Raw genomic sequence first — 57,671 nt, 5'->3', positions numbered from 1 at the left:
ACAGCTGAGAAACTAGCTGCTCCACTTATCGTTGTGGCGACTGAAGCTGGTAAATCTGCTCGTTCTGTACGTAAGTACTTCCCAACGGCAAACATCATCGCTGTAACAACTAACACTAAGACTGCAGCTCAGCTAGTTCTTACTAAAGGTGTTACACCAGTTGTTGTTGATTCAATCGACAGCACTGACGCATTCTACGTAGCTGGTAAAGAGATTGCTCTTGAAACTGGTCTAGGTAAGAAAGGCGACATCGTAGTGATGGTTTCTGGCGCATTGGTTGCTTCAGGTACAACTAACACTGCATCTGTACACGTACTATAATTCTTACGTCAGATACAGAAAATCTATAAAAAGAGGGCTTTAGCCCTCTTTTTTTTATAATTATCTTGCCCAAGTTTTCTACACACGGTACCATTTTCACAATTTACAATACGTCATACTGCGAATTGTGTTTTAGGTTATTTTGTTGTGAGTAATGAGGTGCATCGTGTCTAGCCCAACTTTGACGGATAAAGTCGCAAAACTGCTCTGTCAGGATATTCTTTCCGGTACGCTGAAGCCTAACCAAAAGTTGGTGGTCGCTGAACTGAAAGAAAAGTATAACGTGGGGGCTTCCCCAATCCGAGAGGCTCTGATTCAGTTGTCATGGATTAAGTACGTTAAGCTTGAACCACAGAAAGGCTGCTGGGTCGCGCCTATATCTAAAGTTGAACTTTACGACTTGTATGAAAGCCTAAAAGTAGTGTCTTCGGTTTTGCTTGAGAAGTCGATTAAACAAGGTTCTGAAAGTTGGGAACTTGAGATCCTAACCGAATTTCATAAACTTTCTCGATTTAAGTTTCAGGGAGACAGCTTTAACTGGCAAGAGTGGGAAGAAAGACAGGAAGCATTTTACACTTCGCTGCTCAGTGGATGCTTTTCGAAGAACATGCTTGAGTTTTTCAACGACATCATCCGACAAGTCAAACGCTATCGTCGCGTCTCACTAAGCCGCTCTCCAAAAGACTTTTCTCAATTATTCAATCTAGATGCTCATGAAAAAATCATGAAGCTAACCTTGGATAAGGATTACGAAGGTGCTAAACGGCAGTTGGCCGCTCACCTTAATCACATGATGAAAGAGATTGAGTCGACCGTTGATGAAATCGAGATGACATAAAAAAATCGGGGCTAGCCCCGATTTTTACCATCCAAAAAACTCTTTGTGGTGGGTGTTTAGCAGTAACACCATAGGCAAAAAGTATAATGCGCTTAGCTTGATGCCTAAAACTACAAGAGTACCGATAGTAAGTCTTACCAAAAAGTGATTATACATAACGAACCTCTACCACCCAACTACTTGACATCCTTGTAAAAACTGTCAAAAACCGAACAAATTCCACTCTCGAAATAGGGGTAAGCGTTTGTAAAAAAGTGTGACCATCATTCAAGAACTGGTAGTTTACTGATTAATCAACTTAGGTCAAGTTTTAACCAGCATTAGACTAAAGTCTAATACAGTAGCACGATTTTTTCACGTCGCAGGAGTTAGACAAAGCGGTACCATTTCACTATTGCTGCGAGAAAGCGCAGTGTTAGACAATTTGATAAAAACAAAAAAAGCTGCAGAAACTGCAGCTTTTAAGTGGTATTTAGTCAGACGCTATTTCACAACCCTTAGGCTAGGTCTTCCCTTAGGTTTAGGCGGTTCGTCGTCACCATCCTGCTCTTCGTTAAGCTCGGGTTGCTCCGACTCAGAAGCAACCGATAAACCCTTAGGCAGAGAAGGTTCCGTCAGTTCTTCTTCCTCAATAGAAAGATATGCATCTTCAGGCTCAAACATAGTTCCAGCACCATTCTCTCGCGCATAAATCGCTTGAACGGAATACAAAGGAACGATCACAGAGTGAGGTCGACCACCAAAACGAGCGTGGAACGTGATAGCTTCATTGCCCAACTCAAGCTGTCCTACAGCTCTGGGGGCGATGTTCAGAATGATCTGTCCGTCTTGAATAAACTCCTGAGGGACACGAACACCTGGAAGCATAGCGTCAACTACAATGTGTGGTGTTAAGTCATTTTCCACCAGCCAGTCGTAAAATGCACGTAGCATATACGGTCGGCGAGGGGTCATTTTTTCAATATCCATGGTCTCTTAACGAACCAAACGCATCTCACGTTCTGCTTCAGTTAGTGAAGCCAGGAATGAATCACGTTCAAATACACGGTTCATATAAACTTTGATTTCTTTTGAACCAGGACCGACCAACTCGATTCCCATCTCTGGCAGACGCCATAATAGTGGAGCCAGGTAGCAGTCAATCAGGCTGAATTCTTCACTCATGAAGTACTCGTACTCAGCAAAGATAGGTGCCAGCGTCAAAAGATCATTGCGCAGTTTGTTACGTGCAGCATCCGCCTCTTCCGCAGAGCCTTTCATTACTTTCTCAGCCAATGAATACCAGTTACGCTCAATGCGGTAGATCATCAAACGACTATTACCACGAGCAACTGGATAAACAGGCATGAGTGGTGGATGAGGGAAACGCTCATCCAGATATTCCATAATGATCTTTGAGTCGTAAAGGGCTAGCTCACGATCAACCAAAGTTGGAACTGTCTTATATGGGTTTAGCTCAGCAAGCTCAGCTGGGATGTTCATTTCATCCACTAACTCAACTTCAACACTAACGCCTTTTTCCGCTAGAACGATTCGAACCTGGTGGCTATATAAATCAGTAGCACTGGAAAAAAGAGTCATCACAGAACGTTTATTGGCAGCTACAGCCATGGAGCCCTCCGGGATACTTACAAAAAACAATGGAGGCATCGCCTCCATTGTGAACAAATTTGGAATTAGCGCGAAATTATAGCACAATTAGTGAACATCACGCCAATACTCTTTCTTAAGCAATACAACGACAATCGTGAAGATCACAAGGAATGCCATCACCCACCAACCAAGCGCATGGCGCTCAAGCTTAACCGGGTCACCGGAGTATTCCAGGAAGTTCACCAAATCACGAACCGCGTCATCGTATTCACTAGGGCTAAGTTCACCACGACCATTGGCTTCAGTACCAACAATCACCTGAACTTCTTCACCATCAACCACTTTGGTTTCGAAGATCGGCGTTGGAATACCTTGTAGCTCTTCAAGAACATGAGGCATACCAACATTTGGGAATGTGGTGTTGTTGACGCCAAACGGACGACTTGGATCGACGTAGAACGTGCGTAGATAAGTATATAACCAGTCCACACCACGAACACGAGCAACCAGGGTAAGATCCGGTGGCGCAGCACCAAACCAAGCCGCAGCTTGTTTCTGAGGCATAGCGTTAACCATCAGGTCACCGATCTTTGCTTCTGGATCGAAAACTAGGTTTTCTTTGGCCAGATCGACTGGGATACCCAAGTCAGTCGCGACACGCTCATAGCGCTGATACTGCGTCGAGTGACATGCAAAGCAGTAGTTCATAAACAGCTTAGCACCGTTTTGAAGCGACGCTTTGTCCGTCAAATCATTGTTTGCTTTATCAAGATTTACATTACCACCAGCCGCTAGTGCTAGAGATGGCAGCAATGCGAAAAGTACTACAATCCACTTTTTCATTTGAATGTCACCCTCTCTGGCAATGGCTTGGTGTTTTCATTCTTACTGTAGAAGAACAGCAGAACGAAGAACATGAAGTAACCTAAACTGAAGATCTGAGCCAGTAGCGTATACGTTGGCGTCGCTGGTAGCGCACCAAGAATCCCCAAAGCAATAAAGCTAATGGTGAACTGGATGATGTTGATTAGGTGAATCTTACTTCTGTAGCGATAAGAGCGAACTTTACAACGGTCGAACCAAGGAAGCAGGAACAGGAATACAATCGATAGTCCCATTGCAACAACACCTAGTAGCTTGTCTGGTACCGCACGCAAAATCGCGTAAAACGGAGTGAAGTACCATACTGGAGCAATGTGCTCAGGTGTCTTCAGCGGGTTCGCTGCTTCAAAGTTAGGTGGCTCAAGGAAGTAACCGCCCATCTCCGGGTTAAAGAACAACACGTAACAGAACAGGAAGAAGAAGCCTGCTACACCAACCAAGTCTTTTACCGTACCGTAAGGGTGGAAAGGAATCGAATCGATGATGTCGTATTTCTTGCTGTAGTAATCGTGGAACTTGAATTGCGTTTTGTAGTCGTCGCCCATGCTGCCTTTCGGAAGCTTAGTCTCGATACCATCTGGGTTGTTTGAACCGACTTCATGTAGAGCGAGTACGTGCAGCACAACCAACAATAGCAGTACGATTGGCAATGCAATCACGTGTAGTGCGAAGAAGCGGTTTAACGTTGCACCTGAGATGATGTAATCACCACGGATCCATAGGGTCAGGTCATCGCCTATAACTGGAATAGCACCAAATAGCGAGATGATTACCTGCGCTCCCCAGTAAGACATTTGCCCCCAAGGAAGTAGGTAACCCATAAAGGCTTCGGCCATCAACACGAGGAAGATAAGCATGCCGAATACCCATAGCAACTCACGCGGCTTTTGATATGAGCCGTAGATAAGACCACGGAACATATGCAGGTAAACAACAACAAAGAAGGCAGAGGCACCTGTTGAGTGCATATAGCGAAGTAGCCAGCCGTATTCCACATCACGCATGATGTATTCAACAGAGGCAAACGCACCTTCACCAGAAGGTACATAATTCATTGTTAGCCAGATGCCCGTTAGGATCTGGTTAACCAAAACCAGCATGGCGAGTGAACCAAACAAGTACCAAAAGTTAAAGTTTTTTGGCATTGGGTATTCGGACAGATGCTTTTTATAAGCATTCATCGCTGGTAGACGTTTTTCTACCCAATCAAGTAACGCTTGCATTATGCATCCCCCTCATCAACACCAATAAGGATTTTGGTATCACTCAAGTACATGTGCTTCGGAATGACCAGGTTGAGTGGCGCGGGTACGTTTTGGAAAACTCGGCCGGCCATATCAAACTTCGAACCATGACATGGGCAGAAGAAACCAGACTTCACACCTTGAACTTGTTCACTAAAAGAATCAGGAAGATAGGTAGGTGAACACCCTAGGTGAGTACAGAAACCGACAGCAACAAAATACTCAGGTTTAATTGAGCGGTAAATATTTTGTGCGTAGTCTGGTTGCTGCTCTTCAGCAGATTCAGGATCACGTAATTGTCCGGCCAGATTGGCCAGATTGTCCAAAACAGACTGGGCTCGTCTGACGATCCAAACGGGTTTTCCTTGCCATTCGACACGGACCATTTGACCTTCTTCGAGCTTACTGACATCCACCTCTACAGGGGCACCAGCAGCTTTAGCTTTGGCACTTGGGTTCCAAGATTTGATAAAAGGAACGGCGACTGCAGCTGCTCCCAAACCACCGACAACCGCAGTTGTAGCAGTAAGGAAACGCCTGCGACCGTTATTTAAAGGCGCATTGCTCATCCAACATTTCTCCCATTTGCTCCTTTGGGTCAACACTGAGCGAATCCAAGTTGCTCTTTCAGTTTAAATAACCGTATGGGGAACCATTCCTTGGGTTATTTTCCTTGAATTGAACGAGCCAAGTTTAGTTGAATAGTTTGGCTACTTGAGTCTGCTCAGACATCGATTCCGACCAGCAGAGCATGGCTAACAAAATACGAATTTTAGTTGTATTTATTTGATAGCAAATGATAAAGAAAACCCTACTTTTTGACAAGATAAAGCTACCTTTTCGTAACATCTATAGCGGTAAATCGCTTGCTAGTTCACAAAAGGGACGAAAAGCAAAGTCTAATATGAGGAGTTGAACAATTTTGAAGGGTTAGTAATCGACAAAAAACAAAAAAGCCCAGCCGATTGGCTGAGCTTTTGAACCACATTCCAGTATAAAACTGGAAAGCATAATTTCCCGGTAAGGAGAAATTAACGCTTAGAGAACTGTGGACGACGACGTGCTTTACGTAGACCAACTTTCTTACGCTCAACGCAACGAGCGTCGCGAGTAACGTAGCCAGCTGCACGTAGAGCAGGACGTAGAGATTCATCGTATTCCATTAGCGCGCGAGTGATACCGTGACGGATAGCACCTGCTTGACCAGAAATACCGCCACCTTTAACAGTAACGAATAGGTCTAGCTTCTCAGTTAGTTCAGTTAGCTCTAGAGGCTGACGAACTACCATGCAAGAAGTTTCGCGACCGAAGTAAGTTTCTAGTTCACGCTTGTTAACTACGATGTTGCCAGTGCCTGGTTTGATGAAAACACGAGCAGCTGAGCTTTTGCGACGGCCAGTGCCGTAGTATTGATTCTCTGCCATTTTCGAAATCCCCGATTAGATGTCTAGTACTTGTGGTTGTTGAGCAACATGGTTGTGCTCAGCGCCAGCGTAAACTTTAAGCTTACGGTACATAGCACGGCCTAGAGGACCACGTGGTAGCATACCTTTAACCGCTAGCTCAAGAGCCATTTCAGGCTTACGATCAATCAGCTTTTCAAAAGTGATTGACTTTAGGCCACCTGGGAACTCAGAGTGACGGTAGTAAACTTTGTTTTTAGCCTTGTTACCAGTTACAGTAACTTTCTCCGCGTTTACAACGATGATGTAGTCACCAGTGTCAACGTGTGGAGTGTATTCAGCTTTATGTTTGCCACGTAGGCGAGATGCAATTTCACTTGCTAGACGACCAAGAGTTTTACCTTCAGCGTCTACAACGTACCAGTCGCGTTTTACAGTTTCTGGTTTAGCAACGAAAGTTTTCATGCTAATAATAACCCGTTAATTAAATTTACACTTAAGGAGCTTTCGCTCCCACTGTCTAAGAGCCCATACATCACCCCTTCGAGTGTTGAAACTCTCGGCTATTTGTTTCATAGAAACTAGCCTGCAGTAACGGTGGGTCGCAGGATTATAGAGAAGCTCGAGGAAAAAATCATCTATTTTTTGGACAAATTTACCAAAAACATCAAGGTAGATGCTCTGAAGCTAAATAGTCATGACTCTGCATCTCTGTCAGACGCGAAATACAGCGCTTAAACTCAAACTCCAACTGACCTTGTGTATAGATCTCTTCCAGTGCCACCTCTGCTGAAATGATCAACTTAACCCGTCGTTCATAAAACTCATCCACCAGCGCAATAAAGCGCCTTGCCGCGTCGTCGAGTTTCGCCCCCATCTGTTTAACATCCGCCAACAACACCGTGTGATATATCCTCGACATCTCAATATAATCATTCTGACTACGCATGGTCTGACACAACTGTTCGAAACTGGCAAACAACACATCGTCAGCAGACGCAATCACCTCGATATCACGGTGATTGATTTCGATAGATCGCTCCTGAACCCTGTCTTCAGTCACTAACTGGCTGAAATAGCGCTTCAAATTCTGCTGAGCAATATCATCTAACGGGAAATGGTAAATTTCAGCCTGCTCTAAGGTGCGCAAGCGATAGTCAATACCACTATCGACATTGAGTATCTGACAATTACTCTGAATCAATGCAATCGCCGGCATAAAACGGGCACGCTGTAGACCGTTGCGATACAAATCTTTTGGCGGAATGTTGGACGTCGCCACCAACACCACTCCTCGATGAAACAACGCCTGTAATAATGTGGCCAGAATCATAGCATCGGTGATATCGGACACGTAAAACTCATCAAAACAAATAATCTGTGCCTCGGAAGCAAACGTATCGGCGACATGCTCCAACGGGTCAGGCGTGTCACCGAGTCGCTTTAGTTCGTCATGGACACGGTACATAAAGCGGTGAAAGTGAACTCGCATTTTCTGCGTCGTGGGCAAACTGTCAAAAAACGCGTCCATCAGGTAGGTTTTACCTCGCCCGACACCTCCCCAAAAGTAGAGCCCCTGAGGTGGTATGGCCTCCTCGGGCTTCTTACCTAATAATTTTTGTATCATCGTTAACGGCGGGGCTTCAAAGTTCAGATAGTCCACAAACCGATGGTGTAACTCGTCAAGGGCTTCTACGGCCTTCCTTTGTGCGGGGTCACTTTGGAAACCATTTGTTTCAATATCATTATTGTATTTTTCTATGGGCGTCATGGATAACTCGCAACACTGATCCAACTGCCATTATTGGCGTATTTTTGCTTTATTGGCTTGAATTCTCATAGTAACATGGCTGAACGACGTGTGTAACCACATGGTAACGCGCATGTTAATAATCATTATAAAGGAGCTGTTATGCCTTGGATATATGCCATTGTCGGCTTGCTAGTTGGTGCTATTCTAGGAATTGTGATTTCCCGACTGACTACTCCACAATACAAGAAACAAAAGACTATCCAGAAAGACCTTGAATCGGCTAAATTTGCGCTGGAGCAGCAGCGTCAAGAGCTGTCAGATCATTTTGCACAAACAGCAGAGATGCTGGATATTCTGGGAAAAGACTACACTAAGCTTTATCAGCACATGGCAAAAACATCGAGCGAGTTACTGCCTAACCTGCCAGAGCAGGACAATCCATTTATCAAGAAAATCGCAGAGCACAATATCGAACAAGCTCAGGATGTGAATTCGGTAGAGCAACCACCAAAAGACTACGTCAATGGTGCAACGGGTCTGCTCCGGGAAGAAAAGAAAGAGGTCATTGAGGCTCCCGAAGCGGTTTCCCAAGAGCCTATTACCGCTAAAGCCTCGTAACACCACCTATCGAAAACGGCCAGCAAGTGAACGCATTGCTGGCCGTTTCAACATTTTATGTGAACTTTGTAGTATTTGTTGAGTCATAACCCTTACTGATCCATAGAGGAGTTTTATGATGAAAAAACCATTGCTTGCATTAACTGTTCTATCGTTAAGCTTGAGTTCAATCATCACCCCACTACCTGCAACCGCTGCCCTTCCCCTGTCCGTTAATGGCGAGCAGTTACCGAGCCTGGCCCCTATGCTAGAGAAGGTCACCCCTGCAGTAGTCAGCATTGCGGTAGAAGGTACTCAGGTTTCCCGTCAGCGCTTACCTGAGCAATTTCGTTTTTTCTTTGGTCCTGACTTTCCAACAGAGCAACTGCAAGAGAGACCTTTCCGCGGTTTAGGCTCTGGTGTGGTCATCAGTGCCGACAAAGGCTATATCGTGACTAACTATCATGTAATCAATGGTGCCGAAGAGATACGCATCAAATTACACGATGGTAGAGAGTTTGATGCTGAACTCGTGGGTGGTGACGAAATGTCTGACGTCGCACTGCTTAAAGTGGATGGCGTAAAGAACCTGACTGAAATTAAGGTGGCTGACTCCGACCAGTTGCGCGTCGGTGACTTTACTGTGGCTATTGGTAACCCATTTGGTTTAGGACAAACCGTTACATCGGGCATAGTGTCTGCACTTGGGCGCAGTGGACTGAACCTCGAAAACTTCGAAAACTTCATTCAGACCGATGCGGCAATCAACACTGGCAACTCGGGAGGTGCCCTGGTCAATCTGAACGGAGAGCTCATTGGTATTAACACCGCGATCCTGGGGCCTAATGGCGGTAACGTAGGCATCGGTTTTGCGATTCCATCAAACATGATGAAAAACCTGACCGAGCAAATTATCGAGTTTGGCGAAGTTAAACGGGGAATGCTTGGTGTCCAGGGAGGCGAAGTCACCTCTGAACTGGCGGAAGCCCTAGGCTATGACTCGAGTAAAGGCGCATTCGTTAGTCAGGTTATCCCTGATAGTGCAGCCGATAAGGCAGGACTCGAAGCCGGAGATATTATTGTCTCGGTAAACGGTAAGAAGATTTCCACCTTCAGTGAACTTCGTGCCAAAGTCGCCACTTTAGGAGCGGGTAAAACCATCACTCTGGGAGTCGTCCGGGATGGCAAAGAGAAGTCATTTGACGTCACCTTAACAGAAGCGGCCAAGACCATCACAAAAGCGGACAAACTGCATGAAGGCCTGACAGGGGCTGAATTCGCTAATACAGACAAGAGTGACCCGGTTGAAGGCGTCAAAGTGAAGTCGGTGGAAGAAGGCTCACCTGCCGCTCAATACCAATTAGAGCAGGGAGATATCATCATCGGTGTCAACCGTACACGTGTGAAAAATGTCGGTGAACTGCGCAAAATCCTGGAGAAAAAACCAGGAGTTCTGGCCCTCAATATTCAACGTGGTGACCGCAACATTTACTTAGTTGTGCGCTAGAAGCTCACAAAATAAGCAAATTCTCGGTAAAAGAGCAGACTGGTTTCAGGCTGCTCTTTTGTTATTTGAGATTAAAATGATATCCTCTATCCTTATATCTGTCGTTTCCAGCGTCAATTATACGCTGGGCTTCGTGACGCTGATGTAGTGGGCTACAGTGCCTATTTTTAAGCAAACTAGAGGAAACGATGCTGAATTTTCTTATCCGCTCTGTATCTATGGGTCTCATTACAGCGCTCCTGGTGCTACTAGCGGTTCCTTCTCTAAGACAGAGCATCATACCCAAAAACCTCGTGGTTCAACCTGCAGATGACAGCACCCTTCAGGTATCCTTTAATCAGGCTGTGCGTCAGGCGGCCCCAGCAGTCGTTAACATCTACAGCCGACAATATAAAGAAAAAGATCGCACAACTCTGTCAACTCAGGGGTTAGGGTCTGGCGTGATTGTTAGTGACAAAGGCTACATCATCACCAACTATCACGTGGTAGCGAATGCGGATCAAATCATCGTCGCTTTGCAGGACGGACGAGTGGCAGCAGCACAACTGGTCGGTAAAGATCAGCGTACAGATATCGCGGTACTGCGTATCGAGGGTGGAAGCCTTCCGGTGATCCCACTTAATCCAGATTATGCTCCCAAAGTCGGCGATGTGGTGCTGGCTATTGGTAACCCATACAACCTGGGGCAAACCACCACCTTTGGGATCATTTCAGCCACTGGGCGTTCTTCCATCAGCGCTGGCGGTATACAAGCATTTATCCAAACCGATGCAGCCATCAATCAAGGCAACTCAGGTGGTGCTCTGGTCAATACTCGGGGCGAATTAGTAGGGATCAACACGGCTTCATTCCAACAGGCCACCGATCTGGAAACCTACGGTATTTCCTTTGCAATACCGTATCCGTTAGCCAGTAAAATCATGGAAAAAATCATCGCCGACGGTCGGGTAATTCGCGGCTATATCGGTATCGATGGACAAGATATCAATTCCGTTACCGCACGCCTACTGGGAAATGAACACATTGGCGGCATTATTGTATTAGGGCTGGATCCAGAAGGCCCAGCGGCAAAAGCAGGCATTCAGGTTCAGGATATCATTTTGATGATTGACGGTAACAAGCTGAATGGCCGGCAAGGCGTGCTGGATTTAGTCACTGACTTACGTCCCGGTACCACGGTCGATGTCAAACTGCTCCGAGAAGGAAAAGAATTGACCGTTCAGGTGTCTGTTGGCGAAGATACGCGAGGTTAAGTCGTATCATAGTAAAAAAATCTCCGAGCAAGCTCGGAGATTTTTTCTTTCATTTACTCGTCATCCGCGTCCGGTAACTCCGTCGACTGCGCCTCAATTTCGATGCGAGTCACACGCTGTAAGCCTCTCGGCAATAACCCACCTCGACGTCCTCGCTCACCACGGAAATTTTCCAGATCGCCCGGCTTCAACCCCAACTTGCGTTTACCTGCATACAAGGTGATCGCAGCACCTTTAGGCAGTGCCAATAGGTGAGAGACAAACTCTTCTCTCGCCTTAGCTTTCGCCGATGGAATATTGATGATCTTATTGCCTTTACCTTTACCCAGCTGTGGCAGATCTTTAATTGGGAACAGCAGCATTCGACCTTGATTCGTTATGGCCAGAATTTCGTCCGAATCCAAGTCACCAATTGTCGATGGGGTCATTACCTCAGCGCCCTGAGGCAAGGTGACCAGCGCTTTACCGCTACGGTTCTTCGACAGCAAGTCTGCACCTTTACAAACAAACCCATAGCCAGCATCGGACCCAATGAGCCAGAGCTGAGACTCTTCTCCCATCACGACCTGACGAATACTGCTGCCAGCATTAACATTCAAACGCCCAGTGATTGGCTCACCCTGACTACGAGCTGATGGCAGTGAGTGTGACTCAAGGGAATAGCTACGTCCATCGCTACCGAGGAAGACCGCTGGCTGACTGCTCTTGCCGCGAGCCGAGGCTAGATACTTATCGCCTGCTTTGTAATTCAGACCGCTCGGATCCACATCATGCCCTTTAGCATGACGTATCCAGCCTTTCTCAGAAAGCACGACCGTAATCGGTTCACTTGGCACCAAATCACGCTCAGTCATTGCTTTGGCTTCCGCACGTTCAACGATTGGTGAGCGACGGTCATCGCCATATTTCTCAGCGTCCGCTTGAATCTCTTTCTTTAGTAAGGTGTTCATACGGCGCTCAGAACCAAGCAGCTTCTCAAGCTTCTCACGCTCTTTTTCAAGCTCCTCCTGTTCACCTCGGATCTTCATTTCTTCCAGCTTCGCAAGGTGGCGAAGTTTGGTGTCCAGAATCGCATCGGCCTGAATGTCCGTGATACCAAAACGTTCCATAAGCACAGCTTTAGGTTCATCTTCGGTACGGATGATCTCAATCACTTCATCAAGGTTGAGGTAAGCAACCAACAAACCCTCAAGGATGTGTAAACGCGCCAGGATCTTATCAAGACGGTACTGGAGACGTTTACGCACGGTCTCGCGGCGATACTCGATCCATTCACTCAGGATTTGCACCAGACCTTTCACTTGTGGACGGTTGTCGAGGCCAATCATATTGAGGTTCACGCGGAAGTTCTTCTCAAGATCGGTCGATGCGAATAAGTGATTCATGAGCTGATCGCAATCAATACGGTTTGAGCGTGGTACCACAACGATGCGCGTTGGGTTTTCATGATCTGACTCATCACGAAGATCGTCAACCATCGGCAGTTTCTTGGCACGCATTTGGTTGGCAATTTGCTCAAGTAGCTTAGCGCCAGATACCTGATGCGGCAGCGCGGTAATCACGATTTCCGAGCCTTCTTTATGCCAAACGGCACGCATCTTCACGCTACCACGACCTGTACGGTAGATTTTCTCCAGATCGGACTTCGGTGAAATAATTTCGGCTTCGGTTGGGTAGTCCGGCCCTTTGACGTATTCCATCACTTCTGACAACTCAGATTTCGGATTATCGATCAAATGCACGGTCGCATTAGCAATTTCACGCACGTTATGTGGTGGAATATCGGTCGCCATACCAACCGCGATACCAGTAATACCATTCAGTAGAATGTGTGGCAGACGAGCCGGAAGGATCTTTGGCTCTTTCATGGTGCCATCAAAGTTTGGCTGCCACTCCACCGTACCTTGACCGAGTTCGCCAAGCAACACCTCAGCAAACTTAGACAGTTTTGCTTCGGTATAACGCATCGCAGCGAACGATTTTGGATCGTCTGGAGCACCCCAGTTGCCCTGACCGTCCACCAGCGGGTAACGATAAGAGAACGGCTGCGCCATGAGTACCATGGCTTCATAACACGCAGAGTCGCCGTGTGGGTGATACTTACCCAGCACGTCACCAACGGTACGTGCCGATTTTTTGTATTTCGCCGATGCAGACAGGCCCAGCTCAGACATCGCATAAATAATGCGGCGTTGCACGGGTTTTAATCCATCACCGATGTAAGGCAATGCACGATCCATGATGACGTACATTGAGTAATTCAGATAGGCGTCTTCAGTGAACTTTCGCAGAGGCAGCTGTTCTACGCCATCAAAAGACATTTCAGTCGACATTGTTATACCTCAGCCATGTCACCGTTGTTTTGTAGCCAGCTACGACGATCGTCAGCACGCTTCTTACCAAGCAGCATATCCATCATCTCATTGGTGGCTTCGTCATCATCAATGGTCAACTGCACCAAGCGACGGGTATTCGGATCCATCGTTGTTTCACGCAGCTGCAGCGGGTTCATCTCACCCAGACCTTTGAATCGTTGAACGTTGATCTTCGCTTTCTTCTTGCTCAGACGTTCAAGTACGCCATCTTTTTCATCGTCATCAAGGGCATAGAACACTTCTTTACCACAGTCGATACGATACAGTGGTGGCATTGCAACATACACGTGCCCGGCTGAAACCAATGAGCGGAAGTGTTTAGTAAATAGCGCACAAAGCAGCGTAGCAATGTGCAGACCATCCGAGTCCGCATCGGCAAGGATACAGACTTTACCGTAACGAAGGCCGTCGAGGTTTTCCGTATCTGGGTCGATACCCAAAGCCACGGAAATATCGTGTACTTCTTGCGACGCCAGAACCTGGTCTGCCGACACTTCCCAGGTGTTGAGGATTTTACCGCGCAGCGGCATCACCGCCTGGAACTCACGATCACGTGCCTGTTTGGCACTGCCACCCGCCGAGTCACCCTCCACGAAGAAGATTTCGGTACGGTTTAAGTCTTGTTGTGAACAGTCAGTGAGCTTACCTGGTAGCGCTGGCCCTGAAGCCACCTTCTTACGAACCACTTTTTTGCTGGCGCGCATACGGCGGTGAGCGTTAGCAATACACACTTCCGCTAGCTGCTCAGCAAGTTGCGGCTTTTCATTCAGCCACAAGCTAAAGGCATCTTTTACCACACCAGATACAAACGCCGCGCACTGACGCGAAGAGAGGCGTTCTTTGGTTTGTCCGGCAAACTGCGGATCCTGCATCTTGATAGACAGTACGTATGAGCAACGCTCAAACACGTCATCGCCCGTCAGTTTTACACCGCGAGGAAGCAGGTTACGGAATTCACAGAACTCACGCATCGCATCAAGCAAACCTTGGCGAAGACCGTTGACATGCGTACCGCCCTGAGCCGTTGGGATCAGGTTGACGTAGCTTTCAGTGATCATCTCACCGCCTTCCGGCTGCCAAATCACCGCCCAGGTTGCCGCTTCTGTTTCTGCAGAGAATTCACCGGTAAATGGTGCTTCAGGCAGAACTGCGTAACCTTTTACACCCTCTGCCAGATAGTCTTTCAGACCATCTTCGTAGTACCACTTGTAGTCTTTGTTGTTTACTTTGTCAGTGAAAGTGATCTCGAGTCCCGGACAAAGTACCGCTTTGGCTCTCAGGTTGCCGACCAGACGGGTAACGGAAAAGTTGGCAGAGTCAAAATAACTCGCATCAGGCCAGAAATGGACGCTCGTTCCGCGATTACGGCGACCACATGTCCCAGTCACCGTCAGTTCCTGTACCTTGTTGCCATTTTCAAACGCCATTTCGTAGACCTGACCGTCACGACGTACGGTTACTTCCACGCGTTTGGACAAGGCGTTAACAACGGAAATACCCACACCGTGCAAACCACCAGAAAACTGGTAGTTCTTGTTGGAGAACTTACCACCAGCGTGCAGCTTACAGAAAATCAGTTCGACACCCGAAATTTTTTCTTCCGGGTGAATATCGACGGGCATACCACGACCATCATCGATGACTTCTAATGACTGGTCTGCATGCAGAATGACTTGTACCTTAGAGGCATGTCCGGCTAGCGCTTCATCGACACTGTTATCGATGACTTCTTGGCCCAAGTGGTTCGGGCGCACTGTATCCGTATACATCCCTGGTCGGCGACGTACTGGCTCAAGACCATTGAGGACCTCAATGGCTCCAGCATTATATTGTTCTGTCATAATACGGAAATTTTACTCAAATAATGATTGATACTTAGCAGCAAAAAAACTTGTGGTTCAGACCACTCCCTAGCCAGAAGACGTTGAATCGCCATAATGCGACACGCTTCCGGGGGGTATGCGTAAGTACTGACACATCATAGTCTGGCTCTATGTCAGTGTTGTCAAGTTTCAAGCGGAAGTTGAAAAGAAAATTATGACTGTCTCCTCAAGCAGAGACGAAAAATGCGTCGATTTAAAGTTCCAGGAACTCAATGATTTGCTCAGGAAAACGCTCAAAGCCGACAAAGCTATGATCACCATCTGTCTCCACCGTCTGTCTGCTATGTGCATATTTGGCCACAGCCTGACGATAATCGAGTACCTCATCCCCTTCCTGCTGCAGGAGCCAAAAATCCTGCGGGTTATTTAGCTCTGTCACATCCAGTGATTTTAACTCATCAATGTGTTTGTGTTCTAGCGTATATCGCTCAAAGGTGTATGGATTCTCTTGCTCACCTAAGAAATCCAACAGCAGCTCATAAGGTCGCACAGCAGGATTGACCAGTACAGCTTTGAATCCATATTGAGCATTTAACCAGGTTGACAGGTAGCCCCCTAGCGAACTGCCGACAAGGGCAATACGGTAATCGGCCTTATAACTCTGGATCAACTGCTGTAAAAGCTCTGCGGCCTGCTGCGGGAAGCAAGGCATCTGAGGAATCAATACTTTGATATCAGGACGATGAGACTGACAATAATCGCTCATCACCTGAGCTTTTAGTGACAAAGGTGAGCTGTTAAAACCGTGTATGTACAGCAACAAGGGGGCTTTTTTCGTCATTAGTAGCCTTCCGCGTTAAAGTCCGGTCGGAACGCTCCATTCGCCAAGCGTTTTACTTTAGTCACAACATTACCATCACTGTAAAGTTCCATCTCACGCCAACCCGGAGAACGGGTATCTAACGCAAACTCATCGGAGTTAGGTTTGAACTGCACGCAGGTGGAAGGTGTCGCGAGAACCCGCACATCTCCACGCTTCTGGTCTAGTTCCTGGTGAATATGCCCACACAGTACCGCACGAACATTGGTATGTTTTTCAACTACTTCCCAAAACTCATGGGCGTCTTTGAGAGTATGCTGATCAAGCCAGGCGCTGTTGACTAATATTGGGTGGTGATGCAATAACACCAACGTATGGCGCTCACTGTACTCGGACAGCTTGCGATCCAAAAACTCAAGTTGCGCATCACTTAAGCGACCGTGAGGCACACCCACTACCTGAGAGTCCAACAAAATCACCTGCCAATGCTCTCCGAGCAAAGCATGAGTGACATCCTGAATCAACGGTGAGTCGATAACACTGTTCATGCAGGGTTTATAATCATGGTTGCCAGGCAACCAATAGCAAGGAAGTGCCAAAGGCTCAATGCCTGCAACAAACTTTTCGTAGGAAGCTTCGGTATGATCTTGTGAAATATCACCTGTCGCCAGCAAGGCATCAAACACAGAGCCCTGGCTAATCACTTCGGATACCACGGCATTAAAACTTTCTTGAGTATTTACACTCAGCAAGCAGCCATCTTGCGGCGCAAACAGGTGCGTGTCGGTTAATTGCAGTAACCTGACGCAACTAAACTGAGATTCATCACTGGGCGCTGTCTTCAAAATATAAAAACCTGAACATCAAATTCTTTTGTTAGCTTCGATACATGATCGGAGCTCGACTAATTCCATTTTTTAGGCAAAAAGTCAGCCAGTCACTTAAAAACTGGTTGAACTGAAACTTTTCGTCCTTCTGGAGCATTTTCGCGTTAGGGTAATCGTAACGCGCACTCACTCTTGAGGTCTGTTCACAATTGCAGACCTCTGCAACTCTGGCATCGTGGTAGAGTCTAACCGTCATTTTAGGCAAAGGAAAAACCGGAAGCTCATCATCTTGGCAAATTTCGACCAATGTTGTGTACTTGGTCACTTCCAGGACTTCTAATTGATAAGTCAATGCAGCCGCCTGATAACAACGTACGTCTCCAACGACTGGCGAAGTAGGTATCAAACGATTCAACTTCGCATAGTTCGTTTCATAGATCCGCATTAGCTCTGCAAGATCAACATGATACGTATTATTGTCGACAACACGGGCCATAAAAAATTCCCTACCACTCCGATTGCAGTTTAGCGTGATTCAATTGCAGCCATTGCAAAGCAATGATGGAAGCTCCATTTTCTATCTCTCCGCTTTCCACCATCTGATATGCCTGCTGACGAGAGACCACTCGAACACGAATGTCCTCTCCTTCACAGTCCAGACCATGCACACCATCGGCTAATGATGCATCAACATGGCCGACGAACACGGAGATCCTCTCAGAGCAACCACCCGAAGAAGGATAGTAGCGAGTCACAGGTACCAGTGCTTTCACCTCAACCCCGGCTTCCTCTACCGACTCACGGCGAACCAGTTCTTCAATGCTTTCATCTTTATCAATGATGCCTGCAACGATTTCTAACTGCCAGGGGTGCTCATGCTCCAGAGCACCAACTCGAATCTGCTCGATCAATACCACTTCATCACGAACCGGATCATAGGGCAACATCGCTGCGGCGCCACCCCGAACTAACATTTCTCGGTGTATAGCAGAACTCCAACCGCCTTCAAACAGTCTATGCTTGAAACGATACAGCACCATTTCGAAGAAACCTTTGAACACCGTTTCTTTGGACAAAATTTCGACATCTTTTGACGTAAATGTCTCTGATTGCGGTAAAGTATCTTTCATTGCGACCTCTGGCTAGAGTGAATCTTATAGTTTACTCAAGGTTAGAAGGTTCTACCAACGATAGGGTTCAACTTTTTACGCAATAATTCAAATAAACTTTGATTTTGGTTAATTATTTGTCGTAATTTTAAGTGAGCTTGCGTAAAAAAGTGCAAAGTTTCGAGTGAATTACGGCCATTTTAAGTTAAACTGTGAATCATACCCTTATCAGTATCATCAGGCAGGATTAGGACAAATGAAAAAACTGCTTCCACTCTTTATTACAGCTGCATTAGGAAGCGTCAGTGCAGCGGCGTGGGCTGACTCCCTAACCGAGGTTTACGATCAAGCAAAACAAAACGATCCACAACTACTGCGTGCAGCAGCAGAACGTGATCGTGCATTTGAAGCGATTAACTCTGCTCGTGCGACCTTGTTGCCTCAAATTAACCTTACTGCTGGTTACAATATAAATCGCAGTGATGACGAATTCACAGATAGTGACAAGGTCAGCGCAGGTGTGGGCTTCTCGCAAGAACTCTACAACCGTACCAGCTGGATCACGTTAGACACCGCCGAAAAAACCGCGCGTCAGGCCGACTCTCAATATGCGGCGGCGCAGCAAGACCTGATTCTGCGTACAGCCCAGTCATACTTTGAAGTACTGCGCTCGCAGGACAGTCTGGAGTTCGTCAGAGCCAACAAAGCAGCGGTGGCTCGTCAGTTAGAGCAAACCAAACAACGCTTTGAAGTGGGTCTGTCGGCAATCACCGACGTCCACGATGCTCAGGCACAATACGACCGCGTACTGGCTGATGAAGTCATCGCAGAGAATGACCTGCTGAACAAATACGAAGGTCTGCGCGAAATCACCGGGCAAGAGCATAAGAACATTGACGTACTGGATACCAACCGCTTCTCAGCTAAGCGTCCAAATGAATCGGTGCAAGTCTTCCTCGACGAAGCGCAATCGAAGAACCTGTCATTGCTAGCGGCACGTATCGGTCAGGACATTGCTAAAGATAACATCACTCTGGCAAGCTCTGGTCACCTTCCAAAACTAACCTTTGATGGCGGTTACAACTATGGTAATGAAAGAAATGATACCGTAGTTAGTCGTTCAGGAAGCACCAACAGCTTTAACGCGGGTATTAACCTTTCGGTTCCATTGTATACCGGTGGCAACATTACCTCGCAAACCAAACAGGCCGAGTATGCCTATGTAGCCGCCAGTGAGCAGCTTGAGCAAACTTACCGTTCGGTTGTCAAAAGCGTTCGCGCCAACAGCAACAACATCAACTCGTCCATCGGTGCGATCCGTGCTTATGAGCAGACTGTAGTCTCAGCTGAGTCAGCACTTGAAGCGACAAAAGCAGGATTTGATGTGGGTACACGTACCATCGTCGACGTCTTAGAAGCAACTCAGGCGTTGTATGATGCCGGTCGTAACCTTTCGGATGCGCGCTACGATTACATCGTCAGCATTCTGAACTTACGTCAGTCCGTGGGTACGCTCAGCGAACAAGATATCGTTGATATCAACGCAGGTCTGAAGAAAGCAAAATAATCCATACGGGTAACTTGCTTATGATTTCAGATGAGCAAGCGAATACGATACAAAAAAGGGACGCTTCGGCGTCCCTTTTTTTATCAATTGCGTGTTATCAATAGCGATGCGGTTAGCCGCGACCACCCTTGATCGCTTCGATGATTTCCGTGGTGGAACAGCCATCTTCAAAATTCAGTACCTGAACCTCTCCACCTGCAGCAATCACTTCTTTACCGCCCGCAATCTCTTCTGGCTTGTAGTCACCGCCTTTCACCAACAAGCTCGGCAGGACTTCCGAAATCAATCTGCGTGGGGTTTCTTCAGAGAAAGGCACGACCCAATCCACAGCACCCAGCCCTGCCAATACCGCCATGCGGCGGTCTGTTGGGTTCACGGGACGCCCAGGCCCTTTCAGCATGCGCACCGATTCATCGGTATTAACCGCAACAATCAGACGATCGCCCAGTTCAGCTGCGTGATTGAGGTATGAGACGTGCCCGGCGTGAAGAATATCGAAACAGCCATTGGTCATGACCACTTTTTCGCCTTTCGATCTGGCCTTCGCGACCGCTTCAATCAATGCTTTTTCACTGATCACACCGTAGTCGGTATCCTGACTACCATGCACCGCTTCTGCTAATTCGATAGTCGAGACCGTCGAGGTCCCTAGCTTACCAACGACCACACCCGCTGCGGCGTTGGCCAGAGCACACGCTTCATCCAGAGGTTTGCCTGCCGCCACTGAGGCTGCCAATACCGAGATGACCGTGTCGCCGGCACCTGTCACGTCGTACACTTCTTTTGCCTGAGTTGGCAGATGGAACGGTTGCTGACCTTTACGCAACAACGTCATTCCGTGCTCGCTACGCGTCACCAGCAAGGCTTCAAAATCAAACTTGTCGATCAGTGCATTGCCTTTTTCAATCAGATCCTGCTCGTCCTTTACTTTACCTACAACCAGCTCAAATTCAGCCATATTCGGAGTCAGCAAGGTCGCACCACGGTAACGCTCAAAGTCGGCGCCTTTCGGATCGATAAATACCGGTACGCCTGCGGCTTTGGCCTTCTGGATATAGGTTTGTACATGCTCCAGCGCACCTTTCGCGTAGTCAGACAAAACCACAGAGCGAACATTTGGCAATGCCTGCTCCATTTTGGCCAACACCAACTCAGGGTCGGTATTCTCAAACTTGTCTTCAAAATCCAGGCGGATCAGTTGCTGTCCGCGGCTGAGTACACGCAGTTTGGTAATGGTTGGATAGTTTGGCAGTGAGACAAAGTCACATTTCACTTTCAATGAGGTCAAGGTTTCAGTCAGCACCTTTGCTGGTTCATCCATCCCGACAAGACCAATGGTATGTGCATGACCACCCAGTGACGCAATATTCATCGCAACGTTTGCAGCACCACCCGGACGCTCTTCGTTGTTCTCTACTTTCACTACAGGCACCGGGGCTTCAGGTGAAATGCGTCCTGTCGGACCGTACCAATAACGGTCAAGCATGACATCACCAACGATTAACACACCAGAATCACTATAATTCGGTAGGATGGGTTTCATTTCTGTACTCCACTTTGAGAAGTAGAGGGTGCGATTGCACCCTCTAAATATTATTCATTTTGGCTAAGCCTTTGACTGGATAGTAGCACAACTCTGCAGCGCATTACTAAAACAAGGCGGGATTAATCGTTAACCAAGCCACTCCTGCCACGCTTTGACAACAATGGCTTTTTCAGCGTTGAACTTACTGTCCGCCACATCGGCGTCGAGATTCAATAAATTACGATGGTGGATCTCATCACGCAGTGTCGTGTAAGCATGAGTCAGTGCCATCGCTTGTGATTCTTCCATCACTCCCTGAGCCATCATCGACTCAAAGATCCTCACATTATCGGACCAACGAGTAAGCTTAGGCTTATCATGGCTAAACTGTAATACCAGATACTGAGCTAAGAACTCGATGTCCGTGATGCCACCCGCATCCTGCTTGAGCATAAATCTGCCTGATTTCTTGCCCCCCAGGTGATCGCGCATCTTCTCTCGCATTTCAACCACTTGCTGTTTTAACGTGCCCGCTTCTCTGTGTTTGCACAACACATTATTACGCGTCCCGAGAAAGGCCTGCTGCAATGCGCTATCTCCGTAGATCATTCTCGCTCGCACCAAAGCCTGATGTTCCCAGGTCCAGGCATCATTGTGCTGGTACTCATCAAACGCGTCTGTAGGGCTTACCAACAACCCCGAGGCCCCGGATGGCCGCAATCGAGTGTCGACCTCGTACAAGATACCCGAAGCAGTGCGGGTAGAAAAAATATGAATGATGCGCTGTGCCAAGCGCAGATAGAACTGGCGGCCATCGATCTCTTTCTTGCCGTCGGTGTAAACATTCACCGGGCAATCATGCATAAATACAATATCCAGATCTGAGTTGTAGCCCAGCTCCCAGCCCCCCACTTTACCGTAGCCGATGACTGCAAACCCTTTACTGCCTCTGTCTTTGATATGAGTTGGTTCGCCATACTTAGCCGCCATTTGCTGCCATGCCTGATTGATCCCGGCGTCCACTATCGCTTCCGCCAGATAAGTCAGGTGGTCACTGACTTTCATCACCGGCAACACGCCGGCAATGTCCGCTGCGGCAATCCTTAAAATGCAGGTCTGCTTAAACTGTCTCAGCGCTTCCATTTGTTGTTCCATATCCTCTTCCGGGATACGAGCCAGATAATCGCGCAGTTCGGTCTTATAGGATTCCAGTGGTACAGGGTTATACAAGTGAGTCGGGTCGAGCAGCTCATCAAGGAGGATAGGATAACGCCCTAATTGCTCCGAAATCATCGGGCTCGCGGTACACAGACGAACCAATTGAGTCAGTGCCGCCGGATGCTCGTCCAATAACTCCAGGTACGTTGTTCGGGTCACGATGCGATGCAGTACATGCAGCACTCTGGGCAGACCAAACTCTGCGTCTTTGTGTTCATAGATCGCACTGAAAACCTTTGGCATCAGTCGATTCAGTACCTCTCGCCCTCTTGGACCTAAGGTTTTTTTGGCAAGGTCTGCCTTGAACTGCTGGATAATCGTCTGTTTCTGCTGAGGATTGTCGACCTTCAGATCATGCTCCAGAATATGCTCAACAACTTCTGCTCTGTCCGCCATGTCCCACAGCTCATTGAAGTGCTTGGCAATCGGATTGGTTTCTTCCTCTTCTTCGTCTTCGCCAATCAAGTTTGCAAATACATTGTGCACGTTGAGCATGTGTTGCTCTGTGGCCGTCAACATGTCTTGCCATATTTCAAAACCCATAGCGAAAGCCAGTTTTTGCTGTTCTGCTGGCTTCTCTGGCAGAGTTTGCGTCTGTTTATCCGCCATAGCCTGCAACAGGTTTTCCTGCCTGCGTAAGAAACAGTATGCCTCTCTGAGTTGGTTTACTTCCCCGGCTTCGAGCAGTTTTAGTGACTGAATCGCATCCAGTGTTTCAAGCAGCCCGCGGCCACGCAGGCTTGGCTCGCGCCCGCCACGAATTAGCTGAAACACCTGAGCGATAAACTCCACTTCGCGGATGCCACCCGGTCCCAGTTTAATGTTATTGCCCAACCCACGACGTCGTACTTCACTGCTGATCATCGATTTCATTCGTCTGAGTGACTGAATAGCACTAAAATCGATGTAGCGTCTGAACACAAATGGACGCAGCATTTGTCTCAGCTCTTGATATTCAGGATACATCTCCCGTCCCATAACCCGGGCTTTAACCATCGCATAACGTTCCCAGTCACGACCTTGTTCCTGATAATAATCTTCCAGCGCGGCGTAACTCATCACCAGTGGACCACTTTCACCAAAGGGGCGTAAACGCATATCCACCCGGTAACAAAACCCATCGAAGGTTTGCTGATCGAGCGCCTTAATGATGCGCTGTCCCAGGCGGGTGAAGAACTGTGCATTAGCTATCGAACGTCTGGCTCCCTGAGTTTCACCATTTTCCGGATAGGTGAAAATCAGATCGATGTCGGATGAAAAGTTAAGCTCTCCTCCCCCGAGTTTCCCCATACCGATGATCAGCATCGGCTGCGCTTCCCCTTCGGCATTGCATGGCGTTCCCCACTCAGAACAGCATACTTGATATTGCCATTGGTAGGTTTCAAAAATCATCGCTTCGGCCAAAGCAGACAGATGGCTCAGACTCTCTTCAAGACTCCAGTTTCCGACAAAATCTCGCCATGCAATGTAAACCATCTCCCGATTACGGAACTGACGTAATACTCGATGTCCATCTGCTTCGGTAGAACACGATTGAAGCAGCAAGGAAAGTTCCGAGCGATAGTTCGCTGAGCGGCTAGATAGCGCAAGTCTGTCGGGCAAAGTACGGAACAGTACCTCGTCTTGCAGTAGCGCTTCTTTGACGAAATGGCTCATAGCAGTCACACGGGACAACTGACTTTGCAGCTCTGCGCTCCAGTGGGAAAGATCTGAATAGGCGTGTTGAATTTGCTCGAAAGCGTGCTGAGCTTCTTGTTGTAATTCTGCGGGCAATTGCATTTGTCGTCCTTGTCTCGACTCATAACAAAAGTGGTGGCCCGGGCCACCACTTTCACTCATTAGCTTCTAAGGCCAATTCCCTTAGTCACTAAATGATGGGCTACCCCATAAAGTATCACGATAAAGGCTAAGAGTACGCCAAAAGATGTCACAATCCCTACATCCGACACCCCTAAGAAACCGTAACGAAATGCGTTAACCATGTAGACGATTGGGTTGATTTTAGACACGCCTTGCCAAAAGTCTGGCAACAGACTGATGGAATAAAATACCCCGCCTAAATAGGTCAGCGGTGTCAAAACAAAGGTTGGTATGATGGATATATCATCAAACGTTTTTGCGTAGACAGCATTAATAAGGCCACCCAATGCAAATACCACTGACGTCAGAAAGACGGTTGCGATAATGACTGCCCAGTGCTCAACTTGCAGATCGACGAAAAACAGAGAGACAAACGTCACTATAGTACCAACCAGCAAACCACGCACCACGCCCCCCATGACAAAACCAGCAATGATCACGTAATTTGGCACAGGCGCAACCAACAACTCTTCGATATTGCGCTGGAATTTGGCACTAAAAAAGGAAGAGGCCACATTCGAATAAGAATTGGTGATCACCGACATCATGATCAGCCCGGGTACGATGTACTCCATATAGCTAAAGCCATTCATTTGCCCGATCCGGGAGCCAATTAAACTGCCAAAAATAATAAAATAGAGCGTCATCGTGATCGCAGGTGGAACCAGCGTTTGCACCCAGATACGAGTAAATCGATTGATCTCTTTGGTAAGCAGACTTTTAAAAGCCGTCCAATAGATGCCGTACATGTTCATTATTTTACCTCCGTCGGTTCGCGCACGATCGATACAAAGAGCTCCTCGAGTCGGTTAGCTTTGTTTCTCATCGACAGAACCTTTACGCCCGCATCGGAAAGTTGGGTAAATATGTGATTGAGGCCTTGAGTTTTCTCAATCTCAATTTCAAGCGAGCCATTGACCACTTGCTGTGAGTTGACTCCGCTTAAAGCCGGCACTTCAGACCCTGGCTCAATATCGAAGATAAAGGTTTCTACATGCAGCTTATTCAACAGGGCTTTCATTGAGGTATTCTCGATTAACTCCCCGCGCTGAATGATGCCGATATTGCGACACAGCAATTCCGCTTCTTCAAGGTAGTGAGTGGTCAAAATGATAGTGATGCCCTGACGGTTAATCTCTTTAAGAAAATCCCACATAGAGCGACGCAACTCGATATCGACCCCGGCAGTAGGCTCATCCAGGATCAACAGATTAGGCTCATGCATCAAAGCCCTGGCAATCATCAAACGACGCTTCATGCCACCAGACAGGTTGCGGGCGCGTTCACTGCGCTTTTCCCATAGGTCGAGTTGGGACAGATACTTCTGAGCGCGCTGCTTGGCGACATCTTTGGGTACACCATAATAGCCCGCTTGCTGCAATACTATCTGCTCCACGGTTTCGAACATATTAAAGTTGAACTCTTGAGGTACCAAACCAAGCTGCTGCTTCGCCAGTTCCAGTTCACTATCTATGTCATGTCCAAACACGCTAACCTTGCCCGATGTTTTGTTGACTAATGACGTGATAATACCAATAGTGGTGGACTTCCCCGCACCATTGGGGCCTAACAGGGCATAAAAATCCCCTTGCTCCACTGTCAGACTGATCCCTTTCAGGGCCTCAAACCCACCCGCATACGTTTTTCTGAGCTGCTCTATCTCTAATGCGACCATACCTTGCACCAAACCCTATCTCACTGGGGAAAATTTGATATTTCCAATGATATCGAAAAATAAACTGATGGTACTACACATGATGATAGAATCACCACTTTTCAAGTCCATTAGCAAAAATGAATATGAAAAAGCGAGTGCCTGAAGTGGCACTCGCCGATGAAGATGACTGGCTAACGATCAAGAAGTCGCACTATATGCGGCTTGCAATGCCTGCTCTCGCTCTGAGTAAATGTTGTTATCAGGCACCAGGTCAATCACATGGAACTTATCCAATTGCTGTCGAGTCTGGACATTCGGACACAACAGATATACCTGACAATTGGCGTCTTTAGCATCCTTAATCGCATTCTCCAGTGCCAGACCGACGGTCACATCGATCATTGGGACGTCGGTCAAATCGAGAATCATCGCTTCATAGTCTGAGATACTAGAGTGCTGGCGGGATATCGCTTTTGACACGCTGAAGATCATCGGGCCTGACAAGTAGAAAAACAAGACTTTACCCTGCGCCTGATCCAATAAGCTACGCTCTGTTTCCGTCAAAGGCACATCGTCATCGTCGGCATCGCTGATGGCTTTGACCTGCCTCGCCTGTTCGCGACTCAAACGTTCGATAATTATGATGTTGGAAATAAACACCCCAAGCCCAACCGCCACAATCAGGTCGACAAATACGGTCAGTAACATCACACCATACATAATAGCCATACCCGGCAGGCTGACTTTGTGTGCCCTCTGAATAAAACTCCAATCCAGAATGTTAAAACCAACATAGACCGCGATCCCCGCCAGCACCGCCATTGGGATTGGCTCTGTCAGACCACTGGCAACCAGCACAACCAAAGCCAACACCAGTGCACGAATCACACCAGAGAGTGGTGAACGCGCACCGACCTGAATATTGGTGACCGTCCCCATTGTGGCCCCTGCTCCGGGTAATGCCCCAAACAGACCTGCTAATAAATTGGCCAAGCCCTGACCACGCAACTCTTTATCCGAGTCATGTTCTTTTCGAGTCAGTGAATCTCCAATGACCGCCGTTAATAATGTATCTATACAACCCAAGGTTCCCAGTACCAGAGCGTCAATCAGCATAGTGGTAAAAATTTCCGCATTAATGTGCGGCATCACCAGAGAAGGCAGACCTGCAGGGATCTCTCCTATGCGCCTAATGGTCTCTGAGTCGAAGAACAGAACGGAAAGTAAGGTAACCGCGACCAGTGCCACCAGTTGAGGGGGGATATGTTGACGATAACGTTTAGGAAACAGAAACAAGATGGCAAGCGTGAGTATTCCTAAGAACAGTTCGGCAAAATCTATATTGAACACCAACTCAGGTAATGCCTGAATAGTACCCAGTACGCCACCTGAAGGCGCTGCCTGCCCCAGCAAAGGAGCCAACTGGAGTATCACCAGAATAACACCGATACCGGACATAAACCCAGAGACCACACTGTAAGGCATCAAAGTGACATATTTACCCAGTTTCAATGTGCCCAATAGAATTTGGAATACACCCGCCATCATCACAACGGTAAACGTCATCGCCATACCCGTTTCCGGGTATCTTGCCATCATGCTAGTTAGTACTGCGGTCATGATAACGGTCATCGGGCCTGTAGGCTCCGATATCAGCGTCGAAGAGCCGCCAAACAGAGATGCAAACAGCCCCACCATAATAGCGCCCCAAAGACCGGCTTCGGCCCCTGCACCAGAGGCAACACCAAACGCCAACGCTAACGGCAAGGAGATAATCGCAGTGGTTACCCCACCAAACACATCTCCTCTCAGGTTAATATCTTCAAATCGACGTCCTAACTTCATAACTATCCTTGAAAATAACCAAAAAATTGCCCCACCTTAACAAATGTGACAATAAGTTAATAAGTAATAAGAGTCATTCAATTTTCATAAGATATAAGCATTTTCACACTTAGTCGGTAACTCACTGATTTTCGACTCACGAACACGTCAGATGAGTACATTTTGATACTTTTTTTTCGAGATTGAAATTGTAACATTGTGTATAGTATCTCGAATTATTGAAGGGAATTAACATGCCAGAAATCAAACAACTCTTTGACAACAATTCAAAGTGGTCTGAGCAAATTAAGTCAGAAAGACCAGAATATTTCGCAAAGCTAGAGGAAGGCCAGAATCCGGGATTCCTGTGGATTGGCTGTTCCGATAGCCGAGTCCCTGCAGAGCGACTCACAGGGCTCTACTCAGGAGAGCTTTTCGTTCACCGCAACGTGGCGAACCAGGTCATTCATACCGATCTGAACTGCCTGTCGGTGGTGCAATACGCCGTCGATGTTCTCAAAGTGAAACACATCATCGTTTGCGGGCACTACGGTTGTGGCGGAGTCAATGCCGCCATTGATAACCCGCAGCTTGGCCTGATCAATAACTGGTTGCTACACATTCGCGATTTGTACCTCAAACACCGTAACTGGCTTGGTGAATTACCAAGAGAGATGTGGGGCGATAAGTTGTGTGAAATCAACGTTGCAGAGCAGGTCTATAACCTCGGCAATTCAACCATCATGCAAAATGCCTGGGAACGCGGACAAGATGTAGAAGTGCACGGCGTTGTCTACGGCATTGGTGATGGCAAACTGCAGGACCTTGGGGTTCGTTGCTCTAGTCGAGAAAGTCTGGAAGTGAACTATCAGGCAGCCATGGCTAAGATCCTGAGTAGCAACGTGCTCAAATAAATCACGTGCTCAAATAAATCAGATACTAAAAACGCCCACCTCGCTGAGATGGGCGTTTTTTGTAACCACGTATTTCAGTTCAGCTCACGCTAACCCTGCGCGAGACTGAGACATTATTCCTGTGGAACAACCTTGCCAATGTAAGGCAAGTGACGATATTTCTGTGCGTAGTCGATACCAACACCCACCACAAACTCATCCGGGATCTCAAAACCAATCCACTTTACGTCAACTTCAACTTCACGGCGAGAGGGTTTGTCCAGCAGCGTGCAAATTTGAATAGACTTTGGCTCACGCAGAGACAGGATTTCTTTCACCTTGTTTAGCGTGTTGCCAGTATCGATAATATCTTCCACAAGCAGAACGTCTTTTCCTTTGATGTCATCATCCAGATCTTTCAGGATTCGAACATCGCGAGAACTTTCCATCGTGTTGCCATAGCTAGACGCGGTCATAAAGTCGACGCTGTGTGTCAATTCGATAGCACGCGCCAAGTCTGCCATAAACACAAACGATCCTCGTAGCAAACCGACCATAACCAGGTCTTCACTTCCCTTGTAGTGCTCAGTGATCTCTTTACCTAAAACTTGTACACGCTCATGAACTTCTTGTTCAGAAATCATGACTTCAACAGTATGTTTCATATCTATCTCGATGTTGATTAGTTTACTTGACGTTCTGACATCAGCACTTTGTACAGCTAAGACAACAAAAAAGATGTCATCTCCGACAATGAGCATAATGCCAATCGTTCAAATTTGCGCGGTATGTTACCACTTTATGCTCCAGGATAAAAATCAGGCAAAAATCCGGTGTGAATTCGCTAAACGGTCACAGACCAGAATTAAACTTTGTTAACGTCAGATGTTGAAAGATTGTGATGCTTACAACCCAAAGTGTGATTTGCAGATAAATTAGCACTAATTATGAAATTTATCAGTGTGTAACTATTGACCACAAACATATGCACCATTACACTTATTTAACTAAAGAAAAAATAGAGCCGGATATTTCCAAAATGGAAATTGCTAACCAAAAGCTAACATTTTTATGTCTGCAATTGTGTATAACAATCATTCAATTGGGAAAAATTCCTGACTCTGTATAACAAACAGGGCGCAGTTGGAGGTTCTCATCGAGTCACCAGCCCTAAAAAAACGTTGGCAAGGAAAAATTATGGACTCAATAATAAAAAGACCTAGGACTCGCCTGTCTCCACAGAAGCGCAAGCTGCAATTGATGGAGATAGCCTTAGAAGTATTCGCTAAACGTGGTATTGGTCGTGGTGGACACGCAGATATCGCAGAAATTGCACAAGTTTCAGTAGCCACCGTCTTCAACTACTTCCCTACTCGGGAAGATTTGGTCGACGAAGTGCTGAATCACGTAGTTTGTCAGTACTCAAATTTCCTCTCAAACACCATAGATCTTGATGTTAACATCAAAGAAAACCTCACCAACATTCTGGATGGAGTGGTAGATATGGTTATCGAAGACTGTCATTGGAACAAAGTATGGTTCGAATGGAGTACATCTACGCGTGATGAGGTTTGGCCATTGTTTGTTTCATCGAACAAAACCAGCCAAGCACTGATTGAAAACATGTTCATCAAAGCCATTGAACGTGGCGAAGTCTGTTCTCAACACAACACTAAGCATCTGACTAGCCTATTCCACGGTATTTGCTATTCACTGTTTGTTGAAGCTAATCGCAGTAATGATGGCGAATCCATTAAGTCGTTGACCGACTGCTACATGGATATGGTTTGCATCTACGAGAAAGATAGCCGCCACTAAAAAACAGCCCTTGAGCACAAATGTTTAAGGGCTTAAATTTAAAAAGTATCCATAAAAAAACGGCCAGTATGAAACTGGCCGTTTTTGTATTCACTCAGAAATTATTTCTTTTTCTTCGCTTTTGCATTTGGAAGGTCAGTGATAGTACCTTCAAATACTTCTGCAGCAAGACCTACAGACTCGTGCAGAGTTGGGTGAGCGTGGATAGTCAGTGCAATATCTTCTGCGTCACAACCCATCTCGATCGCCAGACCGATTTCACCAAGCAGTTCACCACCGTTAGTACCAACGATAGCACCACCAATTACGCGGTGAGTGTCTTTATCGAAGATAAGCTTAGTCATACCGTCTGCACAATCAGATGCGATAGCACGACCTGACGCAGCCCATGGGAACGTTGCAGTCTCATAGTTGATACCTTCTGCTTTCGCTTCTTTCTCAGTCTTACCAACCCAAGCCACTTCTGGCTCAGTATAAGCAATGGAAGGAATCACTTTCGGGTCAAAGTAGTGCTTCTTACCAGAGATAACCTCTGCCGCTACGTGACCTTCATGCACACCTTTGTGCGCAAGCATTGGTTGGCCAACGATATCTCCGATTGCATGAATGTGAGGTACGTTAGTGCGCATTTGCTTATCAACATTGATAAAGCCACGCTCGTCTACTTCAATACCTGCTTTCTCTGCATCAAGTAGTTTGCCGTTTGGCACACGACCGATAGCTACAAGCACTGCGTCATAACGCTCAGCTTCAGAAGGTGCTTTCTTACCTTCCATTGAAACGTAGATACCGTCTTCTTTCGCTTCAACTGCCGTTACCTTGGTCTCAAGCATCAAGTTGAACTTGTTCTTAATGCGCTTGGTGTAAACTTTAACCATATCTTTGTCCGCAGCAGGGATAAGTTGGTCAAACATTTCTACAACATCAATCTGAGAGCCTAGAGAGTGGTATACCGTCGCCATTTCCAGACCGATGATACCACCACCCATGATAAGCAGTTTTCCTGGTACTTCTTTCAGCTCCAGCGCATCGGTAGAATCCCAAATACGTGGGTCTTCATGCGGGATGAATGGCAGTTTAATTGGACGAGAACCCGCCGCTACGATGGCATTGTCGAAGTTAACAACGGTTTTACCGTCTTCGCCTTCAACTTCAATTGAGTTAGGACCAGTAAACTTACCAAAACCGTTAACCACGTTAACTTTACGCATCTTAGCCATACCGCCAAGACCACCTGTTAGCTGGTTAATTACTTTTTCTTTCCATAGACGAATTTTGTCAATGTCAGTCTGTGGCTCGCCAAATACGATACCGTGGTCAGCAAGCGCTTTTGCTTCTTCGATAACTTTAGCAACGTGAAGTAGTGCTTTAGATGGGATACAACCCACGTTCAGACACACACCACCAAGCGTGCTATAACGCTCAATAAGAACGGTTTCTAGGCCTAAATCGGCACAACGGAATGCAGCGGAGTAACCAGCAGGACCGGCACCAAGTACTACCACCTGGGCTTTAATTTCTTTGCTCATTTTGACCTCTTGTAGTCATTATCCCTAACAGGCTGAGTGGGTATTGATTTTTATATGCTTAGACTTCGTTTTAAACAGACGTTCTATTCAACAATCAGCTTAAACAATTATGATTTCAGACCGCCAACATTTTACAGAGATGTTAATGGTGTGAAAAGTAAATCAATTTAGCCTGTGAGCTAGACAACAGTTCACGTGGGAAATGTTGTATGAATTTATTTTTACCTCTGCAAGCTTACCAGTAATTGGGTAGCGATTTGTTTGATGTTGCTATCAACAAACAAAGTCTCCCCCTGATTTAAGGGGGAGCTAGAGAGGATTAATTATCTTACAGAACCAGACGACGAATATCGCTTAAGCAGCTGTTTAGATAAGTGATGAAACGTGCACCTTCCGCACCATCGATCACGCGGTGATCGTACGATAGAGAAAGTGGGAGCTGTAGGCGCGGCTCAAACTCTTTGCCGTTCCATACTGGCTTCATTTCAGACTTAGATACACCAAGGATACCGACTTCAGGCGCGTTGACGATTGGCGTAAACGCAGTTCCACCGATGCCACCCAGGCTTGAGATAGTGAAACAGCCACCTTGCATGTCAGCCGCAGTTAACTTACCTGCACGAGCTTTCTTAGAGATAACCATTAGCTCTTCAGATAGCTCGTAGATGCCCTTCTTGTTGACGTCTTTAAACACAGGAACAACAAGACCGTTTGGCGTATCAACAGCGATACCAACGTTCACATACTTCTTAAGAATGATGCTCTCGCCATCTTCAGATAGAGAAGAGTTGAACGCAGGGAAGGCTTCAAGTGCTTTCGCAACAGCTTTCATGATGAACACAAGTGGCGTGATCTTCATGCCTGAATCTTTCTTCGCTTCGATAGCGTTCTGCTCTTTACGGAATGCTTCTAGCGCGGTGATATCAGCGTTATCCCACTGTGTAACGTGCGGGATCATTACCCAGTTACGGTGCAGGTTAGCACCAGAGATCTTCTTGATCTTAGAAAGCTTCTGAACCTCAGTCTCACCAAACTTGCTGAAGTCAACCTTCGGCCAAGGTAGCAGACCAAGCGCACTGCCATCACCTTTGCCAGATGCCGCTGCACCAGCTTCAAGACGCTTAAGTGCATCTTTAACGTAAGCTTGAACGTCTTCTTTCAATACGCGGCTCTTACGACCCGTACCTTTTACTTTCGCTAGGTTAACGCCAAACTCACGAGCTAGACGACGAACCACTGGAGACGCGTGTGCGTACTCGTTGTTCTCTTGGAAATCGTTAGCTTGCGGTGCCGCTTCAGCTTTTGCTACAGGAGCAGGAGCCGCCGCAGGTGCAGGAGCAACTGCCGAAGGAGCCGCTGCTGCAACTGGAGCTGCGCCTTCCACAACAAACGTCATGATTAGCGAGCCAGTCGTTACTTTATCGCCAGCTGCAATCTTGATTTCTTTCACTGTACCTGCAAATGGTGCTGGTACTTCCATTGAAGCTTTATCGCCTTCAACAGTGATAAGAGATTGCTCTTCCTCAACTGTGTCGCCAACCGCTACCATTACTTCAGTAACTTCAACTTCGTCACCGCCGATGTCTGGTACGTTTACTTCTTTTTCAGAAGACGCCGCAGGAGCTGCTACAGGAGCCGCTTCAACTGCAGGAGCAGCTGCTGGTGCACCAGAGCCCGCTGTTTCGAATACCATCACCAGAGAGCCAGTCGTTACTGCATCACCTTCAGCAATCTTGATCTCTTTAACAGTACCTGCAAATGGTGCTGGTACTTCCATAGAAGCTTTGTCGCCTTCTACAGTGAGAAGAGACTGCTCTTCTTCCACTGTATCGCCAACTTTAACCATGATTTCAGTCACTTCTACTTCGTCGCCACCGATATCAGGAACGTGAACTTCTTTAAGCTCACTTGCCGCAGAAGGGGCCGCTGCCGCTGGAGCTGGAGCTGCCGCCGGAGCCGCTTCCGCAGGGGAGCCAGCCTCTTCGAAAATCATGATAAGAGAACCGGTTGTAACAGAATCACCTTCCGCAACTTTGATTTCTTTAACAATACCTGCTTGAGACGCTGGAACTTCCATAGAAGCCTTGTCGCCTTCTACAGTGATCAGAGACTGCTCTTCTTCCACCTTGTCGCCAACGCTTACAAGAATCTCAGTAACTTCAACCTCATCCGCACCGATGTCAGGTACATTAATTTCGATTGCCATTGCTTATTTACCTTCTAATTAAGCGCTGTATTAAGCGTAAAGTGGGTTAGTTTTTTCTGTATCGATGTCGAACTTAGCGATTGCTTCAGTCACAACAGACTTCTCAACATCACCGCGCTTCGCTAGCTCAGTTAGCGCTGCAACGACTACGTAGCCCGCGTTAACTTCGAAGTGACGACGTAGGTTTTCACGACTGTCTGAACGGCCATAGCCATCTGTACCAAGTACTTTATAAGACTCAGAAGGCATAAATGCGCGAACTTGCTCTGCGTAGTTCTTCATGTAGTCAGTCGCTGCGATTGCAGGCTCGTTACCAAGAACAGTTGTGATGTACGGTACTTTCGCCTCTGCTTCTGGGTGAAGCATGTTGTAACGCTCTGCATCTTGACCATCACGAGTTAGCTCGTTGAATGATGTTACAGAGAATACATCAGAAGCTACGCCGTACTCTTCGCTTAGGATGGTCGCTGCTTTACGTACTTCGTTCATGATAGTGCCCGAGCTCATTAGCTGAACTTTACCTTTAGCGCCTTCGTGAGACTCAAGCTTGTAGATACCTTTACGGATGCCTTCTTCAGCGCCTTCTGGCATTGCTGGCATTGCGTAGTTTTCATTCATTACTGTTAGGTAGTAGTAAATGTTCTCTTGCTCAGGACCGTACATACGACGGATACCATCTTGCATGATCACTGCTAGCTCGTAAGCGAATGTTGGATCATAAGAAATACAGTTTGGGATAGTGTTCGCCTGAATGTGCGAGTGACCATCTTCGTGCTGTAGACCTTCACCATTTAGCGTTGTACGACCTGCTGTAGCACCAAGTAGGAAGCCACGAGCTTGTTGGTCACCTGCTAGCCATGCCATGTCACCAATACGTTGGAAACCAAACATTGAGTAGTAGATGTAGAACGGGATCATTGGCAGATCGTTTGTGCTGTAAGAAGTCGCAGCAGCAACCCAAGATGCCATTGAACCTAGTTCGTTGATACCTTCTTGAAGAACTTGGCCTGATGTTGCTTCTTTGTAGTAAGAAACAATACCTTTATCTTCAGGCGTATATTCTTGACCGTGTGGGTTGTAGATACCAACCTGACGGAATAGGCCTTCCATACCAAAGGTACGTGCTTCATCACAGATGATAGGAACGATGTTCTTACCGATGTTCTTGTCTTTAAGCAGGATGTTCAACGTACGTACGTAAGCCATAGTCGTTGAGATTTCACGCTTTTGAGCACCCAATAGAGGAGCAAACTCTTCTAGTTCAGGTACTTTGAATTCTTGTGTGAATTTAGGTAGACGCTGTGGCGTGTAACCTTTCAGTGCTTTACGACGAGCGTGCAGGTATTCGTACTCTGCGCTGCCTTCTTCCAGTTTTAGGTAAGGTAGTTCTGCCACTTTCTCATCAGAAAGCAGGTCTTGCAGACCTAGACGATCACGTAAGTATTGTACGTGAGTCATGTCCATCTTCTTAACACCGTGAGCGATGTTCTTACCTTCAGCCGCTTCACCCATGCCGTAACCTTTAACCGTCTTAGCTAGGATTACAGTAGGCTTGCCGTTGGTTTCTTTTGCATTGTTAAACGCAGCAAACAGCTTAGAAGAATCATGACCGCCACGCTTCAGTTCGAAGATTTGGTCGTCAGTCATGTCTGCTACTAGTGCAGCTGTTTCTGGGTACTTACCAAAGAAGTGCTCACGTACGTATGCACCATCTTTAGATTTGAATGTTTGGTAGTCGCCATCGATCGTTTCGTTCATAAGCTGTAGCAGCTTACCCGTCGTATCTTTAGCCAGTAGTGCGTCCCAGTTGTTACCCCAGATAACCTTCACTACGTTCCAGCCAGCGCCTTTAAATAGACCTTCAAGTTCTTGAATGATCTTACCGTTACCCATTACAGGACCATCTAGACGCTGCAGGTTACAGTTAATAAGGAAACACAGGTTGTCTAGCTTCTCACGCGCAGCGAAAGAAATTGCACCGCGTGATTCTGGCTCATCCATCTCACCATCACCAAGGAACGCATACACACGTTGAGCAGACGTATCTTTAAGGCCACGGCCTTCCAGGTATTTAAGGAAACGCGCTTGATAAATAGCAGAGATAGGACCTAGACCCATAGATACTGTCGGGAACTGCCAGAATTCAGGCATCAGTTTAGGGTGCGGGTATGATGGTACACCTTTACCGTCTACTTCTTGACGGAAGTTGTCCAGCTGCTCTTCAGTCAGACGACCTTCAACGAAAGCACGTGAGTAGATACCAGGAGAGATATGACCTTGGTAGTAAACCAGATCGCCACCGTCTGTCTCGTTTGGAGCACGGAAGAAGTGGTTGAAACAAACTTCGTAGAACGCCGCTGCAGATTGGTAAGAAGCCATGTGACCACCTAGGTCAAGGTCTTTCTTAGAAGCACGCAATACGATCATGATTGCGTTCCAGCGAATAATCGAACGAATACGACGCTCAAGAGTTACATCACCAGGGTAAGCTGGTTCTTGAGCCGCTGGAATGGTGTTGATGTAGTTAGTGTTGATACCGGTTGGCATATCAACACCATCTAAACGTGCTTTCTCTAGAACTGTTTCTAGTAGGAACTGCGCGCGTTCTACACCTTCTTCACGAACAACGGACTCAAGTGCTTCTAGCCAATCTTGAGTTTCCAGTGCATCTACGTCATGCTTCATGTCAGACATGGCGATCTATCCTTCTGTTGGTTGGATCTACTTAATTAAAGTAAGCGTTTCTAGTTTTAAGAATCACTATCTTGTTGAATTCGTCTTAAAGAGCGTTCTCTGCGAGACTCCTCTCTGGTCAAATCCAACAATGTTTCTTCGATATAAGCTAAGTGCGAATGCGACATCTCACGCGCCTTTTCTGGCTGACCTGCGACGATCGCTTCAACGATATTAGCTCGGTGTTTACTGACTTTTTCCACCACTTCGGCGCGGCGGTGTAATAGCTTTAAATTCTGTAGAACATTTTGCTCAAGCAGCGGTGCTAGACTTCGAACAATATGCAGCAACACAACGTTGTGAGCTGCTTCAGTCAGCGCGACAAGAAACGCCATGACGGCAGAGGCTTCCGCCTCAACATCACCAGCCTCTTGTGCGGTACGAATACTTCCCAGGCATGCTTCAATTTGAGCAAAGTCTTCCTCGGTACCACGCAATGCAGCGAAGTAAGCAGAAATGCCTTCCATAGCATGACGAGCCTCCAGCAAATCGAGCTGAGTCTCGTTATGAGAAGATAGGAGTTCTAGCAAGGGATCTGAGAAACTTTTCCAGATGTTCGCACTCACAAACGTCCCCCCACCTTGACGACGGGTAAGAAGCTTCTTGGCTTCAAGACGTTGAATTGCTTCACGAATAGAAGGTCGGGAAACATCAAATTGTTTTGCCAGCTCGCGCTCTGGAGGCAGTTGTTGCCCTGCTGAAAGTGTGCCTTCAACAATTAAACGCTCCAGTTCTTGCTCGATAACATCCGAAAGTTTCGGCTGACGGATCCTTTGATAAGCCATATCTATTGTTCTTTTTTTTGTTCTACTTTCTTGAGCTGTTAATTGGTAATACCAATTTATAAGTTGGGGTAAAAATTAACACATTTAAAACACCAATGTCTAGCGAAAAATTGATTCACATCATAGAACCGGCCTTGTTTTAACCTTTATGAAACATTTATAAATTAAAACAACAACACTTATGGTCAGACCAATTACATACGGTAAACTTATCGGGAGAAAAACGTGCTATAAAAAACCTTATAAATCAAAGGTAAGGGTGATTATCCGGCAGAGGGGAAAAGCAGACCAATTTAGAAAAAGAAAGGAATAACCAGCCACCTGGTTATTTATAATTTGAATAACAAAATTAATCGTGTCAGAAAGAACAAGGACGAAAGTGAACAAAAATACATCAGCTACGTTATGGACAATTTAAAACGTCGCCAATCGAAAACCAGACCGGGATCACTTTTTCTTAATGGGGCAATATATTGATGGCCGGTGATCCGTTCGCATGTGATATAAGGATAGCGGCGCATCAACGCCTGCGTCAGCCTTTGTAGACTGCCATACTGCGCGTCGGTGTAGGCTATGAAGTCGGTTCCTTCCAACTCAATACCAATAGAATAATCATTGCACCGCTCACGACCAGCAAAACTGGACACACCCGCATGCCAGGCTCTGGCACCAAATGGTACAAACTGCACCACTTCTCCATCACGTCTTATCAGGCAATGAGCAGATACTCTGAGGTTCTCGATGACCTTAAAAAAAGGATGCGCAGATACATCCAGCTTGCCGAGAAAGAACTGCTCGATATACGGACCACCAAATTGAGCCGGGGGTAAGCTGATGTTGTGGACGACCAGCAGGGATATGTCTTCTTCGCCAGATCGTGCATCAAAGTGCGGAGAAGGCACATGCCTTGCCAAGCGATACCAGCCAGATGAATCAATATCACTCTCTGAGGGTGTCACTGCTGATTTATTGTGCTTTCGCATATATTTTGAGTCCATCTAAGCATGTATCGCTTTGATTTTATCCAACAACCAAGAAAATGCGAGAATTGATGCTGAAATTCCGCACAAGCAAGAGTATCATGCCCACTTTGTTCCCCCATTAACACACGTGAAGCGATGAAAGAAACACATAACAGCCAAGAACGTCTTGAATTTTTAAAGCAGCAACTCCCGAGCGAAATCACCCGTGCCGTTGCAGATACACTACGTGAAGATCTGGGTGGAACACTGGATGCGAGTGCGGATATTACTGCAAGCCTAATTCCTGCTGATGCTCAAAACGTAGCAACCATCATCACTCGTGAACACGGTGTTTTCTGTGGCCAAATGTGGGCAGATGAAGTATTCAAACAACTTGGCGGCGAAGTCACAGTCGAATGGCACGTTCAGGATGGTGACAAGGTTGAACCTAATCAGGTGCTTTGTACGTTATCTGGCCCGGCACGCATTCTGCTCACCGGTGAGCGTAATGCCATGAACTTTATTCAAACTCTTTCAGGCTGTGCCACGCTAGTCGCAGAATACGTAGAAAAAATTGCGCATACAGAATGCCGATTGCTCGATACCCGTAAAACGATCCCGGGCCTTCGCAGTGCTCTAAAGTATGCCGTAGCATGCGGCGGTGGCTACAATCATCGAATTGGTGTGTTTGATGCGTATCTTATCAAAGAAAACCACATTATCGCTTGTGGCGGAATTAAAAAGGCCATTGAGACTGCTAAGCAGCTCAATCCAGGTAAACCAGTAGAGGTGGAAACAGAGTCTCTGGAAGAGCTGCAGCAAGCTATCGACGCAGGCGCAGACATCATTATGCTCGACAACTTCACCACTGACATGATGCGCCAGGCTGTAGACATCAACGCCGGTCGTGCAGCACTGGAAAACTCTGGCAATGTAACTCTGGAAACCATTGCCGAGTTCGCTGAAACAGGGGTCGACTATATTTCTGTTGGAGCGCTGACCAAGCACCTGAAGGCGATGGATTTGTCGATGAGATTCAAAGACTAAAAATTGGTCTGAATCCTCATTAAAAAGCGAAGCTGATGGGCTTCGCTTTTTTTATGCCTAGTTTCCGTGCTGTGGCTATGCCGTTTACAACTCAATTCCTGCCTTTGAAAGATCGCTCACTAGTCACCGCTCCCGTGACCAAGTACTACACCTCAAACCCTAACTTCCCTCGCGTGCTTATTGCTTCCCTCTGCAATCTGTACATCATTTTATCTACCTTACTCGAGAATAATAAGTCATTAACTTTAATGGAAATGACTCGGATATTAAGGTTGGCTCATACGACGTGTTGTTTAGGAATACACAATGAAAATAACAGCAAAACAGCAGGGCTTTACGCTAATTGAATTGATGATCGTGGTAGCCGTGATTGGGGTATTGGCAGCTGTAGCGATGCCACAATATCAGAAGTACGTAGGGAAAAGTGAAGCGGCTTCAGCCCTTGCGACCCTTTCTGCTCTTAAGACAAATATCGAAACCTATACATTAGAGCAAGGACAGTTTCCTGATGACGGAGACCCTAATGTCAAAGCCTTGTTAGGCTTACCCAGCGCCTTGAGTAACGCGATAGCTGTAACCAGAACTCAAAGTGCTGCCGGGAGCGTGATCGTTAACTTCAACAACATTGCAAACGCCAGTCCTTCGATAAAGACCACTAAAATTGGTCTGTTCAGAGAACAAGACGGAACCTGGTCCTGTGGAAGCTCTGCCTCCACCGACTCCGGATTATTGCCTAAGGGTTGCACGAACAAATCCGGTATGTAAGTGAACCTGACTCTCTCCTCGATTCTACAGCGGGCTAACCTCATCACCTCGAAACAAGGAAAGTACCTTGAGCAGTGGGTCGCATCTTCAGGTTTATCAAACCCTGAGGGCGTGGTTCACTTAGGCTGGCAGAGTGCTCAAACTCTTACAGAAAAGCTCAGCCAGTTATTTGGTTTACCAACGAAATGTCTGCAAGATTACCAGTTTCAAGAGCTATGCCAGACACTGGCGGTGCGGGATCTGATTCTGACTTATCATGCACTGCCTATAGAAAAAAAAGATGACATCCTGTTAATTGCTGTGGCTGACCCTACCCTGCCACAAATCGAAAATGACTTTCGCTTTGCAACAGGACTGCAGATTGAGTTTGTGCTGGGCAACTGTCTGGATATTCGCGCAGCGATCCGACGCATGTATGGGGATAAAACAGCAGACTTTCAGGAGCAGAGTAAAGAGCTGACCTCCGATGAACTGGCGACACTGGTTCAGGTCAGTGATATTGAAGTCGATAATATCGAAGATCTGTCACTGGATGAGTCACCCGTCAGTCGTTTTATCCATCAGGTGCTGCTCGATGCAGTACGTAAAAAGGCCTCAGATATTCATTTTGAACCTTATGAAGACTCATACCGTATCCGGCTGCGCTGTGACGGTATCCTGATAGAGACCCAACAACCCGCCAATCAGCTCAGTCGACGTCTTGCCGCTCGTATTAAGATTCTGGCCAGACTGGACATTGCCGAGCGCCGCTTGCCGCAAGACGGAAGGCTAAAGCTGAGGCTTTCTGAGACGGCATCAATCGATATGCGTGTCTCTACCCTGCCCACTATGTGGGGAGAAAAAATCGTTTTGAGATTGTTAGACGGAGGGGCATCCAGTTTGGCCATCGACCAATTGGGTTACAGTGAATGGCAAAAGTCTCAATACATAGACGCTCTGCGCAAGCCACAAGGGATGATATTGATGACCGGGCCTACTGGCAGTGGCAAAACTGTTTCATTGTATGCGGGGCTGAACATTCTGAATACACCTCAGCGCAACATATCGACCGCAGAAGATCCGATAGAGATTCACCTAGAAGGAGTAAACCAACTCCAGATAAACCCCAAGATTGGACTCGATTTCGCTACCGCACTCAGATCATTCTTACGCCAGGACCCTGATGTCGTCATGCTGGGAGAGATTCGAGATATTGAAACCGCAGAAATTGCTATCAAGGCGGCTCAGACGGGTCACTTGGTGATGTCAACATTGCATACTAACTCGGCCGCAGAAACCATTACTCGGCTAAAGAATATGGGGATAGACGGTGTCAATCTTGGCAGTTCACTTTCGCTAATTATCGCTCAACGTCTGGCTCGCTGTTTGTGTCCGACTTGTAAGCAGGTTGATCGCACTACAAATCAACGGATAACGCCCTTAGTTTCTGATGAGACATCCACCATATTTAAAGCCAACAGCAAAGGGTGCAATGAGTGCAATCAGGGTTATCTTGGCAGGACGGGAATTTATGAAGTTATGCCGTTTACTGATGAACTTACTCAAGCCGTAATGCAGCAAGCCAGCATGGCCGAAATCCATGCGATTGCCAAGTCACAGGGCATGATTACACTCAGGCAATCTGGTTTCGAAAAGCTTCGTCAGGGCATCACCAGCTATGAAGAACTGCAACGCGTACTCTATTTTTAGCCACGGAGTGAATTGCGAATGCAAAAACCCGAACTGACATTGAAATCATACCGCTGGAAAGGTATCAACAGCCTGGGAAAAAGAGTGTCGGGACAGATTCTGGCCATGACAGAATCAGAGGCACGTGAACGCCTCAGACAACAACAGATCCAGGTCAGTAAACTTCGTCGTCATAGCATTTCGTTATTGAGTAAAGTATCCCATCGCATTACCCCAAAAGACATCACCATCTTAACTCGGCAGTTGGCGACTATGCTCAGTACCGGTATTCCGATTATCCATGCCATTAAACTGATCGCTCAAAATCAATCCAAAGCGGAAATGAAATCCGTTCTGGCCGAGCTTTGTAAAGGGCTGGAAGCAGGAACGCCAATCTCCCGAGTAATGCAAGTCGCTAGTCGTCATTTTGATAGCTTCTATGTGGATATGGTGGCCACAGGGGAAACCTCTGGTAACCTCGCAGCTGTCTTTGAACGTCTTGCCAGCTATCGGGAAAAGCAGGAACTGCTGCGGGCTAAAGTCGTCAAGGCACTGATCTACCCCATCATGATATTTCTGGTCTCGCTGGGGGTTACCTACCTGATGCTGACAGAAGTCATACCGGAATTCGAAGCGATGTTTCGCGGCTTTAACGCGTCATTACCCTGGTTTACCACTCAGGTACTCAACCTCTCCATCTGGCTTCAGGCATATGGATCCCTGTTCTTTTTCAGCGCAACCCTGTGTATTCTTGGGCTAAAACTGGCACGCCAAAAAAGTAATGCCGTTCGATTACACACCAGCCGTATGATACTGAAGATACCAGTTCTCGGGTCGGTAATGACCAAAGCGTCAATCGCCAAGTTCAGCCGAACCCTGGCAACCAGCTTCAGTGCTGGCATTCCTGTTTTGTCGAGTATTCAAGCCAGCGCAAAAACGGCCGACAATCTGTACTACCAGCAAGCCATTCTTGCCATACATGCTGATATTGCCGCCGGAGCCCCGATCCATCTCGCCATGCGACAGGTTGGCGCTTTTCCAGAAATGGTATTACAGATGGTCATGATTGGTGAGGAATCAGGAACGCTGGACGATATGCTCAATAGAATCGCTGCAATTTATGAAGCGGATGTCGACAATACGGTAGATAATCTTGGAAAAATTTTCGAGCCCGTGATTATTCTGTTATTGGGCAGTCTTGTTGGCAGTTTAGTCGTGGCAATGTACCTGCCTATCTTTAACTTAATGTCGGTAATAGGCTAACATAGGCATTAACTTATTGATTTAGTGATTGTGTACCCAAAAATGGAAGTCTTTACCTTTTATCCCTGGTTGTTCGCACTGTTTGCCGCGGTTTTTGGCTTAATCGTGGGTAGTTTTTTGAATGTTGTCATCCACCGACTTCCTATTATGATGGAGCGAGGCTGGCGCTCGGAATGCGCCGAGGCATTTCCTGAATATAAAATCACGCCCCCAGAAGGCAGCTTCAATCTCAGTATCCCCAGATCCGCTTGCCCCAAATGTCACACGCCGCTGCGGGTTCTGGACAATATTCCAGTGATCAGTTGGCTGCTGTTGGGTGGAAAATGTCGCCATTGCAGCAACAAAATCAGTATTCGTTACCCTCTGGTAGAAGTGCTTACTGCGGCAATGAGCACCGTCATTGCCTGGCAACTGGGCTACAGTGAATACAGCCTGGCTCTGATTTTCTTCAGTTTTGTCCTTATCAGCGCCACGTTTATCGACCTGGATACGATGTTACTGCCGGATCAACTGACCCTCCCCTTAATGTGGGCAGGCATCACGCTGGCACTGCTTAATGTGTCGCCGGTTTCTCTAACTGATTCTGTCGTTGGTGCAATGGCTGGCTACCTTTCTCTTTGGTCTGTTTTCTGGCTGTTTAAGTTGATCACAGGAAAAGATGGTATGGGTTATGGTGACTTTAAACTTTTGGCTGCACTCGGTGCGTGGTTGGGTTGGCAGCATTTACCTCTTATCATACTGTTGTCGTCGGTTGTAGGCGTTGTGTTTGGCCTTATCCAACTAAGGATGCAGAAAAAAGGCATTGATGTTGCGTTTCCATTCGGTCCGTACCTTGCAATAGCCGGCTGGATCAGCGCCATCTGGGGTGAACAAATCATTCATTCCTATCTTCAGTCTTTCGTTGGGGTCTAATTATGACTTTTGTTATCGGACTCACGGGTGGTATCGCAAGCGGTAAAACCACCGTTGCAAACCTGTTCCATGATCACTTTAGCATTGATTTGGTTGATGCCGATGTCGTTGCCAGAGAAGTTGTCGAAACGGGTTCCAAGGGGCTTGAAGCTCTAACGGAACACTTTGGTGAGACGATTCTGCAGACCGACGGTAATCTGGATCGCGCCGCACTCAGAGCGCGCATCTTTACTAACGAGCAAGAAAAACAGTGGGTCAACAACCTGCTCCATCCTATGATTCGTGAACGCATGCAGCATCAACTGGCCAGTTCCACCAGCCCTTACACTCTACTGGTTGTTCCGTTACTCATTGAAAATCAACTACAAAGCATGGCCGACCGTGTTTTGGTCGTCGATGTCAGTGAGCAAACACAAATTTACCGAACAATGACACGTGATGGGGTGCCTGAGTCTCAGGTGCGTTCTATACTCAAAGCACAAGCAGACCGAAAAACTCGCTTAATGTATGCAGATGATGTGATTGATAATAATACTGATAACGCTCAACTTTTGTCCCAAGTCACAGAATTGCACCAAAAGTACCTAGCATTATGCGGTAAAGATCGGTGAAAATAGCAGGGAAGCGTTTAAAGGCTAGCACATGATCACAAATAGATTCGAACACCCTCTTAACGAAAAAACAAGAATTTACCTAAGAGTTGAATCTCTACTGAGACAGCTTCAACATTCCTCGTCTTTTTCAGATAACTATCAGTATCAAATTTTCTTTAAGTCACTGTTTGATCTGCTAGAAATCTTCGAGCAGATTCAGTTAAAAAGTGAACTTGCTAAAGATCTGGAAAAGCAGCGACAAACTTATCGCGCTTGGTTGAACGTCGATGACGTGGACCAAGAAATGTTAGGGTCGATACTGAGTGACCTCGATGCCGTGCACCGAGAACTCATGATGGCTGAGCGTTTTGGGCAGTCTTTGAAAGAAGATCGTTTTCTAAGTGCGATCAGACAACGATTTGGGCTACCTGGAGGCTCCTGCTGCTTCGATCTCCCATCACTTCATTACTGGCTGCACCTTCCTATTGAAAAGCGCATGCACGACGCAGAGAAATGGTTAAGCTCAGTCAAGCCATTGGTGAACGCATTGCAACTTTGGCTCAAACTCACGCGGGAAACCGGTCGTTTCAAACCACAGGTTGCCAGAGCGGGTTTCTTTCAAAGTGATGCTGAAGAAGCCAACATTCTGCGACTCACCATCCCGATGGAGTATGGCGTTTATCCCATGGTCTCTGGCCATAAGAGCCGTTTTGCCATCAAGTTTATTGCCTTTGAGTCTGGTCAGGCCTACCCTAACGATATCGAATTTGAGTTAGCCGTATGCTGCTGACTCCTCACACTCAGGAACCATTATGAGTAAACCAACCGTTGTTCAGTGTCCACAATGTAAAAAAGATGTGGTGTGGAGCGAAGACAGTCCGTTCAGGCCTTTCTGCTCTAAGCAGTGCCAGATGATTGATTTTGGCGAGTGGGCCGATGAAGAAAATACGATTCCCGGCGCGCCCGATATGTCCGATAGCGATGGCTGGTCGGAAGATAACTACTAAAAGCATTCCATTAAGAGTCTCCATTGGAGACTCTTTTTTTGTCTGTCACTTTCTCCAAGCATAAAAAAGCGGAGCCCTTGGGCTCCGCTTAATACTTGAGAACGCTAGTAAAATAGCATTACTTCTTAGCAAGTTTCTCTTTGATACGAGCAGACTTACCAGAACGCTCACGTAGGTAGTACAACTTGGCACGACGTACTGCACCACGGCGTTTAACTTCGATGCTATCAACCATTGGAGAGTGAGTTTGGAACGTACGCTCAACACCTTCGCCGTTCGAGATCTTACGAACAGTGAAAGCAGAGTGAAGACCACGGTTACGGATAGCGATTACAACGCCTTCGTAAGCCTGTAGACGCTCACGGTCACCTTCTTTTACTTTAACCTGAACTACAACAGTGTCACCTGGTGCAAATTTAGGTAGGCCTGATTTCATTTGCTCTTCTTCAAGAGCCTTGATGATGTTACTCATGTTCTTAAATTCCTAGAATAAACTGATACTAAATTAAATAGGTTACTTGCTATTGTCTCGAGTCTCTTTAATGAACTCGACAAGTAATTGTTCCTGTTCGTCAGTCAGAGCTAGGTTTTCCAGGAGCTCCGGTCTTCTTAGCCAAGTACGGCCTAACGACTGTTTGAGTCGCCAGCGACGAATATCCTTGTGGTTACCAGACTTGAGGACACTTGGTACCTCTAAATCTTCTAACACCTCAGGGCGCGTATAGTGCGGACAATCTAACAAGCCATTAGCAAAAGAGTCTTCTTCTGCTGAAGCAAAATCGCCTAGTACTCCCGGAATAAACCGTGAGACTGAGTCGATTAGCGTCATGGCTGGGATTTCCCCACCTGTCATCACAAAATCTCCGATTGACCATTCTTCGTCAACCTCAGTTTGGATGATGCGCTCATCTACCCCTTCGTAGCGTCCACAAATCAACACGAGGTTGTCGTTTTTCGCCAGTTCTTCTACCCCAGTTTGGTCGAGTTTTCGACCTTGAGGAGAAAGGTAAATGACTTTCGTCTTACCCGGTGATGCTTGCTTGGCAGCGTGAATGGCATCGCGCAAAGGCTGTACCATCATCAACATGCCTGGACCACCACCGTAAGGTCTGTCATCGACAGTTCGATGCTTGTCGTGAGTGAAATCACGAGGATTCCAAGTCTCAATCGACAGTAGACCTTTTTTAACCGCTTGACCTGTTACTCCATAATCAGTAACGCTGCGGAACATGTCTGGAAACAGGCTAATTACGCCAACCCACATCTGTTCTCTCGCTCTATTTAGTTACCAATAATGGATTAGAATCCAGGATCCCAGTCAACTTCGATCCGTTGAGCATCGCGATCAACTTTCTTGATCACTTGCTCTTCAAGGTACGGTATCAACCGTTCCTTTTGCCCAAAAGCATCTTTCAGATTCGCTTTCACAACCAAAACATCGTTCGAACCAGTTTCCAACATATCGGTTACTTCACCTAGGTCGTAACCTTTAGTTGTCACCACTTTCATGCCGAACAATTCGCGCCAGTAGAACTCATCTTCTGACAGCTCTGGAAGCACAGCTGGGTCAATCGCAATCTCAAAGTTAGTTAGCAGGTGAGCTTCTTCACGAACCTCAAGACCTTCTAATTTGCACACCATACCTTTGTTATGGCGTTTCCAACTTTCGACTTTGTACTCTACCCATTCACCCTTTTGGTTTATATACCAAGGGCTGTAATCGAAAATACTTTCAGGATTGTCTGTGTAGGTAAATACCTTAAGCCATCCACGAATGCCGTAAGTAGAACCAAATTTACCTACAACAATTCTTTCGTCTTGATTGCTCATAGTTTCTTTACCTTTCATCGACGACATACTGCTTACTTAACTAGAATTAAGCCGCTTTTTGAGCGTCTTTAACTAGCTTAGCAACGCGGTCAGATACAGATGCGCCTTGACCAACCCAGTGGTTAACGCGATCTAGGTCTAGACGTAGACCTTCTTCTTGACCAGTAGCAGTTGGGTTAAAGAAACCCACTTTCTCGATGAAACGGCCAGTTGCTGCATTGCGGCTGTCCGCTACTACGATTTGATAAAATGGACGCTTCTTAGCGCCGTGACGTGCCAAACGAATGGTAACCATATCGTCCTCTTTGCTTTCTCAATAATAAAAATGACCTCAGAAGTGTTTCTCAAATGAGTAACCTGAGGTCTCGTGCCAAAATAAAGCCTCGGAATTTTACTCTTATTCCGAGGCATTGCAAGGGGTTTAGCTATTTTTTCACCAGTTTTTGGTCCAAGGTGAAGGTGTGAGCTGGCTAACAGTTTGAAATTAAATAGTAGACTCCGTTAACTAGGCCCTAAGGCCTAGCAGCTAACTATCGACCAAACGGATTAAAGCCGCCGCCACCGCCGCCCATGCCACCCATCATGCCTTGCATGTTGCGCATCATGCCGCGCATGCCACCTTTCTGCATTTTCTTCATCATCTTCTGCATTTGAGTGAACTGCTTGAGCAGACGGTTAACATCCTGAACCTGAGTGCCCGAACCAGCTGCAATACGCTTCTTACGAGAACCCTTGATAAGTTCCGGGCGCTGACGCTCTTTCATTGTCATAGAGTTGATGATGGCTTCCATCTGCTTAAACATCTTGTCATCAACTTTGTCTTTAACATTGTCAGGAAGGTTTGCCATGCCAGGGAGTTTGTCCATCATTCCCATCATGCCACCCATGTTCTGCATTTGGCCTAGCTGCTCACGGAAGTCTTCAAGATCAAAGCCTTTTTTCTCTTTGAACTTCTTCGCCATTTTCTCGGCTTTCTCAGTATCCACATTGCGCTGTAGATCTTCGATAAGAGAAAGTACGTCACCCATGCCAAGAATACGCGAAGCAACACGGTCCGGATGGAACGGTTCTAGTGCGTCAGTTTTCTCACCCACACCTAAGAATTTGATTGGCTTACCCGTGATATGACGAACAGATAACGCGGCACCACCACGTGCATCACCGTCAACTTTTGTCAGGATCACACCTGTAAGTGGTAGCGCATCGCCAAACGCTTTTGCCGTATTTGCTGCATCCTGACCCGTCATAGCGTCAACAACGAACAACGTCTCAACCGGATTAATCGCAGAATGTAGCTGTTGGATCTCATCCATCATTTCATGGTCAACAGCAAGACGACCGGCAGTATCGACAATCAATACGTCGTAGAACTTCTTCTTCGCATGATCGATAGCGGCATTCGCAATGTCGATGGGTTTCTGATCCGCCGTAGACGGGAAGAAATCGACACCGATGTCGGTCGCCAAAGTTTCAAGCTGTTTGATCGCCGCAGGACGATAAACGTCAGCAGAAACAACCAGTACTTTCTTTTTCTCGCGCTCACTAAGTAGCTTGGACAGCTTACCGACACTGGTGGTTTTACCTGCACCCTGCAGACCCGCCATCAGAATGACAGCTGGCGGTTGTGCTGCTAGGTCGAGTGCTTCATTCGACTCTCCCATCACAGACTCTAGTTCAGCCTGAACAATCTTGATGAACTCTTGACCAGGAGTGAGAGACTTCGATACCTCAACACCCACAGCGCGTTCTTTAACGCCTTTAATGAATTCACGAACAACAGGCAGCGCGACGTCAGCCTCCAGAAGCGCCATGCGTACTTCGCGCAGCGTTTCCTTAATGTTCTCTTCGGTCAGGCGACCTTTACCGCTGATGTTCTTCAGCGTTTTGGATAGACGATCCGTTAAATTCTCAAACATTTCTTTCTCTTCGCTTAAAACTTGCGATCAATTGCAGTGAGTATACCTTAGCCAGCAGTGAGAGTCATATCTAACAAGATCAAATACCCATCAATAGTTTTCACTTCCGGCATGGCTCATTGACCAGATGCAGGGTATAATTCCTGCTCTAAGCAATCGATTTTTTAGGAAAAATGGACAGTTTAATCGCAATTGCGGCCACAATTCTCTATGTATTGGCCATCGCAACCATCATTCCAGGTCTGGTTCATCAGGTCGGGATCCGTACAAAAACTGTTCTTGTCAGTGCGACACTGGCACTGGCATTTCACGCCTGGCTATTGAGTGATCTCATCTTTAGCGGCAGTGGACAGAACCTCAGTATCCTTAACGTAGCCTCTCTCATCAGCTTTATCATTTCATTAGTGATGAGCGTCGCCATGTTAAAAACCCGAATTTGGTTTTTGCTGCCTGTGGTTTACAGCTTTGCTGCCATTAATCTGTCAGCAGCCGCTTTTGTTCCTACCGCATTCATCACTCATCTGGAACACAACCCCAAATTACTGATCCACATTTCGTTAGCGCTCTTTTCTTATTCTACTCTGTCTATTGGTGCGCTTTATGCCATACAACTGGCATGGCTTGACCATAAACTCAAAAATAAAAAAGCACTCACGATTAATCCCAACCTACCTCCGTTAATGATGGTGGAGAGACAGCTTTTCAAGATCATTCTTATCGGTACTGGACTTTTAACCGCTACTTTGATCACAGGTTTTGTCTTTGTTCAGGATATGTTTGCTCAAGGAAAGGCTCACAAAGGCGTATTGTCCTTTATTGCCTGGATCATTTATTCTGTGCTGCTTTGGGGTCATTACCAAAAAGGGTGGCGCGGCAAAAAAGTAACCTGGTTCGCGGTTGCCGGTGCAACTTTACTTACTCTGGCCTATTTTGGTAGCCGTTTTGTAAGAGAGATAATCCTGAGCTAACACTCTGGCAGTGACGCACTACGACTAATGGCGCGTTGACAACAGAGCACAAATAGTTCATTAATTAACCAGCTATTAACCAAAGGAATTCTTAAGTTTTGGACGACATTTCGACCGGTATTTTATTTGCGATACTCGCAGGTCTGATTGTAATTTCCGGCTACTTCTCCGGCTCAGAGACAGGGATGATGTCTCTCAACCGCTACCGACTTAAACACCTTTCTAAGACTGGCCATAAAGGCGCTAAACGCGTAGAAAAGCTGCTTAACCGACCCGATCGTTTAATCGGCTTAATCCTGATTGGCAACAACCTGGTCAATATTCTCGCCTCAGCCATCGCAACCGTCATCGGTTTACGCCTCTATGGTGACCTGGGTGTCGCTATGGCGACTGGTGCGCTGACGCTGATCATTCTGGTATTCGCCGAAGTGACCCCTAAAACGCTTGCCGCTCTCTACCCGGAACGCGTCTCTTTCATGAGCAGCATTCTGCTCACGATTTTGATGAAACTGCTGTCTCCATTGGTAATATTGGTGAATTTCATCACCAACGGTTTTATCCGTCTGTTAGGCATAAAGGTCGATCACAGCGATGAAGACCACCTGAGCTCCGAAGAATTGAGAACAGTGGTGAATGAGGCCGGCTCACTGATACCACGCCGCCACCAGGACATGTTGATTTCGATTTTGGATCTTGAACATGTCACGGTAAACGACATCATGATCCCTCGTAACGAGATCACGGGTATCAACATCAACGATGACTGGAAATCCATTGTTCGTCAGCTCACCCACTCACCGCACGGACGTGTCGTGTTGTACCGTGATCAGATAGATGAAGTGGTCGGTATGCTGCGCTTGCGTGAGTCGTATCGTTTGATGCTCGAAAAGAACGAGTTTACCAAAGAGACCCTGCTAAGAAGTGCTGACGAAGTCTACTTCATTCCGGAAGGCACTCCTCTGAACGTTCAGATGCTCAAATTCCAGCGTAATAAAGAGCGCATCGGACTGATTGTTGATGAGTATGGTGATATTAACGGTCTGGTGACGTTAGAAGACATACTGGAAGAAATCATTGGCGAGTTTACCACATCAATGGCGCCAACCCTGTCCGACGAAATCACGCCGCAAGGCGATGGCAGCTTCCTCATTGAAGGTAGTGCCAATATCCGCGATATTAACAAAGGCCTGAAATGGAGCCTGCCTACGGATGGACCGCGTACACTTAACGGACTTATGCTCGAATATCTAGAAGATATTCCGGAGAGTCACCTGAGTGTTCAGGTTGCCGAGCATCAGATGGAGATCGTCGAACTGGAAGAGAACCGCATCAAAATGGTCAAAGTGTTTCCGAAAGCGAAGAAATAACCGACAAACAAAAAACGGCACCCACTCGGTGCCGTTTTGCTATCTCGGGTTAGCTTATTAGTTGATGTTAGGACCCAACCATTTCTCGGCTTCGACCTTATCCCAACCTTTTCGATCAGCATAACTATTAACCTGATCCTTTTGGATTTGAGCAATCGCAAAATAGCGAGAGTCCGGATGCGAGAAGTACCAACCGGATACCGAAGCGCCAGGCCACATTGCGTAGCTCGTGGTTAACGACATGCCAATGGTCTCTTCAACATTGAGCATTTCCCAAAGCGAGCCTTTCTCAGTATGCTCTGGACACGCTGGGTAGCCAGGTGCCGGGCGAATACCCTGGTACTTTTCTCGAATAAGATCGTCATTAGATAGCGCCTCATCCGCAGAATAGCCCCAGATTTCTTTACGAACTTTCTCGTGTAGGTACTCAGCAAAGGCTTCTGCCAGTCGGTCTGCAACGGCTTGGATCATGATGGCGTTGTAGTCATCACCTTGTGTTTTGTATTCATCGGCAAGCTCACGCTCACCAATACCACCCGTTACCGCAAAGGCACCAATCCAGTCCGGCTTACCACTCTCTTTCGGCGCAATGTAGTCCGATAGACAGTAGTTGAAGCCTTTTGGCTTCTCAGTCTGCTGACGAAGGTTATGAAGTACGGTGCGAACTTCACTGCGCGTTTCATCGGTATAGACCTCAATGTCGTCACCAACGGAGGCTGCTGGGAACAGTGCACACATACCCGCTGCTTTTAGCAGTCCTTCGCGCTCAACGCGATCAAGTAGGTCGTTCGCATCTTTGTACAAACGCTTCGCCTCGTCACCTACCTCTTCATGCTCAAGGATGGCGGGGAATTTGCCCACCAGCGACCAGGTCATAAAGAATGGCGTCCAGTCAATGTAATTACGCAGTGTCGCCACATCGAAATCTTCGAATACGTGTACGCCTGGTTTAGCTGGTTTTGGTGGCGTATAGTTCTGCCAGTCGATGTCGACCTTGTTCGCGCGGGCTTCTTCCAATGTCACTGGTTTAGTGCGCGGTTTTTTGCGGTTGTGCTGGTCACGAACGCGCTCGTAATCAAGATCGAGTTTCTCAACAAACGCCGGTTTTAATTCATTAGAGAGTAGCGAAGTACAAACACCAACAGCACGTGACGCGTTGTTCACGTAAACCACTGGCTCGCTGTAGTTCTGCTCAATTTTAACTGCAGTATGCGCTTTTGACGTTGTCGCGCCACCAATCAGTAGTGGCAGGTCGAAGCCTTGACGCTCCATCTCTTTTGCCACGTGAACCATTTCATCTAACGATGGCGTGATTAGACCGGACAGACCAATGATATCGACGTTTTCTTCTTTGGCGACTTTAAGGATCTTCTCACAAGGCACCATTACCCCAAGATCGATGATCTCGTAGTTGTTGCACTGCAGAACCACGCCAACGATATTCTTGCCGATATCATGAACGTCGCCTTTAACAGTCGCGAGAAGGATCTTACCGTTACTCGAGCCTGCCTGTTTAGAGGCGTTAATAAATGGTTCAAGATGCGCTACGGCCTGCTTCATAACACGCGCTGATTTCACTACCTGTGGTAAGAACATCTTACCTTCACCAAATAGGTCACCTACCACGTTCATGCCGTCCATAAGTGGCCCTTCGATAACCTCGAGTGGCTTAGAGGCATTCACACGCGCTTCTTCGGTATCTTCAACGATAAACTCGGTGATACCTTTTACCAGAGCATGCTCCAGACGCTTCTCTACCGGCCAGGTACGCCACTCTAGCGCACTGGCATCGTCTTCTTTGCCGACGCCTTTATTGGCGTATTCAGCGGCGATATCAAGTAGTCGCTCTGTACCATCATCACGACGGTTTAGTACCACATCTTCTACCGCTTCGCGCAGTTTATCTGGAACGTTGTCGTAAATCTCAAGCTGGCCGGCGTTAACGATGCCCATATCCATGCCGTTCTTAAAACAGTGGTACAGGAACACCGCATGAATCGCTTCACGCACATAGTTATTACCACGGAACGAGAAAGAAACGTTCGATACACCACCGGAGATCATTGCATGTGGTAGGTCACGTTTGATGTCTGCAACGGCTTCGATAAAGTCGACCGCATAGTTGTTGTGTTCTTCAATACCGGTTGCAACGGCAAAGATATTCGGGTCAAAAATGATGTCTTCTGGTGGGAAGCCCACCTCATCGACAAGAATGCGATAAGCATTGGTACAGATTTCCAGTTTGCGCTCACGCGTTTCTGCCTGACCGACTTCGTCAAACGCCATCACGATAACCGCTGCGCCATAACGTCGAATCAGCTTCGCCTGCTCAACAAACTTCTCTTTGCCTTCTTTAAGTGAGATGGAGTTAACAATGCCTTTACCCTGAATGCATTTCAGGCCTGCCTCAATGACTTCCCACTTGGAGGAGTCGACCATGATAGGTACTTTAGAGATCTCTGGCTCAGAGGCACAAAGGTTAAGGAATCGAACCATACAGGCTTCGGCATCAAGCATGCCTTCATCCATGTTGATATCGATGATCTGAGCACCGTTCTCGACTTGCTGACGAGCCACTTCTAGCGCTTCATCATACAGTTCTTCTTTGATAAGGCGCTTAAAACGCGCAGAGCCTGTAACGTTGGTACGCTCACCAACGTTAATAAATAGCGAATCTTTTTCGATAGTTAGAGGCTCGAGCCCCGACAATCGACAAGCAACCGTAAGCTCTGGAAGTGGACGTGGCGTCACACCTTCAACAGCCAGGGCCATCTGACGGATGTGCTCTGGGGTAGTACCACAGCAGCCACCAACCAGGTTTAAGAAACCGCTTCGCGCCCATTCACCAATATGCTCTGCCATGTCCTTGGGAGAAAGATCGTATTCACCAAAGGCGTTAGGCAAACCCGCATTCGGGTGAGCAGAAACGAAACCTTCCGAGATGCGGGACATATCTTCGACATACTGCCTTAACTCATCAGGGCCAAGTGCACAGTTGAGGCCGAAAGAGAGTGGCTTCACGTGACGTAATGCATTGTAGAAAGCTTCGGTAGTTTGTCCTGAAAGGGTACGACCTGAGGCGTCGGTGATAGTGCCTGAGATCATCACCGGAAGCTCGATACCTAACTCTTCAAATACCGATTCCACTGCAAATGAACATGCTTTCGCATTCAGAGTGTCGAAGATGGTTTCAATAAGGATTAGATCACTACCGCCTCGAATAAGTGCTCGAGTGGATTCCGAGTACGCTTCCACCAGCTCATCAAAGCTAACATTACGATAGCCTGGATCATTGACGTCAGGAGAGATAGAACAAGTGCGGTTGGTTGGCCCTAACACCCCGGCAACATATCTTGGTCGGTCCGGCGTTTTAGCGGTCCATTCATCCGCCGCTTCACGCGCCAGTTTTGCCGCTTCAAAGTTGATCTCTTCACTGAGAGATTCCATCTCATAGTCAGCCATCGCGATCGTGGTAGCGTTGAAAGTATTGGTCTCCAGAATGTCTGCTCCGGCTTCCAGATAAGCACAGTGGATCTCCTTGATCAGCTCAGGCTGAGTCAATACCAAAAGATCGTTGTTGCCTTTCAGATCAGACTGCCAATCTGCAAAGCGCTCACCTCGATAGTCCGCTTCCTCAAGTTTGTATCCCTGAATCATGGTGCCCATACCACCATCGATCAATAGAATACGTTGCTTTAGCTGACTCTCTATCTGCTTTCTTATGTTACTTCCCACGATACTGCCTCATTCCTTGCTAATGCTGTCATCGTATCACAGATTTTTTAGAAATCTAGACGTCTAAAAAATCTTTGCTGACTTGTTATCTCCTCAAATTATCGGACTCACGTGACAGACTCAAGCACTAGATCATAGTTAACGACGACAATTGTATTCATTTCGTCAGATCGCCGCATCAGACACACCTGAAATAAACAAGAGCAATGAATCCCAAAATAGTCATTGATATTCCCGATAGAGAAGCACAGAATCTCATTAACATTTTCTTACAATCTAGGTGACATTATGTCCGTTTATCAGACATTATGCTTTTTGTCTGCAGCTGCAATGTTAATTGCCTTTGTAAACAGCAAGATAGGCAAGATGCAAACCACCATTGCTATCACGGCGGGTGCGATGATGCTGTCTCTGTTGATACTGGTTGCGGGTCAGAACAACTGGTTTCAACTCACCGAGCTCGCCACCGAAACGGTGGCGGGTATCGATTTCGAAGATTTCCTGCTCAAGGGGATCCTCGGTTTCTTGTTGTTTGCGGGCGGTCTTGGGATCAAACTTCCCCATCTGAAAGATCAGAAGTGGGAGATCACTGTACTTGCATTAGGTGCAACCCTGTTTTCCACTTTCTTTATTGGCTTCGTGCTCTACGGTTTCTGCCAGTTTATTGGTATTGAGTTTGATCTTATCTATTGCCTGCTGTTTGGTGCATTGATTTCACCAACCGACCCGATAGCCGTTCTCGCCATTGTAAAAAAACTTCAGGCACCGGCACGTATCTCTACACAAATTGAAGGTGAGTCTCTGTTTAATGATGGCTTTGGTCTGGTTATTTTCGTTACCCTATTCACTATCGCCTTTGGTACAGAAGCACCTACATTAGGTAGCGTGAGCATGTTGTTTCTTCAGGAAGCCATCGGCGGTATTGTTTACGGCTTTGCGCTCGGGTTACTGTTCCATTATCTGATCAGCGCTACCGACGACCACTCTATGGAGCTGCTGCTTACTATTGGCGTCCCAACAGCAGGTTACGCATTTGCAGAATATCTCCATGTTTCCGGCCCACTCTCAATGGTGGTATCGGGCATCATGATAGGGAACTGGACTCGTTATATTGGTTTCTCAAAAGTCTCGGAAGAGCATCTGGATCATTTCTGGGAACTGGTGGATGAGTTCCTTAACGGTGTTTTATTTTTGCTTATCGGTATGTCAATGCTGTTATTTCAATTCCACCAAGAAGACTGGATTCTGATGGCCTTCTCGGTTCCTCTGGTACTGGGCGCACGATATCTGAGCGTTGCACTGGCCTACGTGGGCTTTAAGCGCTATCGCCACTACAACCCATGGTCGACCCGTATTCTCACCTGGGGTGGTCTGCGCGGCGGACTGGCGCTCGCCATGGCGCTGTCCATTCCTTCCGGCATTTGGGTAATTGAAGACAAACTGATCGATGTGAAAGAGATCATTCTGGTGATGACCTACTCTGTTGTGGTGTTCTCAATCCTGATTCAAGGCTCAACCATCACTCCCATGATTGAGAAGGCCAAGCTTGCAGAGAAGGAAATAGCGGCGAAGAAAGCAGCTCAAGAACAAACCAGTACTCATCAAGAATAGTGGTCTCTAATCGTCTACACAGAGCCTCACCTTATCGGTGGGGCTTTTTTATGAAGATAGGATTGAA

50 protein-coding genes (1 of these 50 running past the window's edge) are annotated in these 57,671 nt (G+C 47.0%); 19 read left to right on the top strand and 31 right to left on the bottom strand.

Features of this window, described 5'->3' with window-relative positions:
* Both pykF and C4S60_RS09060 read left to right on the top strand, forming a co-directional pair.
* Nucleotides 1-321, top strand: partial view of a pyruvate kinase PykF gene (pykF, locus tag C4S60_RS09065; protein ID WP_103880025.1) — the 3' end only. 1,092 nt of this gene lie to the left of the window's left edge; only the last 321 of its 1,413 coding nucleotides appear in the window; its start codon lies beyond the left edge, outside the window; its stop codon occupies nucleotides 319-321.
* A gap of 154 nt (nucleotides 322-475) precedes the next feature.
* Nucleotides 476-1,159 (top strand): GntR family transcriptional regulator, encoded by a 684-nt coding sequence (locus tag C4S60_RS09060; protein WP_208623257.1) that lies wholly within the window; start codon nucleotides 476-478, stop codon nucleotides 1,157-1,159.
* Nucleotides 1,160-1,642: 483 nt separating this feature from the next.
* Here C4S60_RS09060 and sspB read toward each other — a convergent pair whose 3' ends face one another.
* The 8 genes from sspB to zapE all read right to left on the bottom strand — a co-directional run bounded on the left by sspB (nucleotide 1,643) and on the right by zapE (nucleotide 8,052).
* Complete coding sequence (gene sspB, locus C4S60_RS09055) at nucleotides 1,643-2,128, bottom strand: ClpXP protease specificity-enhancing factor (RefSeq protein ID WP_103880023.1); 486 nt, start codon at nucleotides 2,126-2,128, stop codon at nucleotides 1,643-1,645.
* 6 nt (nucleotides 2,129-2,134) lie between these two features.
* Nucleotides 2,135-2,770 carry a stringent starvation protein SspA gene (sspA, locus tag C4S60_RS09050; protein ID WP_103880137.1) on the bottom strand — a complete coding sequence of 212 codons (636 nt, stop codon included), beginning with the start codon at nucleotides 2,768-2,770 and terminating at the stop codon, nucleotides 2,135-2,137.
* Between the two features lie 87 nt (nucleotides 2,771-2,857).
* Complete coding sequence (locus tag C4S60_RS09045; protein WP_103880022.1) at nucleotides 2,858-3,595, bottom strand: cytochrome c1; 738 nt, start codon at nucleotides 3,593-3,595, stop codon at nucleotides 2,858-2,860.
* Nucleotides 3,592-4,857 (bottom strand): cytochrome b, encoded by a 1,266-nt coding sequence (locus C4S60_RS09040; protein WP_042501117.1) that lies wholly within the window; start codon nucleotides 4,855-4,857, stop codon nucleotides 3,592-3,594. Before C4S60_RS09040 ends, C4S60_RS09045 begins: the two co-directional genes overlap by 4 nt.
* Nucleotides 4,857-5,447, bottom strand: a complete 591-nt coding sequence (gene petA / locus C4S60_RS09035; protein ID WP_103880021.1) for a ubiquinol-cytochrome c reductase iron-sulfur subunit — start codon at nucleotides 5,445-5,447, stop codon at nucleotides 4,857-4,859. Before petA ends, C4S60_RS09040 begins: the two co-directional genes overlap by 1 nt.
* 462 nt (nucleotides 5,448-5,909) lie before the next feature.
* Nucleotides 5,910-6,302 carry a 30S ribosomal protein S9 gene (gene rpsI / locus C4S60_RS09030; RefSeq protein WP_103880020.1) on the bottom strand — a complete coding sequence of 131 codons (393 nt, stop codon included), beginning with the start codon at nucleotides 6,300-6,302 and terminating at the stop codon, nucleotides 5,910-5,912.
* 15 nt (nucleotides 6,303-6,317) lie between these two features.
* The gene (gene rplM, locus C4S60_RS09025) at nucleotides 6,318-6,746 is read right to left on the bottom strand and encodes a 50S ribosomal protein L13 (RefSeq protein ID WP_006075739.1); all 429 of its coding nucleotides are present in this window, start codon (nucleotides 6,744-6,746) and stop codon (nucleotides 6,318-6,320) included.
* A 202-nt stretch (nucleotides 6,747-6,948) separates the two neighbouring features.
* The gene (gene zapE, locus C4S60_RS09015; RefSeq protein WP_103880019.1) at nucleotides 6,949-8,052 is read right to left on the bottom strand and encodes a cell division protein ZapE; all 1,104 of its coding nucleotides are present in this window, start codon (nucleotides 8,050-8,052) and stop codon (nucleotides 6,949-6,951) included.
* Nucleotides 8,053-8,193: 141 nt separating this feature from the next.
* Here zapE and zapG point away from each other — a divergent pair, with 141 nt between their 5' ends.
* The 3 genes from zapG to degS all read left to right on the top strand — a co-directional run bounded on the left by zapG (nucleotide 8,194) and on the right by degS (nucleotide 11,391).
* A complete protein-coding gene (gene zapG / locus C4S60_RS09010) occupies nucleotides 8,194-8,652 on the top strand; it encodes a Z-ring associated protein ZapG (RefSeq protein ID WP_103880018.1) in 459 nt (152 codons plus the stop codon).
* Nucleotides 8,653-8,770: 118 nt separating this feature from the next.
* The gene (locus C4S60_RS09005; RefSeq protein ID WP_103880017.1) at nucleotides 8,771-10,138 is read left to right on the top strand and encodes a Do family serine endopeptidase; all 1,368 of its coding nucleotides are present in this window, start codon (nucleotides 8,771-8,773) and stop codon (nucleotides 10,136-10,138) included.
* Nucleotides 10,139-10,326: 188 nt separating this feature from the next.
* Entirely contained in the window at nucleotides 10,327-11,391 is a 1,065-nt protein-coding gene (gene degS / locus C4S60_RS09000) for an outer membrane-stress sensor serine endopeptidase DegS (protein WP_103880016.1), read from the top strand.
* 53 nt (nucleotides 11,392-11,444) lie between these two features.
* Here degS and parC read toward each other — a convergent pair whose 3' ends face one another.
* The 6 genes from parC to nudF all read right to left on the bottom strand — a co-directional run bounded on the left by parC (nucleotide 11,445) and on the right by nudF (nucleotide 18,366).
* Nucleotides 11,445-13,724 carry a DNA topoisomerase IV subunit A gene (gene parC, locus C4S60_RS08995; RefSeq protein WP_103880015.1) on the bottom strand — a complete coding sequence of 760 codons (2,280 nt, stop codon included), beginning with the start codon at nucleotides 13,722-13,724 and terminating at the stop codon, nucleotides 11,445-11,447.
* A 2-nt stretch (nucleotides 13,725-13,726) separates the two neighbouring features.
* Nucleotides 13,727-15,607, bottom strand: a complete 1,881-nt coding sequence (parE, locus tag C4S60_RS08990) for a DNA topoisomerase IV subunit B (RefSeq protein ID WP_103880014.1) — start codon at nucleotides 15,605-15,607, stop codon at nucleotides 13,727-13,729.
* A 235-nt stretch (nucleotides 15,608-15,842) separates the two neighbouring features.
* Nucleotides 15,843-16,430, bottom strand: a complete 588-nt coding sequence (yqiA, locus tag C4S60_RS08985) for an esterase YqiA (protein WP_103880013.1) — start codon at nucleotides 16,428-16,430, stop codon at nucleotides 15,843-15,845.
* Nucleotides 16,430-17,254, bottom strand: a complete 825-nt coding sequence (gene cpdA / locus C4S60_RS08980; RefSeq protein WP_103880012.1) for a 3',5'-cyclic-AMP phosphodiesterase — start codon at nucleotides 17,252-17,254, stop codon at nucleotides 16,430-16,432. Before cpdA ends, yqiA begins: the two co-directional genes overlap by 1 nt.
* Before the next feature lie 31 nt (nucleotides 17,255-17,285).
* Nucleotides 17,286-17,732, bottom strand: a complete 447-nt coding sequence (locus C4S60_RS08975) for a DUF1249 family protein (RefSeq protein ID WP_103880011.1) — start codon at nucleotides 17,730-17,732, stop codon at nucleotides 17,286-17,288.
* A 10-nt stretch (nucleotides 17,733-17,742) separates the two neighbouring features.
* Complete coding sequence (nudF, locus tag C4S60_RS08970; protein WP_103880010.1) at nucleotides 17,743-18,366, bottom strand: ADP-ribose diphosphatase; 624 nt, start codon at nucleotides 18,364-18,366, stop codon at nucleotides 17,743-17,745.
* A 235-nt stretch (nucleotides 18,367-18,601) separates the two neighbouring features.
* On the opposite strand from nudF, the gene tolC reads away from it, so the two are divergent.
* A complete protein-coding gene (gene tolC, locus C4S60_RS08965) occupies nucleotides 18,602-19,912 on the top strand; it encodes an outer membrane channel protein TolC (protein ID WP_103880009.1) in 1,311 nt (436 codons plus the stop codon).
* A gap of 112 nt (nucleotides 19,913-20,024) precedes the next feature.
* On the opposite strand, the gene hldE is transcribed toward tolC, so the two are convergent.
* The 5 genes from hldE to C4S60_RS08940 all read right to left on the bottom strand — a co-directional run bounded on the left by hldE (nucleotide 20,025) and on the right by C4S60_RS08940 (nucleotide 28,017).
* Nucleotides 20,025-21,455: a bifunctional D-glycero-beta-D-manno-heptose-7-phosphate kinase/D-glycero-beta-D-manno-heptose 1-phosphate adenylyltransferase HldE gene (gene hldE / locus C4S60_RS08960; RefSeq protein ID WP_103880008.1), complete on the bottom strand. Its 1,431-nt coding sequence runs from the start codon at nucleotides 21,453-21,455 to the stop codon at nucleotides 20,025-20,027.
* A 129-nt stretch (nucleotides 21,456-21,584) separates the two neighbouring features.
* Entirely contained in the window at nucleotides 21,585-24,434 is a 2,850-nt protein-coding gene (gene glnE, locus C4S60_RS08955; RefSeq protein ID WP_103880007.1) for a bifunctional [glutamate--ammonia ligase]-adenylyl-L-tyrosine phosphorylase/[glutamate--ammonia-ligase] adenylyltransferase, read from the bottom strand.
* Between the two features lie 59 nt (nucleotides 24,435-24,493).
* Nucleotides 24,494-25,264 carry an ABC transporter permease gene (locus C4S60_RS08950; protein WP_103880136.1) on the bottom strand — a complete coding sequence of 257 codons (771 nt, stop codon included), beginning with the start codon at nucleotides 25,262-25,264 and terminating at the stop codon, nucleotides 24,494-24,496.
* A gap of 5 nt (nucleotides 25,265-25,269) precedes the next feature.
* Nucleotides 25,270-26,190 carry an ABC transporter ATP-binding protein gene (locus C4S60_RS08945; protein WP_103880006.1) on the bottom strand — a complete coding sequence of 307 codons (921 nt, stop codon included), beginning with the start codon at nucleotides 26,188-26,190 and terminating at the stop codon, nucleotides 25,270-25,272.
* A 180-nt stretch (nucleotides 26,191-26,370) separates the two neighbouring features.
* Nucleotides 26,371-28,017 (bottom strand): SulP family inorganic anion transporter, encoded by a 1,647-nt coding sequence (locus C4S60_RS08940; RefSeq protein WP_103880005.1) that lies wholly within the window; start codon nucleotides 28,015-28,017, stop codon nucleotides 26,371-26,373.
* 233 nt (nucleotides 28,018-28,250) lie between these two features.
* Here C4S60_RS08940 and can point away from each other — a divergent pair, with 233 nt between their 5' ends.
* On the top strand, nucleotides 28,251-28,910 hold the full coding sequence (gene can / locus C4S60_RS08935; RefSeq protein WP_103880004.1) for a carbonate dehydratase: 660 nt from the start codon (nucleotides 28,251-28,253) through the stop codon (nucleotides 28,908-28,910).
* A gap of 113 nt (nucleotides 28,911-29,023) precedes the next feature.
* Here can and hpt read toward each other — a convergent pair whose 3' ends face one another.
* Nucleotides 29,024-29,554 (bottom strand): hypoxanthine phosphoribosyltransferase, encoded by a 531-nt coding sequence (gene hpt, locus C4S60_RS08930; RefSeq protein WP_103880135.1) that lies wholly within the window; start codon nucleotides 29,552-29,554, stop codon nucleotides 29,024-29,026.
* Nucleotides 29,555-30,086: 532 nt separating this feature from the next.
* Between hpt and C4S60_RS08925 the strand changes: the two genes are divergently transcribed.
* Entirely contained in the window at nucleotides 30,087-30,707 is a 621-nt protein-coding gene (locus C4S60_RS08925; protein WP_103880003.1) for a LuxR/HapR/OpaR family quorum-sensing transcriptional regulator, read from the top strand.
* 101 nt (nucleotides 30,708-30,808) lie between these two features.
* On the opposite strand, the gene lpdA is transcribed toward C4S60_RS08925, so the two are convergent.
* From lpdA to ampD, 5 genes are all read right to left on the bottom strand, one after another.
* Nucleotides 30,809-32,236, bottom strand: a complete 1,428-nt coding sequence (gene lpdA, locus C4S60_RS08920) for a dihydrolipoyl dehydrogenase (protein WP_006074435.1) — start codon at nucleotides 32,234-32,236, stop codon at nucleotides 30,809-30,811.
* Between the two features lie 328 nt (nucleotides 32,237-32,564).
* Nucleotides 32,565-34,442 carry a pyruvate dehydrogenase complex dihydrolipoyllysine-residue acetyltransferase gene (gene aceF / locus C4S60_RS08915; protein ID WP_103880002.1) on the bottom strand — a complete coding sequence of 626 codons (1,878 nt, stop codon included), beginning with the start codon at nucleotides 34,440-34,442 and terminating at the stop codon, nucleotides 32,565-32,567.
* Nucleotides 34,443-34,472: 30 nt separating this feature from the next.
* Entirely contained in the window at nucleotides 34,473-37,136 is a 2,664-nt protein-coding gene (gene aceE / locus C4S60_RS08910) for a pyruvate dehydrogenase (acetyl-transferring), homodimeric type (RefSeq protein ID WP_103880001.1), read from the bottom strand.
* A gap of 56 nt (nucleotides 37,137-37,192) precedes the next feature.
* Nucleotides 37,193-37,960, bottom strand: a complete 768-nt coding sequence (gene pdhR / locus C4S60_RS08905) for a pyruvate dehydrogenase complex transcriptional repressor PdhR (protein WP_103880000.1) — start codon at nucleotides 37,958-37,960, stop codon at nucleotides 37,193-37,195.
* A gap of 398 nt (nucleotides 37,961-38,358) precedes the next feature.
* Complete coding sequence (gene ampD, locus C4S60_RS08900; RefSeq protein ID WP_103879999.1) at nucleotides 38,359-38,943, bottom strand: 1,6-anhydro-N-acetylmuramyl-L-alanine amidase AmpD; 585 nt, start codon at nucleotides 38,941-38,943, stop codon at nucleotides 38,359-38,361.
* Nucleotides 38,944-39,078: 135 nt separating this feature from the next.
* On the opposite strand from ampD, the gene nadC reads away from it, so the two are divergent.
* The 8 genes from nadC to yacG all read left to right on the top strand — a co-directional run bounded on the left by nadC (nucleotide 39,079) and on the right by yacG (nucleotide 46,177).
* Nucleotides 39,079-39,969 carry a carboxylating nicotinate-nucleotide diphosphorylase gene (gene nadC, locus C4S60_RS08895; protein WP_103879998.1) on the top strand — a complete coding sequence of 297 codons (891 nt, stop codon included), beginning with the start codon at nucleotides 39,079-39,081 and terminating at the stop codon, nucleotides 39,967-39,969.
* A gap of 306 nt (nucleotides 39,970-40,275) precedes the next feature.
* Nucleotides 40,276-40,734 (top strand): pilin, encoded by a 459-nt coding sequence (locus C4S60_RS08890; RefSeq protein ID WP_103879997.1) that lies wholly within the window; start codon nucleotides 40,276-40,278, stop codon nucleotides 40,732-40,734.
* A complete protein-coding gene (gene pilB, locus C4S60_RS08885) occupies nucleotides 40,735-42,423 on the top strand; it encodes a type IV-A pilus assembly ATPase PilB (RefSeq protein ID WP_103879996.1) in 1,689 nt (562 codons plus the stop codon). It begins immediately after the preceding gene.
* Between the two features lie 18 nt (nucleotides 42,424-42,441).
* On the top strand, nucleotides 42,442-43,665 hold the full coding sequence (locus tag C4S60_RS08880) for a type II secretion system F family protein (RefSeq protein ID WP_103879995.1): 1,224 nt from the start codon (nucleotides 42,442-42,444) through the stop codon (nucleotides 43,663-43,665).
* Nucleotides 43,666-43,707: 42 nt separating this feature from the next.
* A complete protein-coding gene (locus C4S60_RS08875) occupies nucleotides 43,708-44,577 on the top strand; it encodes a prepilin peptidase (RefSeq protein WP_103879994.1) in 870 nt (289 codons plus the stop codon).
* 2 nt (nucleotides 44,578-44,579) lie between these two features.
* Nucleotides 44,580-45,188 carry a dephospho-CoA kinase gene (gene coaE / locus C4S60_RS08870; RefSeq protein ID WP_103879993.1) on the top strand — a complete coding sequence of 203 codons (609 nt, stop codon included), beginning with the start codon at nucleotides 44,580-44,582 and terminating at the stop codon, nucleotides 45,186-45,188.
* 31 nt (nucleotides 45,189-45,219) lie between these two features.
* Nucleotides 45,220-45,960 (top strand): cell division protein ZapD, encoded by a 741-nt coding sequence (zapD, locus tag C4S60_RS08865; protein ID WP_103879992.1) that lies wholly within the window; start codon nucleotides 45,220-45,222, stop codon nucleotides 45,958-45,960.
* Nucleotides 45,961-45,982: 22 nt separating this feature from the next.
* Nucleotides 45,983-46,177: a DNA gyrase inhibitor YacG gene (yacG, locus tag C4S60_RS08860; protein ID WP_103879991.1), complete on the top strand. Its 195-nt coding sequence runs from the start codon at nucleotides 45,983-45,985 to the stop codon at nucleotides 46,175-46,177.
* A 118-nt stretch (nucleotides 46,178-46,295) separates the two neighbouring features.
* On the opposite strand, the gene rplS is transcribed toward yacG, so the two are convergent.
* The 5 genes from rplS to ffh form a co-directional block, all read right to left on the bottom strand.
* Complete coding sequence (rplS, locus tag C4S60_RS08855; RefSeq protein WP_006074418.1) at nucleotides 46,296-46,649, bottom strand: 50S ribosomal protein L19; 354 nt, start codon at nucleotides 46,647-46,649, stop codon at nucleotides 46,296-46,298.
* A 42-nt stretch (nucleotides 46,650-46,691) separates the two neighbouring features.
* The gene (trmD, locus tag C4S60_RS08850) at nucleotides 46,692-47,441 is read right to left on the bottom strand and encodes a tRNA (guanosine(37)-N1)-methyltransferase TrmD (protein ID WP_103879990.1); all 750 of its coding nucleotides are present in this window, start codon (nucleotides 47,439-47,441) and stop codon (nucleotides 46,692-46,694) included.
* Nucleotides 47,442-47,476: 35 nt separating this feature from the next.
* Nucleotides 47,477-48,034 carry a ribosome maturation factor RimM gene (rimM, locus tag C4S60_RS08845; protein WP_103879989.1) on the bottom strand — a complete coding sequence of 186 codons (558 nt, stop codon included), beginning with the start codon at nucleotides 48,032-48,034 and terminating at the stop codon, nucleotides 47,477-47,479.
* Between the two features lie 19 nt (nucleotides 48,035-48,053).
* Nucleotides 48,054-48,302 carry a 30S ribosomal protein S16 gene (rpsP, locus tag C4S60_RS08840; protein ID WP_096995628.1) on the bottom strand — a complete coding sequence of 83 codons (249 nt, stop codon included), beginning with the start codon at nucleotides 48,300-48,302 and terminating at the stop codon, nucleotides 48,054-48,056.
* Nucleotides 48,303-48,537: 235 nt separating this feature from the next.
* Complete coding sequence (gene ffh, locus C4S60_RS08835) at nucleotides 48,538-49,923, bottom strand: signal recognition particle protein (protein WP_103879988.1); 1,386 nt, start codon at nucleotides 49,921-49,923, stop codon at nucleotides 48,538-48,540.
* 173 nt (nucleotides 49,924-50,096) lie between these two features.
* Here ffh and C4S60_RS08830 point away from each other — a divergent pair, with 173 nt between their 5' ends.
* Together C4S60_RS08830 and C4S60_RS08825 are read left to right on the top strand one after the other, a co-directional pair.
* Nucleotides 50,097-50,891: a cytochrome C assembly family protein gene (locus tag C4S60_RS08830; protein ID WP_103879987.1), complete on the top strand. Its 795-nt coding sequence runs from the start codon at nucleotides 50,097-50,099 to the stop codon at nucleotides 50,889-50,891.
* 98 nt (nucleotides 50,892-50,989) lie between these two features.
* A complete protein-coding gene (locus C4S60_RS08825; RefSeq protein ID WP_103879986.1) occupies nucleotides 50,990-52,258 on the top strand; it encodes an HlyC/CorC family transporter in 1,269 nt (422 codons plus the stop codon).
* Nucleotides 52,259-52,315: 57 nt separating this feature from the next.
* On the opposite strand, the gene metH is transcribed toward C4S60_RS08825, so the two are convergent.
* Nucleotides 52,316-55,993 carry a methionine synthase gene (metH, locus tag C4S60_RS08820; RefSeq protein WP_103879985.1) on the bottom strand — a complete coding sequence of 1,226 codons (3,678 nt, stop codon included), beginning with the start codon at nucleotides 55,991-55,993 and terminating at the stop codon, nucleotides 52,316-52,318.
* A gap of 288 nt (nucleotides 55,994-56,281) precedes the next feature.
* Between metH and C4S60_RS08815 the strand changes: the two genes are divergently transcribed.
* Complete coding sequence (locus C4S60_RS08815; protein WP_103879984.1) at nucleotides 56,282-57,604, top strand: cation:proton antiporter; 1,323 nt, start codon at nucleotides 56,282-56,284, stop codon at nucleotides 57,602-57,604.
* Nucleotides 57,605-57,671: the final 67 nt, after the last annotated feature.

The sequence above is a fragment of the Vibrio hangzhouensis genome, assembly GCF_900107935.1.
GTDB classification, from domain to species: domain Bacteria; phylum Pseudomonadota; class Gammaproteobacteria; order Enterobacterales; family Vibrionaceae; genus Vibrio; species Vibrio hangzhouensis.
This window is presented reverse-complemented; position numbering and strand designations above follow the sequence as displayed.

Excerpts from the sequence above, each read along its gene's own strand:
- yacG (WP_103879991.1), top strand. The coding sequence starts at position 45,983 with ATGAGTAAACCAACCGTTGTTCAGTGTCCACAATGTAAAAAAGATGTG.
- C4S60_RS08815 (WP_103879984.1), top strand. The coding sequence starts at position 56,282 with ATGTCCGTTTATCAGACATTATGCTTTTTGTCTGCAGCTGCAATGTTA.
- aceE (WP_103880001.1), bottom strand. The coding sequence starts at position 37,136 with ATGTCTGACATGAAGCATGACGTAGATGCACTGGAAACTCAAGATTGG.
- tolC (WP_103880009.1), top strand. The coding sequence starts at position 18,602 with ATGAAAAAACTGCTTCCACTCTTTATTACAGCTGCATTAGGAAGCGTC.
- rplS (WP_006074418.1), bottom strand. The coding sequence starts at position 46,649 with ATGAGTAACATCATCAAGGCTCTTGAAGAAGAGCAAATGAAATCAGGC.
- parC (WP_103880015.1), bottom strand. The coding sequence starts at position 13,724 with ATGTCGACTGAAATGTCTTTTGATGGCGTAGAACAGCTGCCTCTGCGA.
- C4S60_RS08830 (WP_103879987.1), top strand. The coding sequence starts at position 50,097 with ATGGACAGTTTAATCGCAATTGCGGCCACAATTCTCTATGTATTGGCC.
- coaE (WP_103879993.1), top strand. The coding sequence starts at position 44,580 with ATGACTTTTGTTATCGGACTCACGGGTGGTATCGCAAGCGGTAAAACC.
- rplM (WP_006075739.1), bottom strand. The coding sequence starts at position 6,746 with ATGAAAACTTTCGTTGCTAAACCAGAAACTGTAAAACGCGACTGGTAC.
- petA (WP_103880021.1), bottom strand. The coding sequence starts at position 5,447 with ATGAGCAATGCGCCTTTAAATAACGGTCGCAGGCGTTTCCTTACTGCT.
- nudF (WP_103880010.1), bottom strand. The coding sequence starts at position 18,366 with ATGAAAGATACTTTACCGCAATCAGAGACATTTACGTCAAAAGATGTC.
- C4S60_RS09045 (WP_103880022.1), bottom strand. The coding sequence starts at position 3,595 with ATGAAAAAGTGGATTGTAGTACTTTTCGCATTGCTGCCATCTCTAGCA.
- C4S60_RS08945 (WP_103880006.1), bottom strand. The coding sequence starts at position 26,190 with ATGGTCGCATTAGAGATAGAGCAGCTCAGAAAAACGTATGCGGGTGGG.
- hldE (WP_103880008.1), bottom strand. The coding sequence starts at position 21,455 with ATGAAACCCATCCTACCGAATTATAGTGATTCTGGTGTGTTAATCGTT.
- ffh (WP_103879988.1), bottom strand. The coding sequence starts at position 49,923 with ATGTTTGAGAATTTAACGGATCGTCTATCCAAAACGCTGAAGAACATC.
- lpdA (WP_006074435.1), bottom strand. The coding sequence starts at position 32,236 with ATGAGCAAAGAAATTAAAGCCCAGGTGGTAGTACTTGGTGCCGGTCCT.
- degS (WP_103880016.1), top strand. The coding sequence starts at position 10,327 with ATGCTGAATTTTCTTATCCGCTCTGTATCTATGGGTCTCATTACAGCG.
- sspA (WP_103880137.1), bottom strand. The coding sequence starts at position 2,770 with ATGGCTGTAGCTGCCAATAAACGTTCTGTGATGACTCTTTTTTCCAGT.
- zapD (WP_103879992.1), top strand. The coding sequence starts at position 45,220 with ATGATCACAAATAGATTCGAACACCCTCTTAACGAAAAAACAAGAATT.
- rimM (WP_103879989.1), bottom strand. The coding sequence starts at position 48,034 with ATGTCGTCGATGAAAGGTAAAGAAACTATGAGCAATCAAGACGAAAGA.
- C4S60_RS09060 (WP_208623257.1), top strand. The coding sequence starts at position 476 with ATGAGGTGCATCGTGTCTAGCCCAACTTTGACGGATAAAGTCGCAAAA.
- C4S60_RS09040 (WP_042501117.1), bottom strand. The coding sequence starts at position 4,857 with ATGCAAGCGTTACTTGATTGGGTAGAAAAACGTCTACCAGCGATGAAT.
- C4S60_RS09005 (WP_103880017.1), top strand. The coding sequence starts at position 8,771 with ATGAAAAAACCATTGCTTGCATTAACTGTTCTATCGTTAAGCTTGAGT.
- C4S60_RS08940 (WP_103880005.1), bottom strand. The coding sequence starts at position 28,017 with ATGAAGTTAGGACGTCGATTTGAAGATATTAACCTGAGAGGAGATGTG.
- pdhR (WP_103880000.1), bottom strand. The coding sequence starts at position 37,960 with ATGGCTTATCAAAGGATCCGTCAGCCGAAACTTTCGGATGTTATCGAG.
- yqiA (WP_103880013.1), bottom strand. The coding sequence starts at position 16,430 with ATGACGAAAAAAGCCCCCTTGTTGCTGTACATACACGGTTTTAACAGC.
- rpsI (WP_103880020.1), bottom strand. The coding sequence starts at position 6,302 with ATGGCAGAGAATCAATACTACGGCACTGGCCGTCGCAAAAGCTCAGCT.
- C4S60_RS08975 (WP_103880011.1), bottom strand. The coding sequence starts at position 17,732 with ATGGCCCGTGTTGTCGACAATAATACGTATCATGTTGATCTTGCAGAG.
- trmD (WP_103879990.1), bottom strand. The coding sequence starts at position 47,441 with ATGTGGGTTGGCGTAATTAGCCTGTTTCCAGACATGTTCCGCAGCGTT.
- C4S60_RS08875 (WP_103879994.1), top strand. The coding sequence starts at position 43,708 with ATGGAAGTCTTTACCTTTTATCCCTGGTTGTTCGCACTGTTTGCCGCG.
- ampD (WP_103879999.1), bottom strand. The coding sequence starts at position 38,943 with ATGCGAAAGCACAATAAATCAGCAGTGACACCCTCAGAGAGTGATATT.
- zapG (WP_103880018.1), top strand. The coding sequence starts at position 8,194 with ATGCCTTGGATATATGCCATTGTCGGCTTGCTAGTTGGTGCTATTCTA.
- C4S60_RS08880 (WP_103879995.1), top strand. The coding sequence starts at position 42,442 with ATGCAAAAACCCGAACTGACATTGAAATCATACCGCTGGAAAGGTATC.
- hpt (WP_103880135.1), bottom strand. The coding sequence starts at position 29,554 with ATGAAACATACTGTTGAAGTCATGATTTCTGAACAAGAAGTTCATGAG.
- C4S60_RS08925 (WP_103880003.1), top strand. The coding sequence starts at position 30,087 with ATGGACTCAATAATAAAAAGACCTAGGACTCGCCTGTCTCCACAGAAG.
- sspB (WP_103880023.1), bottom strand. The coding sequence starts at position 2,128 with ATGGATATTGAAAAAATGACCCCTCGCCGACCGTATATGCTACGTGCA.
- zapE (WP_103880019.1), bottom strand. The coding sequence starts at position 8,052 with ATGACGCCCATAGAAAAATACAATAATGATATTGAAACAAATGGTTTC.
- nadC (WP_103879998.1), top strand. The coding sequence starts at position 39,079 with ATGAAAGAAACACATAACAGCCAAGAACGTCTTGAATTTTTAAAGCAG.
- C4S60_RS08950 (WP_103880136.1), bottom strand. The coding sequence starts at position 25,264 with ATGTACGGCATCTATTGGACGGCTTTTAAAAGTCTGCTTACCAAAGAG.
- glnE (WP_103880007.1), bottom strand. The coding sequence starts at position 24,434 with ATGCAATTGCCCGCAGAATTACAACAAGAAGCTCAGCACGCTTTCGAG.
- C4S60_RS08890 (WP_103879997.1), top strand. The coding sequence starts at position 40,276 with ATGAAAATAACAGCAAAACAGCAGGGCTTTACGCTAATTGAATTGATG.
- rpsP (WP_096995628.1), bottom strand. The coding sequence starts at position 48,302 with ATGGTTACCATTCGTTTGGCACGTCACGGCGCTAAGAAGCGTCCATTT.
- aceF (WP_103880002.1), bottom strand. The coding sequence starts at position 34,442 with ATGGCAATCGAAATTAATGTACCTGACATCGGTGCGGATGAGGTTGAA.
- can (WP_103880004.1), top strand. The coding sequence starts at position 28,251 with ATGCCAGAAATCAAACAACTCTTTGACAACAATTCAAAGTGGTCTGAG.
- parE (WP_103880014.1), bottom strand. The coding sequence starts at position 15,607 with ATGACAGAACAATATAATGCTGGAGCCATTGAGGTCCTCAATGGTCTT.